Annotated in this window: 56 protein-coding genes, 1 other RNA gene and 2 pseudogenes (1 of these 59 cut by a window edge); 26 read left to right on the top strand and 33 right to left on the bottom strand. The window is 53.8% G+C overall.

All coding sequences use genetic code 11. The features are described from left to right. Nucleotides 1-1,045, top strand: partial view of a tryptophan permease gene (gene mtr / locus IP582_RS22115; protein ID WP_039077484.1) — the 3' portion only. Its footprint begins 200 nt before the window's first position; only the last 1,045 of its 1,245 coding nucleotides appear in the window; its start codon lies beyond the left edge, outside the window; its stop codon occupies nt 1,043-1,045. 87 nt (nt 1,046-1,132) lie between these two features. Here mtr and IP582_RS22110 read toward each other — a convergent pair whose 3' ends face one another. The 3 genes from IP582_RS22110 to IP582_RS22100 form a co-directional block, all read right to left on the bottom strand. Then, nucleotides 1,133-2,140, bottom strand: a complete 1,008-nt coding sequence (locus tag IP582_RS22110) for an LLM class flavin-dependent oxidoreductase (protein WP_039077485.1) — start codon at nt 2,138-2,140, stop codon at nt 1,133-1,135. Between the two features lie 143 nt (nt 2,141-2,283). Then, complete coding sequence (locus tag IP582_RS22105) at nt 2,284-3,162, bottom strand: U32 family peptidase (RefSeq protein ID WP_193794465.1); 879 nt, start codon at nt 3,160-3,162, stop codon at nt 2,284-2,286. Nucleotides 3,163-3,170: 8 nt separating this feature from the next. Next, complete coding sequence (locus IP582_RS22100) at nt 3,171-4,166, bottom strand: peptidase U32 family protein (protein ID WP_193794464.1); 996 nt, start codon at nt 4,164-4,166, stop codon at nt 3,171-3,173. 240 nt (nt 4,167-4,406) lie between these two features. Here IP582_RS22100 and IP582_RS22095 point away from each other — a divergent pair, with 240 nt between their 5' ends. Both IP582_RS22095 and IP582_RS22090 read left to right on the top strand, forming a co-directional pair. After that, nucleotides 4,407-4,931, top strand: coding sequence for an SCP2 domain-containing protein (locus tag IP582_RS22095; RefSeq protein WP_193794463.1), 525 nt, complete (start codon nt 4,407-4,409; stop codon nt 4,929-4,931). Continuing rightward, nucleotides 4,925-5,428, top strand: coding sequence for a GNAT family N-acetyltransferase (locus IP582_RS22090; protein WP_193794462.1), 504 nt, complete (start codon nt 4,925-4,927; stop codon nt 5,426-5,428). The genes IP582_RS22095 and IP582_RS22090 overlap by 7 nt, the downstream gene beginning before the upstream one ends. On the opposite strand, the gene IP582_RS22085 is transcribed toward IP582_RS22090, so the two are convergent. Further along, on the bottom strand, nt 5,425-5,718 hold the full coding sequence (locus IP582_RS22085; protein WP_193794461.1) for a GIY-YIG nuclease family protein: 294 nt from the start codon (nt 5,716-5,718) through the stop codon (nt 5,425-5,427). The two genes, IP582_RS22090 and IP582_RS22085, sit on opposite strands and share 4 nt — an antisense overlap. Before the next feature lie 53 nt (nt 5,719-5,771). Here IP582_RS22085 and IP582_RS22080 point away from each other — a divergent pair, with 53 nt between their 5' ends. Then, complete coding sequence (locus IP582_RS22080) at nt 5,772-6,215, top strand: YhbP family protein (RefSeq protein ID WP_071194451.1); 444 nt, start codon at nt 5,772-5,774, stop codon at nt 6,213-6,215. Here IP582_RS22080 and IP582_RS22075 read toward each other — a convergent pair. Beyond that, nucleotides 6,195-6,713 carry a type 1 glutamine amidotransferase domain-containing protein gene (locus tag IP582_RS22075; RefSeq protein WP_193794460.1) on the bottom strand — a complete coding sequence of 173 codons (519 nt, stop codon included), beginning with the start codon at nt 6,711-6,713 and terminating at the stop codon, nt 6,195-6,197. The two genes, IP582_RS22080 and IP582_RS22075, sit on opposite strands and share 21 nt — an antisense overlap. A 118-nt stretch (nt 6,714-6,831) precedes the next feature. On the opposite strand from IP582_RS22075, the gene IP582_RS22070 reads away from it, so the two are divergent. Together IP582_RS22070 and IP582_RS22065 are read left to right on the top strand one after the other, a co-directional pair. Then, nucleotides 6,832-7,470: an NAD(P)H-binding protein gene (locus IP582_RS22070; RefSeq protein WP_193794459.1), complete on the top strand. Its 639-nt coding sequence runs from the start codon at nt 6,832-6,834 to the stop codon at nt 7,468-7,470. Between the two features lie 74 nt (nt 7,471-7,544). Continuing rightward, nucleotides 7,545-8,582, top strand: a complete 1,038-nt coding sequence (locus IP582_RS22065) for a permease (protein ID WP_193794458.1) — start codon at nt 7,545-7,547, stop codon at nt 8,580-8,582. 47 nt (nt 8,583-8,629) lie between these two features. On the opposite strand, the gene dolP is transcribed toward IP582_RS22065, so the two are convergent. Genes dolP through IP582_RS22045 form a run of 4 tightly spaced genes read right to left on the bottom strand, consistent with a single transcriptional unit; the run spans nt 8,630 to nt 12,299 of the window. After that, entirely contained in the window at nt 8,630-9,205 is a 576-nt protein-coding gene (dolP, locus tag IP582_RS22060; protein WP_039077494.1) for a division/outer membrane stress-associated lipid-binding lipoprotein, read from the bottom strand. A gap of 9 nt (nt 9,206-9,214) precedes the next feature. Then, complete coding sequence (diaA, locus tag IP582_RS22055; RefSeq protein ID WP_039077495.1) at nt 9,215-9,805, bottom strand: DnaA initiator-associating protein DiaA; 591 nt, start codon at nt 9,803-9,805, stop codon at nt 9,215-9,217. A 23-nt stretch (nt 9,806-9,828) separates the two neighbouring features. Then, on the bottom strand, nt 9,829-10,224 hold the full coding sequence (locus tag IP582_RS22050) for a YraN family protein (protein ID WP_193794457.1): 396 nt from the start codon (nt 10,222-10,224) through the stop codon (nt 9,829-9,831). Further along, complete coding sequence (locus tag IP582_RS22045) at nt 10,182-12,299, bottom strand: penicillin-binding protein activator (RefSeq protein WP_193794456.1); 2,118 nt, start codon at nt 12,297-12,299, stop codon at nt 10,182-10,184. Before IP582_RS22045 ends, IP582_RS22050 begins: the two co-directional genes overlap by 43 nt. Nucleotides 12,300-12,361: 62 nt before the next feature. Between IP582_RS22045 and rsmI the strand changes: the two genes are divergently transcribed. Beyond that, nucleotides 12,362-13,228: a 16S rRNA (cytidine(1402)-2'-O)-methyltransferase gene (gene rsmI / locus IP582_RS22040; protein WP_039077498.1), complete on the top strand. Its 867-nt coding sequence runs from the start codon at nt 12,362-12,364 to the stop codon at nt 13,226-13,228. 128 nt (nt 13,229-13,356) lie between these two features. On the opposite strand, the pseudogene IP582_RS22035 reads toward rsmI, so the two are convergent. Together IP582_RS22035 and garD are read right to left on the bottom strand one after the other, a co-directional pair. After that, nucleotides 13,357-13,559: pseudogene (locus tag IP582_RS22035) on the bottom strand (transcriptional regulator); the annotation flags it as partial. A gap of 157 nt (nt 13,560-13,716) precedes the next feature. Next, complete coding sequence (gene garD / locus IP582_RS22030) at nt 13,717-15,288, bottom strand: galactarate dehydratase (RefSeq protein WP_039077506.1); 1,572 nt, start codon at nt 15,286-15,288, stop codon at nt 13,717-13,719. Between the two features lie 422 nt (nt 15,289-15,710). On the opposite strand from garD, the gene IP582_RS22025 reads away from it, so the two are divergent. The 6 genes and pseudogenes from IP582_RS22025 (at nt 15,711) to IP582_RS22000 (ending at nt 21,114) form a co-directional block, all read left to right on the top strand. Beyond that, nucleotides 15,711-17,045, top strand: a complete 1,335-nt coding sequence (locus tag IP582_RS22025; protein ID WP_071194457.1) for an MFS transporter — start codon at nt 15,711-15,713, stop codon at nt 17,043-17,045. Between the two features lie 30 nt (nt 17,046-17,075). Then, nucleotides 17,076-17,846, top strand: coding sequence for a 2-dehydro-3-deoxyglucarate aldolase (garL, locus tag IP582_RS22020; protein WP_039077508.1), 771 nt, complete (start codon nt 17,076-17,078; stop codon nt 17,844-17,846). Nucleotides 17,847-17,881: 35 nt separating this feature from the next. Beyond that, complete coding sequence (garR, locus tag IP582_RS22015; protein WP_039077509.1) at nt 17,882-18,772, top strand: 2-hydroxy-3-oxopropionate reductase; 891 nt, start codon at nt 17,882-17,884, stop codon at nt 18,770-18,772. Between the two features lie 129 nt (nt 18,773-18,901). After that, a complete protein-coding gene (gene garK, locus IP582_RS22010) occupies nt 18,902-20,047 on the top strand; it encodes a glycerate 2-kinase (protein WP_039077510.1) in 1,146 nt (381 codons plus the stop codon). Between the two features lie 32 nt (nt 20,048-20,079). Continuing rightward, nucleotides 20,080-20,461: RNase P RNA component class A (gene rnpB / locus IP582_RS22005), an RNA gene on the top strand. A 243-nt stretch (nt 20,462-20,704) separates the two neighbouring features. Then, nucleotides 20,705-21,114: pseudogene (locus tag IP582_RS22000) on the top strand (nuclear transport factor 2 family protein). Nucleotides 21,115-21,164: 50 nt separating this feature from the next. On the opposite strand, the gene IP582_RS21995 reads toward IP582_RS22000, so the two are convergent. Together IP582_RS21995 and IP582_RS21990 are read right to left on the bottom strand one after the other, a co-directional pair. After that, nucleotides 21,165-21,332 carry a hypothetical protein gene (locus IP582_RS21995; RefSeq protein ID WP_165157949.1) on the bottom strand — a complete coding sequence of 56 codons (168 nt, stop codon included), beginning with the start codon at nt 21,330-21,332 and terminating at the stop codon, nt 21,165-21,167. Nucleotides 21,333-21,358: 26 nt separating this feature from the next. Continuing rightward, on the bottom strand, nt 21,359-22,060 hold the full coding sequence (locus IP582_RS21990; RefSeq protein ID WP_039077512.1) for a pirin family protein: 702 nt from the start codon (nt 22,058-22,060) through the stop codon (nt 21,359-21,361). 106 nt (nt 22,061-22,166) lie between these two features. Here IP582_RS21990 and IP582_RS21985 point away from each other — a divergent pair, with 106 nt between their 5' ends. Next, nucleotides 22,167-23,063 (top strand): LysR family transcriptional regulator, encoded by an 897-nt coding sequence (locus IP582_RS21985; RefSeq protein WP_193794455.1) that lies wholly within the window; start codon nt 22,167-22,169, stop codon nt 23,061-23,063. A gap of 13 nt (nt 23,064-23,076) precedes the next feature. Here the strand turns inward: IP582_RS21985 and IP582_RS21980 are convergent, their stop codons facing one another. From IP582_RS21980 to IP582_RS21930, 11 genes are all read right to left on the bottom strand, one after another. Beyond that, entirely contained in the window at nt 23,077-23,439 is a 363-nt protein-coding gene (locus IP582_RS21980; protein ID WP_039077514.1) for a DUF805 domain-containing protein, read from the bottom strand. A 114-nt stretch (nt 23,440-23,553) separates the two neighbouring features. Continuing rightward, a complete protein-coding gene (locus IP582_RS21975) occupies nt 23,554-24,540 on the bottom strand; it encodes a glutathione S-transferase family protein (RefSeq protein ID WP_108700579.1) in 987 nt (328 codons plus the stop codon). Between the two features lie 72 nt (nt 24,541-24,612). Next, nucleotides 24,613-25,005, bottom strand: a complete 393-nt coding sequence (locus IP582_RS21970) for a DoxX family protein (RefSeq protein ID WP_193794454.1) — start codon at nt 25,003-25,005, stop codon at nt 24,613-24,615. 212 nt (nt 25,006-25,217) lie between these two features. Continuing rightward, nucleotides 25,218-25,508: a YqjK-like family protein gene (locus IP582_RS21965; RefSeq protein ID WP_193794453.1), complete on the bottom strand. Its 291-nt coding sequence runs from the start codon at nt 25,506-25,508 to the stop codon at nt 25,218-25,220. Further along, the gene (locus IP582_RS21960) at nt 25,505-25,903 is read right to left on the bottom strand and encodes a phage holin family protein (protein WP_193794452.1); all 399 of its coding nucleotides are present in this window, start codon (nt 25,901-25,903) and stop codon (nt 25,505-25,507) included. The genes IP582_RS21965 and IP582_RS21960 overlap by 4 nt, the downstream gene beginning before the upstream one ends. A gap of 2 nt (nt 25,904-25,905) precedes the next feature. Continuing rightward, a complete protein-coding gene (locus tag IP582_RS21955) occupies nt 25,906-26,211 on the bottom strand; it encodes a YqjD family protein (RefSeq protein WP_039077519.1) in 306 nt (101 codons plus the stop codon). Between the two features lie 39 nt (nt 26,212-26,250). Continuing rightward, nucleotides 26,251-26,619 (bottom strand): DUF1090 domain-containing protein, encoded by a 369-nt coding sequence (locus IP582_RS21950; RefSeq protein ID WP_193796331.1) that lies wholly within the window; start codon nt 26,617-26,619, stop codon nt 26,251-26,253. A gap of 145 nt (nt 26,620-26,764) precedes the next feature. Continuing rightward, the gene (gene mzrA, locus IP582_RS21945; RefSeq protein WP_039077521.1) at nt 26,765-27,148 is read right to left on the bottom strand and encodes an EnvZ/OmpR regulon moderator MzrA; all 384 of its coding nucleotides are present in this window, start codon (nt 27,146-27,148) and stop codon (nt 26,765-26,767) included. After that, nucleotides 27,148-27,813, bottom strand: a complete 666-nt coding sequence (gene yqjA, locus IP582_RS21940; protein WP_039077522.1) for a DedA family general envelope maintenance protein YqjA — start codon at nt 27,811-27,813, stop codon at nt 27,148-27,150. The genes mzrA and yqjA overlap by 1 nt, the downstream gene beginning before the upstream one ends. A 341-nt stretch (nt 27,814-28,154) precedes the next feature. Continuing rightward, nucleotides 28,155-28,931 carry a transcriptional regulator ExuR gene (exuR, locus tag IP582_RS21935; protein WP_039077523.1) on the bottom strand — a complete coding sequence of 259 codons (777 nt, stop codon included), beginning with the start codon at nt 28,929-28,931 and terminating at the stop codon, nt 28,155-28,157. Between the two features lie 136 nt (nt 28,932-29,067). Then, nucleotides 29,068-30,369, bottom strand: coding sequence for an MFS transporter (locus tag IP582_RS21930; protein ID WP_193794451.1), 1,302 nt, complete (start codon nt 30,367-30,369; stop codon nt 29,068-29,070). A 455-nt stretch (nt 30,370-30,824) separates the two neighbouring features. Here IP582_RS21930 and uxaC point away from each other — a divergent pair, with 455 nt between their 5' ends. From uxaC to IP582_RS21915, 3 genes are all read left to right on the top strand, one after another. Beyond that, nucleotides 30,825-32,237, top strand: coding sequence for a glucuronate isomerase (uxaC, locus tag IP582_RS21925; RefSeq protein WP_039077525.1), 1,413 nt, complete (start codon nt 30,825-30,827; stop codon nt 32,235-32,237). Between the two features lie 17 nt (nt 32,238-32,254). Then, nucleotides 32,255-33,742: a UxaA family hydrolase gene (locus IP582_RS21920; RefSeq protein WP_107223817.1), complete on the top strand. Its 1,488-nt coding sequence runs from the start codon at nt 32,255-32,257 to the stop codon at nt 33,740-33,742. Between the two features lie 90 nt (nt 33,743-33,832). Then, the gene (locus IP582_RS21915) at nt 33,833-34,387 is read left to right on the top strand and encodes a YgjV family protein (RefSeq protein ID WP_039077527.1); all 555 of its coding nucleotides are present in this window, start codon (nt 33,833-33,835) and stop codon (nt 34,385-34,387) included. Here the strand turns inward: IP582_RS21915 and sstT are convergent. The 4 genes from sstT to IP582_RS21895 form a co-directional block, all read right to left on the bottom strand. Next, a complete protein-coding gene (gene sstT / locus IP582_RS21910) occupies nt 34,384-35,628 on the bottom strand; it encodes a serine/threonine transporter SstT (RefSeq protein WP_193794450.1) in 1,245 nt (414 codons plus the stop codon). The genes IP582_RS21915 and sstT overlap by 4 nt on opposite strands. Nucleotides 35,629-35,812: 184 nt before the next feature. Further along, entirely contained in the window at nt 35,813-36,781 is a 969-nt protein-coding gene (locus IP582_RS21905) for a TerC family protein (RefSeq protein ID WP_193794449.1), read from the bottom strand. A 429-nt stretch (nt 36,782-37,210) separates the two neighbouring features. Continuing rightward, nucleotides 37,211-38,209, bottom strand: a complete 999-nt coding sequence (locus tag IP582_RS21900; RefSeq protein ID WP_071194468.1) for a Gfo/Idh/MocA family protein — start codon at nt 38,207-38,209, stop codon at nt 37,211-37,213. A 110-nt stretch (nt 38,210-38,319) separates the two neighbouring features. After that, nucleotides 38,320-39,495, bottom strand: a complete 1,176-nt coding sequence (locus IP582_RS21895; RefSeq protein ID WP_193796330.1) for an aminotransferase class I/II-fold pyridoxal phosphate-dependent enzyme — start codon at nt 39,493-39,495, stop codon at nt 38,320-38,322. A 220-nt stretch (nt 39,496-39,715) separates the two neighbouring features. On the opposite strand from IP582_RS21895, the gene IP582_RS21890 reads away from it, so the two are divergent. The 6 genes from IP582_RS21890 (at nt 39,716) to IP582_RS21865 (ending at nt 45,942) form a co-directional block, all read left to right on the top strand. Then, a complete protein-coding gene (locus IP582_RS21890) occupies nt 39,716-40,522 on the top strand; it encodes a MetQ/NlpA family ABC transporter substrate-binding protein (protein WP_039077532.1) in 807 nt (268 codons plus the stop codon). Nucleotides 40,523-40,530: 8 nt separating this feature from the next. After that, the gene (locus IP582_RS21885) at nt 40,531-41,544 is read left to right on the top strand and encodes a methionine ABC transporter ATP-binding protein (protein ID WP_039077533.1); all 1,014 of its coding nucleotides are present in this window, start codon (nt 40,531-40,533) and stop codon (nt 41,542-41,544) included. After that, a complete protein-coding gene (locus IP582_RS21880) occupies nt 41,537-42,205 on the top strand; it encodes a methionine ABC transporter permease (protein WP_039077534.1) in 669 nt (222 codons plus the stop codon). The genes IP582_RS21885 and IP582_RS21880 overlap by 8 nt, the downstream gene beginning before the upstream one ends. Nucleotides 42,206-42,236: 31 nt before the next feature. Next, the gene (locus tag IP582_RS21875; RefSeq protein ID WP_039077535.1) at nt 42,237-42,692 is read left to right on the top strand and encodes an S-ribosylhomocysteine lyase; all 456 of its coding nucleotides are present in this window, start codon (nt 42,237-42,239) and stop codon (nt 42,690-42,692) included. Between the two features lie 3 nt (nt 42,693-42,695). Continuing rightward, complete coding sequence (locus IP582_RS21870; RefSeq protein ID WP_193794448.1) at nt 42,696-43,457, top strand: SDR family NAD(P)-dependent oxidoreductase; 762 nt, start codon at nt 42,696-42,698, stop codon at nt 43,455-43,457. A gap of 160 nt (nt 43,458-43,617) precedes the next feature. Then, nucleotides 43,618-45,942, top strand: coding sequence for a molybdopterin-dependent oxidoreductase (locus IP582_RS21865; RefSeq protein ID WP_193794447.1), 2,325 nt, complete (start codon nt 43,618-43,620; stop codon nt 45,940-45,942). 4 nt (nt 45,943-45,946) lie between these two features. On the opposite strand, the gene IP582_RS21860 is transcribed toward IP582_RS21865, so the two are convergent. The 3 genes from IP582_RS21860 to IP582_RS21850 all read right to left on the bottom strand — a co-directional run bounded on the left by IP582_RS21860 (nt 45,947) and on the right by IP582_RS21850 (nt 48,524). Further along, nucleotides 45,947-47,140 (bottom strand): amino acid aminotransferase, encoded by a 1,194-nt coding sequence (locus tag IP582_RS21860; RefSeq protein WP_193794446.1) that lies wholly within the window; start codon nt 47,138-47,140, stop codon nt 45,947-45,949. A gap of 38 nt (nt 47,141-47,178) precedes the next feature. After that, nucleotides 47,179-47,793: a YitT family protein gene (locus IP582_RS21855; RefSeq protein ID WP_039077539.1), complete on the bottom strand. Its 615-nt coding sequence runs from the start codon at nt 47,791-47,793 to the stop codon at nt 47,179-47,181. 251 nt (nt 47,794-48,044) lie between these two features. Next, nucleotides 48,045-48,524 (bottom strand): Lrp/AsnC family transcriptional regulator, encoded by a 480-nt coding sequence (locus tag IP582_RS21850; RefSeq protein ID WP_039077540.1) that lies wholly within the window; start codon nt 48,522-48,524, stop codon nt 48,045-48,047. A 335-nt stretch (nt 48,525-48,859) separates the two neighbouring features. On the opposite strand from IP582_RS21850, the gene IP582_RS21845 reads away from it, so the two are divergent. Together IP582_RS21845 and IP582_RS21840 are read left to right on the top strand one after the other, a co-directional pair. Next, entirely contained in the window at nt 48,860-50,242 is a 1,383-nt protein-coding gene (locus tag IP582_RS21845; protein ID WP_193794445.1) for an amino acid permease, read from the top strand. A gap of 691 nt (nt 50,243-50,933) precedes the next feature. Continuing rightward, complete coding sequence (locus tag IP582_RS21840) at nt 50,934-52,118, top strand: PLP-dependent aminotransferase family protein (RefSeq protein ID WP_039077542.1); 1,185 nt, start codon at nt 50,934-50,936, stop codon at nt 52,116-52,118. 446 nt (nt 52,119-52,564) lie between these two features. On the opposite strand, the gene IP582_RS21835 is transcribed toward IP582_RS21840, so the two are convergent. After that, the gene (locus IP582_RS21835; RefSeq protein WP_039077543.1) at nt 52,565-53,062 is read right to left on the bottom strand and encodes a M48 family metallopeptidase; all 498 of its coding nucleotides are present in this window, start codon (nt 53,060-53,062) and stop codon (nt 52,565-52,567) included. Between the two features lie 69 nt (nt 53,063-53,131). Here IP582_RS21835 and rlmG point away from each other — a divergent pair, with 69 nt between their 5' ends. Continuing rightward, a complete protein-coding gene (gene rlmG / locus IP582_RS21830; protein WP_193794444.1) occupies nt 53,132-54,262 on the top strand; it encodes a 23S rRNA (guanine(1835)-N(2))-methyltransferase RlmG in 1,131 nt (376 codons plus the stop codon). Nucleotides 54,263-54,376: 114 nt separating this feature from the next. On the opposite strand, the gene IP582_RS21825 is transcribed toward rlmG, so the two are convergent. After that, on the bottom strand, nt 54,377-56,398 hold the full coding sequence (locus IP582_RS21825) for an NADPH-dependent 2,4-dienoyl-CoA reductase (RefSeq protein ID WP_193794443.1): 2,022 nt from the start codon (nt 56,396-56,398) through the stop codon (nt 54,377-54,379). Nucleotides 56,399-56,418: the final 20 nt, after the last annotated feature.

Below are 56,418 nucleotides of genomic sequence, written 5' to 3'. Positions count from 1 at the left end.
CAATTACCGCATTGGTGCGAGCTTCGATACCATTACCAAAGATTTGCTGGGCAACGGCTGGAATGTGATTAACGGTCTCTCCATCGCTTTTGTGCTCTATATCCTGACCTACGCTTATATTTCAGCGAGCGGTTCTATTCTGCATCACACCTTTGCTGAGCTGTCGTTAAACGTCCCGCCTCGTGTTGCAGGCCTTGGGTTTGCGCTGCTGGTCGCCTTTATCGTCTGGCTATCTACCCGCGCAGTGAGCCGGATGACGGCGATTGTGCTGGGGGCGAAAGTTATCACTTTTTTCCTCACCTTCGGCAGTTTGCTGGGGCATGTTCAACCCGCGACATTATTCAATGTGGCGGAAAGCAATGCGTCCTATACGCCGTACTTGCTGATGACACTGCCGTTTTGTCTGGCGTCGTTTGGTTACCACGGTAATGTGCCGAGCCTGATGAAGTTCTATGGTAAAGATCCGCGCACTATCGCGCGTTGCCTGGTATATGGCACGTTGCTGGCGCTGGCCCTGTATATGGTATGGCTGTTGGGCACGATGGGGAATATTCCACGTCCGGAGTTTATCGGCATTGCCCAGAAGGGCGGCAATATTGATGTGCTGGTGCAGGCGTTAAGCGGCGTGCTGAACAGCCGCAGTCTGGATCTGCTGCTGGTGGTCTTCTCCAACTTTGCGGTGGCGAGTTCTTTCCTTGGCGTGACCCTGGGCTTGTTTGACTATCTGGCCGATCTGTTCGGTTTTGATGATTCGGCACAGGGGCGCTTTAAAACTGCGCTGCTGACGTTTCTGCCTCCGATTGTCGGTGGTTTGTTGTGGCCAAATGGCTTTCTCTACGCGATTGGTTATGCGGGGCTGGCGGCGACAATCTGGGCGGCAATTGTTCCCGCTTTACTGGCTAACGCATCGCGTAAACGCTTTGGCAGCCCGCGTTTTCGCGTCTGGGGCGGCAAGCCGATGATTGCGCTGATCCTTGTGTTTGGCGTGGGCAATGCGCTGGTGCATGTGCTGTCGAGCTTTGACCTTTTGCCGGTTTACCGTTAATGCTCCTGTCCCGGCTGGCGCTCTGCTTAGCCGGGCTACGGGTGGGGTAACCCGGATAAAGCACAGCGCGCTGCATCCGGGAAAAACCTAACCCAGCAGTTCCTCTTTCACCTGCATCGCCAAATCAAACGAATGCAAACGCGCCTGGTGATCAAAGATTTGTCCGTTAACCATAATCTCATCAGCCTGGGTTTCGCGCAGTACAGACTCCAGCCCGTGACGCACTTTCGCCTTATCGCCCACCAGTGACATTCCCAGCGCCTGCTGTACGCCATATTGCTCTGACGGCGACCAGAACTGATCCATATTTTGGATCGGTGGTGGCAACTGGCCGGTTTCCCCACGGCGCAATTTCACGAAAGCCTGCTGCATGGAGGTAAACAGGAATTCCGCATCGCGGTTACTGTCTGCCGCAACGATATTGATACACACCATGGCATACGGTTTTTCCAGTCGCGCGGAAGGCTTGAATTGGGTGCGATACAGATGCAACGCCTGGAACAGCATGTCCGGTGCAAAGTGCGAAGCAAACGCAAACGGCAGACCAAGCTGTGCCGCCAGTTGAGCACTATAAAGACTGGAACCGAGTAGCCATACCGGAATTTTCTCGCCATAACCCGGCACCGGGCGAACGTGCGGATTCGGGTCGTTGGCATCAAACCAGTCCACCAGTTCGGCAACATCGCGCGGGAAATTATCCACATCGCCGCTCATATGGCGACGCAGTGCCCGCATGGTTGGTTGATCGCTACCTGGCGCGCGCCCAAGACCCAGATCGATACGGCCCGGATAGAGCGTGTTAAGCGTACCGAATTGTTCGGCAATCACCAGCGGAGCATGATTTGGCAGCATGACACCGCCGGAACCCAGATGCAGAGAGGTGGTATTGGCCGCCAGATAGCCAATCAAGACGGATGTCGCCGCACTGGCGATACCCACCATATTGTGGTGCTCAGCCAGCCAGAAGCGGTGATATCCGCGCTTTTCAGCAAGCCTTGCGAGATCAAGAGAATGGGCGAAGGCCTCTTTAGCAGAAGCGCCCTGTGGGATCGGTGCAAGATCCAACACCGAGAAGGCAATCGTTTTGTCGGTCATAACGGCTCACTTTGCTACAGCATAGTCATCAGATTGAAGGTCTTCTTCCAGCCTGGCGCATCCAGGATGCGTCGGCCAGGAAAGCTGCATCTTTAATAGTGCATTAAAATCTGATGACTGTTGTTAACAAAGTGAGCGGTTTCTTAAGCCTGGAGTTCCAGACCCGGCAGACGTCGCCAGTAGCCGTTACAGTCACTGTTTGCTGTCAGCAGCAAAGGCGCTTGTCCATTTTCATTGGCGCGAAAGGCGTCGAGCATGGCAAACGTCTCTTCCCCCATGGGTGACAACCGTACCATGTCCACGATACCCGCCATCGACTTGAGTTCATTGCCCAGGTTGTAGACGTAACCACTCATGGTCTGGATGCCATTAAGCACGAACACCTGCTGATTTTCCTGCGACAGCATACGGCGTCCATTTGGATATTTAATGCAGCAGGTTTCGCACTCATCTTTCGGTTTGTCTTCCGAGCGTGCGGTAAAGCAGCGCGCGGAATAGGCCAGCGGCAGATGCCCGTAACTCAGCACTTCCACTTCGAACTCATCGCGAATACCCAGCGTTTCGCACTGTTCGAGCAAGTTAATGAGCCAGTCGCGCGAAAGTTCTACCGGCATGCACCAGCGCATCATCCCTTGCTTAAGCAGCAGACGCAGCGTAACGGCGTTGTAGCAGTTTAGCGCGTGTCCCGCGACGAAGGGCAATTTGCGCTCGGCACACAGGTTCACCACGCCGAGATCGCTGGCTTCCAGCAGGAAATCGCCGTTATCGACATAGCGTTTGAGTTCGTTAAGCTCTGACGAGGCTTGCACCAGCGCAAGAGTCGAGAGCACGACCTGTTTGCCGCTGTCGGCAAGTTGTTTCGCCATATCCAGCCAGTCGCCCACTTTAGTGGCGCGACGCTTGCTGCACACCGCTTCGCCAAGATAAATCACATCTGCGCTGCTGTTTGCGGCTTGCTGGTAAAACGCCTCTAACGTCTCTTTTGACCAGTACCAGAGCACGGGGCCGAGTGAATATTTCATCGTGTTTCCTACTGCCATTTGCGATGGTAAGCGCCAAGCGTGGTCTGCGTGCCTTCTGACATCGCACCCAGCGTGTTCATCCAGGCGGATTGCGGCACGAAGTTCTGCGGATCGGCAATGCAGCGGTCAATGGCCTGTCGCCAGACTTTGGCCACCTGACTCACATAGGCCGGGCTGCGCTGACGGCCCTCAATTTTCACCGAGGCAATATTGGCCGCCAGCAGTTCAGGCAATAATTCCAGCGTATTCAGGCTGGTGGGCTCTTCCAGCGCGTGGTAGCGCTCGCCATCGACCAGATAGCGGCCTTTACACAGCGTCGGATAACCTGCGTTTTCGCCATCCTGGTAGCGGTCGATCAGCACTTCATTGAGGCGTGATTCCAGCCCCTGCGGGGTTTGCTGCCAGCGCACAAAACGTGCCGGAGAGCAGGCGCCCACGGTATTTGGCGACTCACCCGTCAGGTAAGAGGAGAGATAGCAGCGCCCTTCAGCCATGATGCACAGGCTGCCAAAAGCAAAGACTTCCAGCGGCACAGGTGTGACGCGGGCTAACTGTTTAACCTGATGAATAGATAAAACGCGAGGCAGGACAACGCGGGCGACGTCAAAATGGCGATGGTAGAAGCGAATGGCCTCTTCATTGGTTGCCGATGCCTGCACAGAAACGTGGCGTTCGATATGGGGATAACGCGCTGCAGCATATTCCAGCATAGCCAGATCGGCGAGAATCAACGCATCTGCACCGATTTGCGCGGACATATCCACAGCGCGCTCCCAGCGTTGATAACCATCAGGATGCGCGAAGGTGTTAATCGCGATATGCAGTTTGCGTCGGTGCTGATGCACAAAACTGACCGCTTCCTGCAGTTTCTTTTCTGTAAAATTGAGACCGGCAAAGTGGCGGGCGTTGGTATCATCTTTCAGGCCGATATAGACGGCGTCGGCACCGTTTTCGATGGCCGCTTTGAGTGCCGGAAGGTTTCCGGCAGGGCAGAGCAACTCCATAATTTATCCTGAAATCAGGGGCTGTATTGGCCCTGGCAACCCACGTGGGGCGCTAAATTGTTAATGAACTGGGATTTTAGTTAACCTGGTAGCGACAATTTTTGATTTGAGGCAGTTAATTGTGTATTGGTGACATCAATAATCGAGGCATTCTTCTTACGTAATTGTTGATTTACGCCGCCATGTCGTTTATCTGATATGGCAAAATAGAAGGAATTTTCATTTCAGGGAGTAATGCTCGTGTTGGAAAAACTGCGCTCACGTCTCGTTCATGTTGGCCCGTCTTTGTTGAGCGTGCCGGTTAAGCTGACGCCTTTCGCCATTAAACGGCAGGTTCTGGAGCAGGTCTTATGCTGGCAGTTCCAACAGGCGCTGGCAGACGGGGAGCTAGAGTTTCTTGAAGGCCGCTGGTTAAGTATCCAGGTTCGCGATATTGGCCTGACGTGGTATACCTCGGTTGAAAATTCACGATTAATCGTGCGTGAGTCTGCCACGGCTGATGTCAGTTTCAGCGCAGATGCCAGCGACCTGCTGATGATCGCCGCGCGCAAACAAGATCCGGATACGCTGTTCTTTCAACGCCGACTGGTCATTGAAGGTGACACGGAGCTTGGGTTGTATGTGAAAAACCTGATGGACGCCATTGAGCTGGAGCAGATGCCGAAAGCACTTCGCGTCATGCTACTGCAACTGGCGGATTTTGTTGAAGCTGGCCTGCAAGCGCCGGACTCAACGCCACAATCTTCTGTAGGTGAACCATGCTGATTCGAGTAGAAATTGGGATTGATGCACCGGGAATCGACGCGCTTTTGCGCCGCACTTTTGCGGATGAGCGCGAAGCGACGCTGGTGCACGATCTGCGCGAAGACGGCTTAATTACACTTGGGCTTGTCGCAACGGATGATGAAGGGCAGGTCATCGGTTATGTCGCATTCAGTCCGGTTGCCGTGCAGGGCGAAGATTTACAGTGGGTTGGCCTTGCGCCATTGGCCGTCGATGAGGCGTATCGTAGCCAGGGCCTTGCTCGCCAGTTGGTATACGAAGGCCTGGACTCACTCAATGAGTTTGGCTATGCCGCCGTGGTGACGCTGGGTAGCCCTGACTTTTTCGGCCATCTGGGCTTTGAGCCTGCGGCGAAGTTCGGTCTGCATTGCCGTTGGCCGGATACCGAAAGTGCTTTTCAGCTCCACCCACTGGCAGACGATGCGTTAAATCATGTGAAGGGGCTGGTGGAATACCACGAGCACTTTAATCGCTTCTAATCGGCTGCGGTAACCAGGCCTTCTAATAGCGCTTCAAAGATGCCATCTCCGGCAACGAGGCGCTCCTTCTGGCGTTTTGTCAGTTGTTTGATGCGATACTCCATACGCAGCGCCAGCGAGCGCTCTCCCACTGGCGCGGAAAATGCCAGCGTGAGTTCCCCCTTTCCCCGCAGTGCTTTTGCGCCTTTGCCGCTTTGATGCTCTATAAAGCGACGCGCCACATCGGTGGTAATACCGGTATAAAGGCTGTTGTCCGCCGTGCGGATGAGATAAAGAGACCAGAGCGTCATAACGTCATTCATTGTGCTAATGTGAAAGAAAAATAACACGAGGATGAAGAGAAATGGAAACTCTTGCGGCCATTAGTCGCTGGCTGGCGAAGCAGCATGTTGTGACCTGGTGTGTGGCCAACAGGGGGGAGTTGTGGTGTGCGAATGCCTTTTATATCTATGATCCGCAAAAAGTCGCATTTTATCTTCTGAGTGAGGACCATACGCGTCATTCGCAGATGACCGGCCTGCAGGCGAACATTGCCGGAACCGTAAATGGGCAACCAAAGACGGTCGCACTTATTCGCGGCGTGCAATTTACCGGGGAGATACGGCGTCTTGAGGAGGCGGAAAGCGTCGGCCCACGTGCGCAGTACAACCGCCGCTTTCCTGTTGCCCGCGTTTTATCGGCGCCGATGTGGGAAATTCGCCTCACCGAACTGAAATTCACCGATAACACGCTGGGCTTTGGTAAAAAGCTTCACTGGATACGTGACTCAGGCACCCAGCAGCCGTAATGCTTCGCGGTTAAACGCGGGGAGATCATCAGGCGTACGGCTGGTGACCAGTTGGTTATTATCAACCACCACTTCCTGGTCGTAGAATTCGCCCCCCGCGTTTTTCACATCTACCACGATCGGTTTCACCGCCGTCAGTTTTCTGCCGCGCAGAACATCGGCACTAATCAAAAGCTGCGGCCCGTGGCAAATCGCAAATACAGGTTTTCCGCTGTTAATAAAATCGCGGGTAAAGGTGACGAAACGGTTGTCGCCACGCAGAGCGTCTGGCGAATGTCCGCCTGGCAGAAGCAGGGCGTCGAAGTCGGCGGGCCGGACGTCATCAATCGCTTCGTCGATGGTCACGCTGGCATCGCCTTGCTTACCTTTCACTGTCTTACCCGCCTGCTTCTCTATCGTAACCACTTCGTGGCCTGCCTTACGAAACTCCTCTGCCGGAGACGTAAATTCTGAATCTTCAAATTCGTCGGTGATCAAGACTGCAATTTTCTTGCTCATGTATCCTCCGTTATTCAGCTCAGGCTGGTCATTTTCAACAATAATGACTATCAGGATTACTAAGCCTGGTTCAGGGCGATGACATTGCAAGGCAGACTATTCTGCAAAAGGAGAGGATATGAGTCGGGTATTGATAACGGGCGCAACCGGGCTGGTTGGCGGGATCTTACTGCGGATGCTGGCGAATGATGCTCGCGTTGATAACATTGCAGCCCCCACGCGTCGGCCATTAGAACCGATCTCTGGTATGTTCAATCCTCATGATCCCCAGTTAACCGATGCACTCGCCATGGTGACGGAACCCGTTGATACTGTTTTTTGCTGCCTGGGAACGACACGACGTGAAGCGGGTAGCAAAGAGGCCTTTATACATGCCGATTACACACTGGTGGTCGACACGGCGTTAACAGGGCTACGACTGGGGGCACGGCACATGCTGGTGGTGAGTGCGCTGGGCGCTAATGCACGTTCGCCGTTTTTCTATAATCGGGTGAAAGGCGAGATGGAAAATGCGCTGATGGAGCAAGAGTGGGAGCGTTTGACCATTGCGCGCCCGTCGATGCTACTGGGGAACCGTGAAAAGCATCGTGTTAACGAGTCACTGTTTGCCCCGTTATTTCGCATCATGCCGGGGAACTGGAAATCGATTGCCGCACAGGATGTGGCCAGCGCGATGCTGAAAGCGGCCTTTTCTCCTTCTTCGCAACGTGTGGAGATCCTCTCATCTGCCCGACTGCGCGCGATGGCAAGTGATTAATCATTTTCAAATAAATAGCCCAGGAGTACTATTCGCCGGGTAATTATTTCTGCATTTATCCCCCGGAGAATGGTATGACTGGTCAGTCTTCATCTCGGGCGGCGACACCGGTGCAATGGTGGAAACCCGCTCTCTTTTTTTTCGTCGTGATCGTGGGTCTCTGGTATGTGAAGTGGCAGCCCTATTACGGAAAAGCCTTCACCGCCGCTGAAACTCACAGTATTGGTAAATCTATTCTCGCTCAGGCCGATGCCAGCCCATTCCAGGCTGCTCTTGACTATGCCATGGTCTATTTTCTTGCCGTCTGGAAAGCGGCGGTGCTGGGGGTGTTGCTGGGTTCGTTAATTCAGGTGCTTATCCCGCGAAACTGGCTGATTCGTACGCTTGGGCAAAAGCGACTGAGCGGCACACTCTTTGGCACGCTGTTTTCCCTGCCGGGCATGATGTGCTCCTGCTGTGCAGCGCCCGTTGCGGCTGGAATGCGTCGTCAGCAGGTCTCGATGGGCGGCGCGCTGGCATTCTGGATGGGCAACCCGCTGCTTAACCCGGCAACCCTGGTTTTTATGGGTTTTGTGCTGGGCTGGCATTTTGTCGCTATGCGACTGATTGCCGGGTTAGTGATGGTTATTGGCGTGGCGACACTGGTGCAGTATCTGGTCAAGGATGATATCCAGCAGACGGCACCGGTCGATCTTTCGTTGCCGGAACCGGAAGGGCACTTTTTTGCCCGCTGGGGAAAGGCGCTGTGGGTTCTGTTCTGGAGCACAATCCCGGTTTATATCCTTGCCGTGCTGGTACTGGGCGCCGCCCGTGTCTGGCTGTTCCCGCATGCCGATGGTGCAATTGATAATTCCCTGATGTGGGTGGTTGCGATGGCGATAGCCGGTTGCCTGTTCGTGATCCCAACGGCGGCGGAGATTCCGATTGTCCAGACAATGATGCTGGCGGGGATGGGGACAGCCCCGGCAATGGCGCTACTGATGACGCTGCCTGCGGTCAGCCTGCCGTCGCTGATTATGCTGCGCAAATCCTTTCCGGCCAAAGCACTGTGGCTAACAGGGGGGCTGGTGGCATTAGGCGGGGTGATTACCGGAACGCTGGCATTGTTTTAACTGATTCTCCCCGGTGGTGCTATGCCCGCCGGGGAGAAGAGTCAACGCTATTTAATCATTGTAAACGCGGTAGTGACATGTTTCACACCGCTGACGCGGCTGGCGATATCCGCCGCGGCTCTGCCTTCACGATCGGTCACCAGGCCCAGCAAGAACACTTCGCCATTCTCAGTGGTGACTTTCACATTGGACGATTTCACCTGGTCGCTACTGAGCAGTTGCGTACGCACTTTTGAGGTGATCCAGGTATCGCTGGCGGCCGTTCCCATACCAATTGGCTGGCCCTGGCGAATTTCGTTGTAGACCTCTGTTGCACCGTCTACGCCCATGGCGATTTGCTTAGCACGTGACGAGAGATCGGTGGTTGGCGCCTGACCCACCAGCAGGACTTTCCCCTGATACGCCGTGACGTTTATGCGAGCCTGTTTTTTAATCTGTTCGTCTTTAGACAGCGCGCTGTTAACGCGAAGTTCAAGAGTACCGTCATCCACCTGAGTGCCAACCGTACGTGGATCGGTTGCCGCTTTGGTACCGACAGCAGCTGAACCGACCACCACTGCGCCTACACAGCCTTGTAGCAGCAGTGCGGAAATAAGGACTGCGAGGGGCGTAAATGCCTTCATATGTACTCCTTAATCATCCTGGTGAGGGAAAAGCGTGTTATCTATCAGATCGCATAAACAATTTACCGTCAGCATATGCATTTCCTGTATGCGTGCGCTGCGGTGGGAAGGAATACGTATCTCGACATCCTGCGGCCCCAACAATCCGGCCAGTTCACCACCGTCATACCCCGTAAGCGCCACGATACTCATATCGCGCGTTACTGCGGCTTCAACGGCTTTAACAATATCGCGGCTGTTTCCACGGGTGGAAATCGCCAGCAATATGTCGCCTGCGTGTCCGAGTGCCCGAACCTGCTTGGCATAAATTTCGTCATGCAAACGATCGTTTGCGATTGCCGTTAAGACCACATTATCGGTATTAAGTGCAATGGCAGGTAAACTTGGGCGTTCCGTTTCAAAACGATTAATCATACTGGCAGCAAAATGCTGTGCGTTGGCGGCGGAAGTTCCATTGCCACAACAGAGGATTTTGTTGCCGTTAAGCAGGGAATGGACCATGGTCATGGCCGCGCGTGAAATTGCGTCTGGCAGCGCTTCTGCCGCCGCAATCTGGGTTTGAATGCTTTCTGTAAAGCAAACTTTAATTCTATCGAGCACGGGTGATCCCTATCATTCAGTCATTATGAGCGGTCGTTAAAGGCGTTTTGTATCCACTCAACTTCATTTTCGGTGAAGGCTACCACATCGAACCGGCAATCCACAGTATCAAAACTCCCATTGTGCCGGGCCAGCCACAAACGGGCGGCATGCAGTAATTTACGTTGCTTGCTGGCGGTGACACTGGCCGTGGCGCCGCCGAAAAATGACGACTTGCGATAGCGCACTTCCACAAACACCGTTGTCGACTTGTCCTGCATAATCAAGTCTATCTCACCGCCGCGCTCGCGCACGTTAGCGGCAAGAAAGCGCATTCCCTTGCGCTCAAGCCAGTGACGCGCCTGTAACTCCCACGCATCACCGGTCTGCTTACGGGTCAACTGGCGGGGACGATTTGCCCCTGCTGGTATTTGAGCCATGACAACTTCCTGTTAATCACGCATTCCTGAGTGGCGGTCAAATCGCCCGTGTTACCGTTAATTTCAAACCCTGGCACCTGACGCATTTGCGAGAAGTGGTTCGCCAGCGTCCAGGCATCCGCGCCCATCGCATACAGGCGCGCCAGGGAGTAGTCATTATTGGTATGCATCAATGCCTGTTGCATCAGTGCCGGGTTGCTACCAGCGAGCATCGGTATTTCGCTAAACTGCAACCCTTCCATCTCCAGACGGAAGTCCGGGCCTGAACCGCCCTGAGCGCTACGGGAGCTGGCATACAGAACAATGCCGCTCTGGCTACCGGTACGCATCGCAATCATCGGCTTGATAAGGGCGATTTCATCCTGTGTCGCGACGATATAGACAGAATCAATATTGCCGCCGCCGGTGATCTGCGCTTCAGTTGGCGGAGCCGGAATATTCAACCCGCCAATGGTTACGCCCTGCTGCTGCGGCAGACTGGCCGTGACAGGGCTACCCGTCATTGCAATACCGGAACCGCTGTTAATACCCATGCGTAATTCTGCCGTCGAGCCGAATTTTTGCTGCAGCACGATACCGCCGCCCAGTTTTTGCCACTCCTGGGCGAAAGCGCTGGCGACGCGATCGCCAAGTGAGCTACGCGGCAACAGCAACAGCGGTGTATGACGGCCTTGCTGGTGAATATGGCGTGCCGCATCGCGGGCTTCATCTTCCGGGGAGAGGGCGAAGTAACAAATATTCGGGCGGTTTTCGACTTTCTCTGGCTGGTTCAACGCCAGCACGTTCAGCGGCGTCTGGCTACGCATTAGCTCTTCGACGTGATTTTTCAGCAGCGGCCCAACAACAATGCTCGCACCATCTTTCTGTACCTGGCTCAACACCTGGTCAAGCGGCTGTGAGCTGGTGTCATAGACTTTCAGCACGGCGGTCGGATTGGCCGGGGTGCTGGCAACGGCAGGAGTATTCACCGGTTGTCCTGCCGGGGCAGCCGGATCGGTTTGTTCAGCAGGAGCCTGTGTGGTTTGCTCAGCAGGTGACGTTTGTTGCGTCTGGTCTGCCGGAGCCTGTACCGGCGCGCTAGCCGCAGGCGCGGACTGCGGCGTGGTCAGGTCGCTGACATTGGTTTGTGCGGGGCTGACAACGTCTGCTGTGGTCGCCATTGTCGCGGCCTGGGCTACCTGAACAGGCACTGCCGGACCAGAAACAGTAGTGGTGCCGTTTTTCGCCGCTTCAAAACCCTGCTGGATCGCGCGGCTAAAGACGGCTGCCTGGCCATTTAACGGCAGCAGCAACGCGATTTGATTGACCGATGCCGGACGGAAATTTTGTACATTCGCCAGTTGGCTCGGTAACAGAACCGCGCCAGGATTTTGCGGGAAGCGTTTCTGCCAGTCCGCAATACCCGCTTTTAGCATGTTCGGATCGTTGCGGTTATTGGACCATACGCGTTGTAAATCCAGCCATCCTTGCAGCACCGTTTCGTCCTGACTCACCTGAATGGCGTTGGCCTGATCGGGCGTCAGGGAAGAGAGCGTCTGCCAGGTCGCATCAATATTCTTTTGTTTGTCCTGTGCCGCAGTCAGCAGCGGTTGCTGTGCGATAAGGGCACGCAGCAGTGTCGGCGACGGTTTGTTCTGGCTTGCGGTGATCACATCCTGCCAGTAACGGGCTTGCTGATTCTGACTAAACCCTTTCAGATCGACCTTGCTCAGCAGTGCCTGCGCACCGGCGTAGTCTTGTTGCGTGAGTTTGAGCTCAGCACTCAGCAAGGTTTGCTCAGCGCGCTGCTCGTCATTCAACTCTTGAGGTAATTGGCCCAACAATTCACTGGCCTGCTGGGTTCTGCCTTCTTTCAGCAGTGCACGAATGGCGAGTAATTGCCAGTTGGTCTTGCTATCATCTGAGCTTTGCTGCATCTGGTGCAGATAAAAACCCGAATCAGCCTCAGCCTTGCCCTCCAGGTGCCCGGTGCTTTGATCGACCGGGTGTGTGCCGCAGCCTGCGAACAGCAGAGCGGCCAGCACGACAGGCAGGCAGCGCATGGCTTTCGAACGTAGAAATGTTGACGGTAGCATACTGTATCCAGTGATATTTTTTACGCAATGCTCAATATTAAATCGGCAATACGGATAGAACAATGAAACAACACGAATCTGCGGACAATTATCAGGGCCAGCTCTACATTGTCCCTACGCCCATCGGCAATTTGGGTGATATTACCCAGCGTGCGCTCACCGTATTGCAGGATGTCGATCTTATCGCTGCTGAGGACACGCGCCACACCGGACTGCTGCTTTCACATTTCGCCATTAACGCCCGTCTTTTTGCCCTGCACGACCATAATGAGCAACAAAAGGCCGACACGCTGGTGGCGAAGCTAAAAGAAGGGCAAAACATCGCGCTGGTCTCCGATGCTGGCACGCCGCTGATTAACGACCCTGGCTACCATCTTGTACGCACCTGCCGTGAAGCGGGCATCCGTGTCGTTCCACTGCCGGGGCCCTGTGCTGCAATAGCAGCATTAAGTGCGGCGGGGTTACCGTCCGATCGTTTTTGTTACGAGGGGTTTCTGCCCGCCAAATCGAAAGGGCGTCGCGACACCTTAAAATCGCTGGAGACAGAACCACGCACGCTGATTTTTTATGAGTCAACGCATCGCCTGCTGGAAAGCCTGGAGGACATCGTTGCCGTGCTGGGCGAAGCACGTTACGTAGTGCTGGCCCGCGAGCTGACCAAAACCTGGGAGTCGATTTATGGCGCACCGGTAGGGGAATTGCTGGCATGGGTGAAAGAGGACGAAAACCGCCGCAAAGGTGAGATGGTGCTGATTGTCGAAGGCCATAAGGCGCAGGAAGATGCCTTACCCGCCGATGCGCTGCGTACGCTGGCCCTGTTACAGGCTGAACTCCCTCTGAAAAAAGCCGCTGCGCTGGCTGCGGAAATTCACGGCGTGAAGAAAAACGCGCTCTATAAATACGCGCTGGAACAGCAGGGCGATGCCTAACCTTTCTGCCTGGGCATAACAGGGTTATATCCAGGCGATTTCCTGTTTACGAACTCCGGGCTTTCGACCAAAACAGCCATGTTATTCATACCATGGCTGTTTTCGTTACGGTCATCGCAGTGGACGCGTTAAACAATCATCACGTCTTTACCATCTTGTTCAGCGCTACTTTGTCCTTCTCGCTGATGCCCTCATCGGTAATCACGCAGTCGATTTTGTCCATCGGTAACACCTGATTAAACCCGCGGCGATTGAACTTGCTGGCGTCCAGTACCGCCACCACTTTATGTGCCGCAGCCGCCATCACGCCGCTAATCGAATAGCCTTCGTTCAAATGCGCTCATTACTGATTGGCCTGAGAATTAACGCTGGATTGTCAGAAAAATGAAAGATACGAAAGCGAAAGGAGGTTTTCGAAAGTCAAGGGCGGCAAAAAAGCAAAAAAAGCATGGCCGAAGCCATGCTAAACGATGAGGTTTATTGATGAATCAAGTCACCGGAGCCGGGTTAAAGACAGCCAGTTGGTTGTGCAGGCCCCATTGATCAGAAAAGGTTTTCTTACGACCGCTTGCGACATCAAGAATAAAGTGGAACAGCTTCCAGCCCACCTCCTCGATAGTCTCTTCGCCCGTTGCGATAGTTCCTGCGTTGATATCCATCAGGTCATACCAACGATTGGCCAGTTCAGTGCGGGTCGCCATCTTGATAACCGGCACCGCCATCAGACCGTACGGCGTACCACGACCGGTGGTGAAGACCTGCACGGTAATACCCGACGCAACCTGCTGCGTGCCGCAGACAAAGTCACTGGCCGGCGTTGCCGCGTAAATCAGACCACGTTTGGTCGGACGCTGGCCCGGAGAAAGCACTTCGGAGATGGCGCTCTTACCTGATTTCGCGATCGAGCCCAGCGCTTTTTCCACCACGTTTGCCAGACCGCCTTTCTTGTTACCCGGCGAAGGGTTAGCGCTACGGTCAGTTTGCCCCATGTCCAGGTAGTTATCGTACCAGGCCATCTCTTCCAGCAGGCGTTTGCCCACTTCTTCATTGATTGCACGCGGCGTAAGCAGATGGATAGCATCACGCACTTCGGTCACTTCGGAGAACATGACCGTGCCACCGCAACGTATAAGCAGGTCAGAGGCGTAACCGACAGCCGGGTTTGCGGTCACGCCGGAGAAGGCATCACTACCACCACACTGCATGCCGACAACCAGTTCAGAAGCCGGGCAGGTTTCGCGCTGGCGCTGGTTGAGTTTTTCCAGATGACGAACCGCAACCTGCAAAATATCGTCAACCATGGATTTGAAACCGACATGATGTTCATCCTGCAGACGGACAATACTGGCATCGTCTACCGGAATCGCTTTCACATCTTCTGTACCCTTAAGCAGGCGTTCAGGCTGCAGTTTTTCACAGCCCAGGCCGATGACCATCACTTCACCGCCAAAGTTCGGGTTCAGCGCGATGTTGTGAATAGTGCGGATGGGCACAACGGCTGCCGGTGCGTTAATCGCCACGCCACAACCGTACAGATGGTTCAGACCGACCACGCCATCCACATTCGGATATTTCGGCAGCAGGTCGCGTTCAATAATTTTCACCACATAGTCGACCACACCCGCCACACAATGCACGCTGGTGGTGATGCCAAGGAGATTCTTGGTACCGACGCTGCCATCGGCGTTGCGATAGCCTTCGAAGGTGTAACCCTCCAGCGGCGGCAACGGCTCGGGCACTTTAGTCGCCAGTGGCAGTGTGTTCAACGGCGGCGCTTTCGGTAATTCAACGGTGGATTCGTCAATCCAGCTTCCGCGTGCAATATCACGCACCGCATAACCGATAACTTCACCGTAACGGATAATTTCCCCATGATGAGGAATATCTACCAGCGCAACTTTATGACCTTGCGGGATATGTTCGATTAATTCGAGACCATCCGGAAAACGGGTACCCGCTTTTAATCCATTGTCATTAACGATGATAGCGACATTATCGGTGTCGTGTACTTTAATATAAAACGCCGTAGGCGACTGCTGTCTAATTTCAATGTCGGCCATTATCAAGTAATCTCCAGCTAACGATACGATGCATTACTCAAAAAAAGAAAGGGAGGATATTCTGTAATTATCAGAAGTTAAAACCTCGTTTGATGAAATAAGAATGTCAGGAGTCTCAATATTAAAATGTGATCTAAATCACTTATTTTCGTGATTACCCGTCCTGTAAGGATGTGAATTACCAGATCTGTGCATCAGCGCCCAGCTATGTGTGCATATGCTCAAAATAATCTTAATGGTTCATATTAAAATTGAGCAAACCACCAGTGCGTGGCTGGCTGGCGGTGATTATACTGTGCGGTAATAAAATACAAACATGCTATTACCTGATATTACTTTTCGTGAGTTTCTTTTTATATATCGGGTAAATTACATATCAAGAAAATTATATCTTTAAATTAAGCTGCACCAGGGGAAACCATATGTCTGTGCAAAGTTCAGTTGAGGTAAAAAGGGGAATACCAACTCGCTATTTAATTCTGCTCATTATATTTATTGTTACAGCAGTTAACTATGCGGACCGCGCCACGCTCTCTATTGCGGGGACCGATGTCGCGAAAGAGTTGCACCTTGACTCGGTATCGATGGGTTACATTTTTTCTGCGTTTGGCTGGGCGTATCTGCTGATGCAGATCCCAGGTGGCTGGTTACTTGACCGCTATGGCTCGAAAAAAGTGTACACCTGGAGCCTGTTCTTCTGGTCGCTCTTTACCTTCTTGCAAGGCTTTGTCGACGTATTCCCGCTCGCATGGGCCGGGGTCTCGATGTTTATCATGCGCTTTATGCTGGGCTTCTCGGAAGCGCCTTCTTTCCCGGCAAACGCCCGTATTGTGGCGGCCTGGTTCCCGGCAAAAGAGCGCGGTACCGCTTCGGCGATTTTTAACGCGGCGCAGTATTTTTCACTCGCACTGTTCTCTCCGCTGCTGGGTTGGCTGACCTTCGCGTGGGGCTGGGAACATGTTTTCACCGTGATGGGCGTGATTGGTTTTGTGCTGACGGCGGCCTGGGTTAAATACATTCATAACCCAACTGACCATCCACGTATGACTCGCGAAGAGCTGGATTACATTTCTGCTAACGGCGCGGTGGTTGATATGGACCACAAAAAAACCGACAGCGATAAGCAATCTGGCCCGAAACTGGATTACATCAAGCAACTGTTATCCAGCCGTATGATGCTCGGCGTGTTCTTCGGTCAGTACTTCCTGAACACGATCACATGGTTTTTCCTGACCTGGTTCCCGATTTACCTGGTGCAGGATAAAGGCATGTCAATTTTGAAAGTGGGTTTTGTCGCGTCCATTCCGGCCCTGTGTGGTTTTGGGGGCGGTGTGCTGGGCGGTCTGTTCTCTGACTACCTGATTAAACGTGGTTGTACTTTGACCATGGCGCGTAAATTCCCCATCGTAGTCGGGATGTTGTTGGCTTCCAGCATCATTCTGTGTAACTACACCGACAACACTGTGCTGGTTATCGCGTTGATGGCACTGGCATTCTTCGGTAAAGGTTTCGGCGCGTTGGGCTGGCCGGTTATCTCCGATATCGCACCGAAAGAAATTGTCGGTCTGTGCGGCGGCGTGTTTAACGTGTTCGGTAATGTGGCATCGATTGTGACCCCGCTGGTAATTGGGTACATGGTCAAAGAGTTGCATTCGTTCAACGGGGCGCTGATTTTTGTCGGATGCTCGGCCCTGATGATGATGGTGTGCTACCTGTTTGTGGTAGGCGACATCAAACGTATGGAATTGAAAAAGTAAGCAACGGCTTAAAAAATTAAGGTGCAAAAGATGAGTAACGATATCTTCCCGAACAAATTTAAAGCTGCGCTGGCGGCAAATCAGGTTCAGATCGGTTGTTGGTCGGCGCTGGGTAGTCATATCAGCACTGAGGTTCTGGGCCTGGCAGGGTTTGACTGGCTGCTGTTGGACGGTGAACACGCCCCGAATGACGTGCTCTCTTTTGTACCGCAGTTGATGGCGCTGAAAGGCAGCGTCAGCGCACCGGTGGTACGTATTCCGACGAACGATCCGGTTGTGATCAAGCGTCTGCTGGATATCGGTTTCTACAACTTCCTCGTCCCGTTTGTTGAAACGGCAGAAGAAGCAGCAAACGCCGTGGCGGCAACCCGTTATCCGCCTGAAGGTATCCGCGGCGTGTCCGTGTCTCACCGCGCCAATATGTTTGGCACCGTACCGGATTACTTCGCGCAGTCGAACAAAAACATCACCATCATCGTGCAGATCGAAAGTCAGGAAGGCGTGGATAACCTCGACGCTATCCTCAAAACCGACGGTGTTGACGGTGTATTCGTCGGTCCGAGCGACCTGGCGGCAACCCTGGGTTATATCGGCAATGCTGCGCACCCGGAAGTACAGCGCACCATCCAGCATATTTTTGCGCGTGCAAAAGCACATGGTAAACCGAGCGGTATCCTGGCGCCTGTTGAGGCAGATGCCCGCCGCTATCTGGAATGGGGTGCGACCATCGTTGCTGTTGGCAGCGACCTGGGGGTGTTCCGTGCGGGTACGCAGAAACTGGCTGATGCCTTTAAAAAATAACCAAACCACCACTGGATAAAGAGAGAGACGCAATTATGACGATGAAAGTTGGTTTCATTGGCCTGGGCATCATGGGTAAACCAATGAGTAAAAACCTCATTAAAGCAGGTTACTCACTGGTGGTCTCCGACCGCAATAGCGATGTGGTCGCAGAACTGATCGCCGCTGGCGCAGAAGCCGCAAGCAGTGCTAAAGCCATCGCAGAGCAGTGTGATGTGATCATCACCATGCTGCCAAACTCCCCGCACGTAAAAGAAGTTGCGCTGGGCGAAGGCGGCATCATTGAAGGCGCTAAACCAGGTACTGTTCTGATCGATATGAGCTCCATCGCTCCGCTGGCCAGCCGTGAAATCAGCGAAGGTCTGAAAGCAAAAGGCATCGAGATGCTGGATGCGCCGGTAAGCGGCGGTGAACCGAAAGCGATCGACGGTACCCTGTCCGTAATGGTTGGCGGTGACAAAGCGCTGTTCGACAAATACTACGATTTGCTGAAAGCCATGGCCGGTTCCGTTGTTCATACCGGCGATATTGGCGCGGGTAACGTGACCAAACTGGCTAACCAGGTCATCGTAGCGCTGAACATTGCTGCAATGTCTGAAGCGCTGTCTCTGGCAACGAAAGCGGGTGTGAATCCTGAGCTGGTATTCCAGGCAATCCGCGGTGGTCTGGCTGGCAGCACCGTGCTGGAAGCAAAAGCACCGATGGTACTCAACCGCAACTTTAAACCGGGTTTCCGTATCGACCTGCATATCAAAGATCTCTCCAACGCACTCGATACCTCTCATGGTGTAGGTGCGCAGTTGCCGCTGACTGCCGCAGTCATGGAAATGATGCAGGCATTGCGTGCTGATGGTCACGGTAGCGACGACCACAGCGCTCTCGCGTGCTACTACGAAAAACTGGCGAAAGTAGAAATCTCTCGCTAATAAGAAGGGTGCGGGAGCGCACCCTGAATTTCTTAAGCATCAACACCTTGCAGGTCGAAAATCGCGGTGACGTGAATGGCCTGTGAGGTGAAATGAATGCCTTGCGCGGCAATGTCAGGCTAATCAACTATGAAAATCGTAATCGCCCCAGACTCTTATAAAGAAAGCCTTTCTGCTACCGAAGTAGCGCAGGCGATAGAAAAAGGATTTCGGGAAATTTTCCCGAATGCTCAATACGTTTCAGTTCCGGTCGCAGATGGCGGTGAGGGAACGGTTGAAGCCATGATTGCCGCGACAAAAGGTTCTGTGCACAGCGCATGCGTCACCGGCCCTTTAGGTGAAAATGTCGATGCGCGTTGGGGGATGTCCGGCGACGGTAAAACAGCCTTTATAGAAATGGCCGCCGCCAGCGGTCTGGCACTTGTGCCCCCTGAATTACGAAACCCTCTGATCACCACTTCACGCGGCACCGGGGAACTTATTTTGCACGCGCTGGATCATGGGGCGAAAAACATTATTATCGGCATCGGCGGTAGCGCAACGAACGACGGCGGAGCGGGTATGGTACAGGCGCTTGGCGCGAAGCTGTGTGATGCCAATGGTACCGACATCGGCAACGGCGGCGGTAGCCTGATAAGCCTGAATGCTATTGATGTTTCCGGGCTCGATCCGCGTCTTGAAGGCTGCACTATTCGTGTTGCCTGTGATGTGACAAACCCGCTGACCGGCGAAAAAGGCGCATCGCGTATCTTTGGGCCACAAAAAGGCGCGACGGAAGCGCTGATCGTTGAGCTGGACCGTAATCTTGCCCATTACGCCGATGTGATTAAAAAATCGCTGCATATTGATGTGAAAAATGTGCCGGGAGCCGGTGCGGCGGGTGGGATGGGCGCCGCGTTGATGGCATTCCTCGGCGCGGAGCTGCGTAGCGGTATCGAAATCGTAACCCAGGCCTTGAATCTGGAAGAACATATTCATGATTGTACCCTGGTGGTCACCGGCGAAGGCCGTATCGACAGCCAGAGTATCCACGGTAAAGTGCCGGTGGGCGTGGCGAACGTGGCAAAAAAATACCACAAGCCAGTTATCGGTATTGCCGGAAGCCTGACGCGTGATGTTGGCATTGTGCATCAGTATGGTATTGACGCGGTATTCAGCGTTCTGACCAGCATTGGTACGCTGGAAGAGGCGTTCCGTGGTGCGTTTGACAATATTTATCATGCATCCCGCAACATTGCGGCCACCTTACAGGTTGGCATGTCTGCTGAGGGGTGACATCGGCGCGCAAACCCTCTATACTGCGCGCCGAAGCTGACCAGACAGTCGCCGCTTCGTCGTTGTCCTCCTTCGGGGGAGACAGGCGAAGGGGAGGAAAGTCCGGGCTCCATAGGGCAGGGTGCCAGGTAACGCCTGGGGGGTGTAACAGCCTACGACCAGTGCAACAGAGAGCAAACCGCCGATGGCCCACGCAAGTGGGATCAGGTAAGGGTGAAAGGGTGCGGTAAGAGCGCACCGCGCGGCTGGTAACAGTTCGCGGCACGGTAAACTCCACCCGGAGCAAGGCCAAATAGGGGTTCATAAGGTACGGCCCGTACTGAACCCGGGTAGGCTGCTTGAGCCAGTGAGCGATTGCTGGCCTAGATGAATGACTGTCCACGACAGAACCCGGCTTATCGGTCAGTTTCGATCTTTTCAGGTAAAAACCCGCTTCGGCGGGTTTTTGCTTTTCTGTGGTTTCAAATTTCTGCACGATCTTCCCTCTGGCTCCAGTGGGGCGAGGGGAAGCCTGAACATTCCCCGGTGGCGCTGCGCTTACCGGGACTACGGTCTCGCCATACTCCTATTTCCGGTAGCTATCCGCGTCTCGCCGTTACATTTTCCGCTGACAATGCTCTACTGAGTACCGGAACATACTCACAGGACGCATCTGACATGAGCTCACACCCAATACGGAAAATCATCGAAGCCTGCGACAAGGCGATATCAGCAAAAGATTACGATACCCTGATGACGTTTTACGCGGACGATGCCGCGCTGGTCATAAAGCCGGGAATGATTGCCAAAGGAAAAGACAATATTCGCAACGCTTTTATGGCCATCGCTGACTATTTCCAGGGGAATCTGGTGATAGAACAAGGGGAGATGCAGGTCATTGAAGGCGCCGATAACGCGCTGGCATCATGGAAACCCTGTTGCGTTACCCGGACGGCAAAGGCGGCACTGTTAAGACAATCCGTCGCGCGACATATGTTTTTCGCCACACCTCTTCGCAGGGCTGGTTATGCACTATCGATAATTCTTACGGCACCGATTTGCTGGGTAGCGCGTTGCCGTCAGGTTAATCTTTCCGCAAGCCCCACAAAAAACCCCGGTTTTTAGACCAGGGCTTCTGTTACGCTGCTTCGTCTTCTTGCGCCAGCCGCTGCTCTGCATCGGCGACGATAGCTTCCAGTTCGGTCAACATATCGTCGTAATCAAAAGATTGCGGCGATGCTTCCGGTGTCGTTTGCTCTGTGGAAATGGGTTTTGACGTTCTGTTTTGAACACTCTTTTTTTTCACCTTGGTACTCCGTAAAACTCTTGCGCTTACACGGGTAAATCTATCAGTAAAGCGCGCAACGGCGTATCGGCGACTAACGTTATGTTAGCCTCATCACGAATAAACGCACCGTCACCACAGGTGAGCGCTTCCCGCGATTCGCACGGCATGACCGCGTGTACTGTACCGTGAATCGACTGCAAATAAGCGCGAGGCCCATGCAGTTGAAACGTCAGCTCTTCACCTTTTTCCAGTTCGATATGGTGCAACCACACCTGTTGGCGTAATTGCAGGCTGTCCTGGCTTCCGTCTGGGGATGCCAGCAACTGGCGAGCCTGATCGGCAATCATCACTTTCTGCACCGTCGGATTTTCCCGTTCCGGGCAGGCATCCAGCCACAACTGCATACGCGTCAGCGGCTTGTCTTTGCTCAGATTATGTTCGCTATAGCTAATGCCCGGCTGAGTCGCAATGAGCAACGCTTCGCCCGTTTTCGCCTGAATATGGTTACCTTCGCTGTCGCGATACTCGGCTTCGCCTTCCAGAATCAGGTTCAGAATATCGACTTTCGGGTAGGTACGCGGCTGGAATGAGGCACCGGGTGCCAGTACTTCCTGGTTCAGTACGCGCAGGGAGGCGTAGCCCAAAAGTTTCGGGTCAAAGTAATGTCCAAAGGAAAAGGTGTAGCGGGCCTGCAGCCAGCCGAAGTCCGCTTGTCCACATTGTTTGGCTGTTCTGGTAGTAATCATAATTCTTGACCTCTCTTTACACTAAAACAATGGTAAAGGTATGGACGCTGCATTGTTAGCCAGATATTCTGCCCGGTATGTTCAAATTTCCTGAATGAGAACAAAAATGGCGAAAGATAGGGCACTTACGCTGGAAGCGTTACGCGTCATGGACGCAATTGACCGTCGCGGTAGCTTTGCCGCCGCGGCAGATGAACTGGGGCGGGTACCCTCTGCGCTCAGCTATACAATGCAGAAACTGGAAGAAGAGCTGGACGTTGTTCTGTTTGACCGCTCTGGCCATAGAACGAAGTTTACCAACGTTGGTCGCATGCTGCTGGAACGTGGCCGTGTTTTGCTCGAAGCGGCTGACAAACTCACTACCGATGCCGAAGCGCTGGCGCGCGGTTGGGAAACGCACCTGACGCTGGTTACCGAAGCACTGGTGCCGACGCCCGAGCTTTTCCCGCTTGTCGATAAACTGGCGGCAAAAGCCAACACGCAACTCTCGATCATTACCGAAGTGCTGGCAGGCGCCTGGGAGCGGCTGGAGCAGGGGCGTGCGGATATCGTGATCGCGCCGGATATGCATTTCCGTTCTTCGTCGGAAATCAACTCTCGCAAGCTGTACAAGGTACTGAACGTTTATGTCGCGGCACCAGACCATCCGATTCACCACGAACCGGAACCGTTGTCTGAGGTGACTCGCGTGAAATATCGCGGCGTGGCGGTTGCGGATACCGCGCGCGAGCGCCCGGTGCTGACGGTGCAGTTGCTGGACAAACAGCCGCGTCTGACGGTCAGTACCATTGAGGATAAACGTCAGGCTTTACTGGCGGGGTTGGGTGTGGCGACGATGCCTTATCCGTTGGTTGAGCAGGACATTGCAGAAGGGCGTTTGCGCGTCGTCAGTCCTGAATATACCAGCGAGGTCGACATCATCATGGCCTGGCGGCGCGACAGCATGGGCGAAGCGAAAGCCTGGTGTCTGCGCGAAATACCGAAACTCTTCTCCGTAAAATAATTCCCCCGGCCCCTTAAGGAAACGCTTTTGGCTCAGGGCCGAAGCGATTTTCTTCGGGGGTACCGTGCTGGCTCCAGAAGGCCAGCAGCATCAACCAACCCAGGACAGGAACACACCACAACCACAGCCATTTGGCGGTGCGATCGGTATCGTGCAACCGGCGGGACTGAACGGCAAGGGAAGGCAGGAAAACCAGCAGGGCGTAGATCAGGCTTAACAGGCCAATGCCGCCCGTGCGCCAGCCTAAAATTTCATCCACCACGACAAGTACGCCAAAGAGAATGAGGTTGACCAGCATAAACATCCAGAACTCCCGGCGATGCGCACGGCCATGAAAGAGGACGTAGTTGCTCAGCACTTTGAAATACCAATCCATTCTCTACCTCGAAAGACGTTCAATACGTTGTTTTCTCAGCGATCACTGTAAGAATAGACGGGGATAAAAGGATGCGTGAAATATTTTCGGGCGCAACGGCTGCGCCCAAAAACATTATGCGAAACGAAGGTCCCGACCGTGAGGCTCGTTAAGATCCTGCCACGGGCCGATGGAGATAATCCCCGTCGGATTGATGGTTTTGTGGCTGCGGTAGTAGTGGGTACGAATATGGTCAAAATTGACCGTTTCCGCGATGCCTGGCATCTGGTAGATATCCCGCAGGAAGCCATAGAGGTTGAGATAGTCACTAATGCGATGCTTATCGCACTTAAAGTGGGTCACATACACCGGATCGAAACGTATAAGCGTTGTCCACAGGCGAATGTCCGCCTCGGTTAACCGATCGCCTGTCAGGTAGCGATGTTGCCCCAGGATTTGTTCCAGCCGGGCGAGGGATTCGAAGACCTTTTCGACGGCTTCATCGTAAGCCTGCTGGCTGGTGGCGAAACCGGCCTTATAGACACCATTATTGACGTTGTCGTAGATCCAGCTATTCAGCTCGTCAATTTGCGTGCGTAATTCTGGTGGGTAATAGTCGCCAGCACGCGCCCCCTGCGCATCAAACGCAGTGTTGAACATGCGAATGATTTCAGCCGATTCATTGCTGACAATCGTGTGGTTCTTTTTGTCCCACAGTACCGGGACCGTTACGCGTCCGGTGTATTGCGGGTCGGCATGAAGATAAAGCTGATAGAGGAATTCATGCTGATAAAGCGCGTCGCCTGTCGCTGCCGGAAAGTTATCATCAAACGTCCAGCCGTTTTCCAGCATCAGCGGATTCACCACCGAAACCGGTAAAAAATCGTCCAGCCCTTTTAGCGTGCGCATGATGAGCGTGCGGTGCGCCCATGGACAGGCGAGAGAAACATACAGGTGATATCTGTCTTTTTCCGCTGCAAAGCCGCCTTCGCCGGATGGACCCGGTGCGCCATCGGCGGTGAGCCAGTTACGAAATGCGGACACTGAGCGCTGGAAGCGGCCACCGGTTGACTTGGTATCATACCAGGTATCATGCCAGACGCCGTCAATGAGTTGTCCCATGATGCATTCTCCTTTAGATGGCAAAAGCGAGGAGATGTCTCCTCGCTTCATGTCTTTATCAGTATAGAGCGCTTACCACTTTTTATTCAGTACGCGGTCGATGCTGAATGCGCCCGGACCGGTGATAGCCAGCAGCAGGAAGCCACCGGTGATGCTCAGGTTTTTCATAAACATCAGGGAGTTCATGCCTTCCGCAAAGTTACTGTGGAAGATAAACGCGGTCAGCAGAGTGAAGCCTGCGGTGAACAGCGCGGTGGTGCGAGTCAGAAAACCGAACAGAATGGCCAGACCGCCGCCGAACTCAAGCAGGATAACCAGCGGCAACATAAAGCCCGGGACACCCATGGCTTCCATATATTGCTGAGTGCCGGCATAACCGTTGATTTTGCCCCAGCCTGCGGTAATGAACAGGATTGGCATCAGGATACGCGCTACCAGTACACCAACATCTTCTAATTTTTTCATCTTTCTCTCCAGGGAACCACAATGTCTTTTTTAGTGAAAAGTTCGGCAATCACGGGCGCTGGCCGCATGGTTGCTGTCGATGGAGAGGATATTAAACGGGGCGGGAAAAGATTGTTAGCAAGGAAAACTGTCGAAATTTTTCAAAGATACTGATGAAGTTGGCGTAAAAAAAGGCTGCTACCCCGGCCAGTATGGCACCGCCGGGGAGTCTGTTAACGCTGTTGATCAAGCGTGGATTTTATCAGCCGCCAGACGCTCCACAGCCCAAGCCCGCGTTTCGCCCAGCGCATCAGCACGCTGGGATGGCGCACCGACCATACGGCCATAAAGCTGCTACCGACCAGTGCCCAGGAACGCAGGCTGAGGAAGGTGTTCCACCCGCGATCATAGACACCGGTGGCGTCCACCCAGTCACGGCGGGCGGCAGTTAAATCCAGCCGTTGCTGCTGAATTTGGCTGAGCAACAGGGCTTTACGCTTGAGACGCTCGGCCTTGTGACTCATGTTTTATCCTCTTCCAGTAACTGACGATCATTGGCCAGTTCCTGTCGCGTGTGGCGCAGAATTGTGGATTCGCGGGCTTTACGTAGGGTCCAGATACCGCCAATCAACGCCAGCACCAGGAGCACCACCGTGGTGGCGATCATGGCGTTGAGTCGGTATTGCGGGTCGATGGCCCAGATAACCAGTACCATCAGACTCATCAGGCCAAATGCAGCGAACAGCATGGTCAGCCCTAACATCATGAGCAACTGGAAGAGGTTTGCTTTTTCCTCTTCCAGTTCGACCACTGCCAGCCGGAGCCTCGTTTCCACCATTTCAACCATGATGGAAACAATGCGTTGCCCGATACCCAGTACGCTTTTGCCCGGTCCTTGCGCGTGTCGTGAATCCGCCATAATCAGCGACGCGTCAGGAGCACGCCTAACACGACGCCAATCGCCGCGCCAATGCCCACGCTGGCCCATGGGTTTTCACGTACATATTCGTCAGTTCTTGCAGCGGCTTCGCGGGTCTGGCGGGCAATGGCATCACCCGTTTCGCCCAGACGATAGCGGCTTTCCTGCAAGGCTTTTTCGGCTTTGCTGCGCAGTTTGCTCAACTCTTCTTTTGATTTGTCCCCGGAGGTGCTCAGTACTTCCTCAAGGGTATCCGCCAGGGATTTCAACTCAGCGCGCAGATGTTCAGTATTTGCCTCTTTAGACATAATTCTCTCCAGGTGAGTGAGTGTTAACTTCCATCAAAATCAGTAGTCACGCGCTTCAAGCGCCTTAAGTTCTGCCTCGGCCTCTTTCAGCTTGTGATCGCGTTTACTTATTTTGTCCGCATCGCCTTTTTGTTTCGCTTTGGCGAGATCTTCGCGACGTTCGGCAACCTCGTCTTTCTGTCTGGCAATTTTGCGCTGGTGCTCCGCACGCAATTTACTGTCGGAACAGGTGGTGCGAACCTCGTGCAGCGCCTTATTCAGCCCTTCAACCCGACTCTGATTGTTGTGCTTTTCGGCATAGCTGATTTCACGCGTAATCTCCTGCTCTTTCTCCTGACAGGGGGAAGCGGCCTGAGACATCGCGCTTACAGATAATAGGGTTAGCGCCAGTGCGATGCGGTATTTCATGGTCGAAACCTTCCATTGTTGGCTGGCGAAATAAGGCTCGCCAGCATCCAGTGACATAACGTGGACTTTGGTTCCATTAACTCAAGCATAGAACGTTAACGGCTAAAGCACCAAAGTAGGTGAAAAGATTCAGAATCCTGGAGGATCAGCCAAATCGATGGGTGGTATCGCGTAAACGTGAAAGCCAGGCGGAGGTCTGGCTTTCGTCATCCTGTAACGCGACGATGTAGCCATGGGGCAGTGTTCTGTCCAGCACTTCCTTGGCGGCAGCGCTCTGGGCACTGGACTCAAATTTGATTAACAGCGTGTCGTTTTGCGGCGTAATGCTTTTGAAATGGATGCCGTTTGCGTCCAGATGATGCCAAATGGAAAAACCATCCGGCACGCTTGTGTTTTGTGCGATTGGGCGTATCGCCAGCGTAGACTCACGGTTTTGCAGTGTCACCCAACCCAAAAAGAGTACGCTGAACAGCGCCATTGCGGCGATGCCCATAAAAAACCAGCGCAGGAAGGGACGTTGCGATTCCATTATTGACCCCGATTACCGTATTTTTTCTTCCACAACACCACCAGTGTGCCAACCAGGCCAATCACCAGCAGCACAACGGGAAGGAGCATCAAACAAGACATCAACGCGTCTTCATATTTACGAAACACTGGCGTTATTCCCAACAAATACCCCAGTGTCGTTAGAATCAGCACCCACAACAAACCGCTCATCCAGTTGAAAAACTGGAAGCGAGCGCTACTAAGACCCGAAATTCCGGCAATAGTTGGTAACAGTGTGCGAACAAATGCAATAAAACGCCCAATCAGCAGCGCTGAGAGGCCATGTTTATGAAAAAGATGATGTGCACGTTGGTGATAATGCGCCGGAAGGTGCGATAACCAGTTTTGCACAGTTCGCGTGTTCCCCAGCCATCGGCCCTGAATATAGCTCAGCCAACAGCCCAGACTGGCGGCCGCTGTTAATAACAAAATGGTCTGTGGATAGCCCATAGCCCCTTTGGCAATCAAAACACCAACCAGCACCAGGAGACTGTCGCCAGGAAGGAAAGCGGCCGGAAGCAGGCCATTCTCAAGAAATAAGATGACAAATAACACAAAGTAGAGCATGCCAATCATGGATGGATTGGCCAGCGTTTCGAAATCCTGGCTCCAGAGGGCATGCAGCAGTTGGCTTAAAAGTTCCATTCAATGTTCCTGGTACATCGGTTTACGGCACGTCGATTACCTGTAAAACAGCACGGCGACATTATTGATAGTGACATTATGGTCGCTCGTGGCGCATTCAGCAGCCTGACTATTCCGGTAACAACGCTGTGAGCAAGCGCTAACTCACGCAGTGGCAAAGTGCGTCTAATTGTAACAAATGCCATAGTTCTGCGGCAGAGAAATTACGCTTTGTCAGAAAATGATTTTGCTTGTCGAAAGGAGGGGTGGCGAGGGTATTTACAAAGGCTGACACTCTATACTTTTTACTGACCCTTAAGTGGCCAGGCGCAGGAGGGCTGTGCGCCTGACAAAGAAAAGCCTTATTTTACGCCACTAGCTACGGTATCAAGGTGAACTACGGGATTTTCCGCAAACAAATAGCGGTCAGCATTGAACTCGAAATCATCGCTGGTTTCGTTAAACAACATCTGTTTGGTGTTTTCCAGATGCTGCCACATCGCGACTTTAGCCGCGTGCGGGTCTTTGCGAATCAACGCCTTGAGAATTTGGTCATGATCGTCACACCAGTTATCCACGGTGCGCAAGTCGATATGGTCGTGCAGTTTTTTCCAGTACGGGTTGTGAACACGCTGGGTCCACATTTTTTCGACGATCGCCGCCAGCGCGCTGTTTTGTGTCGCCAGCGCTACCTGCACATGAAACTGTAAATCCCATTCGGAATCGCGGAAGCACTTCTCTTTACGCGCGCTTTCCTGGATTTCCATCAGTTTCATGATGTCCTGCTTGGTCACCTGGGTCGCGGCAAATTCAGCAATGTTGCTTTCAATCAATTGACGTGCCTGTAGCAGCTCAAACGGACCGTAATTAGCAAATTCCAGCGATTCGTCAGGGGCCTGGGTATGACGGGGCTGATTGGAAATAACATGGATGCCTGAGCCTTTACGGACTTCAACATAACCTTCAACTTCCAGCATGATGATGGCTTCACGAACCACGGTCCGGCTGACGCTTTTTTCGTCTGCAATAAAGCGCTCGGCGGGAAGTTTGTCACCCACAAGATAGACGCCCTGCTCGATCCGGCTTTTCAGCTCGGCGGCAAGTTGTTGGTACAAACGACGTGATTCAGTGATTTCCATATGCGCTCCAGGCAAGATAAGGCATTAGTAGATTTGTTATACCACTTTTACGCCATTCTCACCACAACAAGGCAAGAAAAAGCCGCCCGAAACGGTGGGCGGCTTTTGGGAAACAGTAGTACGAAGAAGGCGTGTACTAGCTTTGTGTTGCGGTACCGCCGACCGCACTTTCCTGCGCTAATTCGCTGGCGGATTTACTTTTCAGCACCGTCCAGATAACTACCGCACCAAGCAGGTCGAACAGGGCCAGCACGGCGAACAGCGGGCTAAAGCCGATGGTGTCAGCCAGCGCACCTACCACCAGAGCGAACATGGTACTTGCTGTCCACGCCGCCATACCGGTCAGACCGTTCGCGGTTGCCACTTCGTTACGACCAAACACGTCGGAAGACAGGGTAATCAATGCACCGGACAGAGACTGGTGAGCAAAGCCACCAATACACAGCAGGCCGATTGCAACATACGGGCTGGTGAACAGACCGATCATGCCTGGGCCGATCATCAGCAACGCACCCATGGTCACTACCATTTTACGGGAAACAATCAGGTTCACACCGAACCAGCGCTGGAACAGCGGCGGCAGGTAACCACCGACGATACAGCCCAGGTCAGCGAACAGCATTGGCATCCAGGCGAACATGGCGATTTCTTTCAGGTTAAAGCCGTAGACTTTGAACATGAACAGCGGGATCCAGGCGTTGAACGTACCCCACGCCGGCTCTGCCAGGAAACGCGGCAGTGCAATACCCCAGAACTGACGGGTGCCCAGAATCTGCAGGACGGACATTTTCTTGCCGTTGAAGGTCTGGTGTTGTGCTTCCTGACCGCCAATGATGTATTCACGTTCTTCTTCGGTCAGTTTTTTCTGATCGCGCGGGTGTTTGTAGAAAAACAACCATGCCATTGCCCAGGCGAAGCTCAGTACGCCAGAGATAATGAACGCGAGCTGCCAGCTATGCATGACGATTGCCCACACGACCAGCGGCGGTGCAATCATCGCACCAATAGAAGAACCGACGTTGAAGTAGCCCACTGCGATAGAACGTTCTTTCGCCGGGAACCACTCAGAAGCCGCTTTCAGGCCCGCCGGAATCATTGCCGCTTCGGCAGCACCAACGGCACCGCGCGCCAGCGCCAGACCACCCCAACTGCCTGCCAGCGCAGTAGCGCCACAGAAGATGGCCCAGGTCACGGCGAACACTGCGTAGCCGATCTTGGTGCCCAGGATGTCCAGTACATAACCTGCGACCGGCTGCATGATGGTATAAGCTGCCGAGTAAGCCGCAATAATGTAAGAGTATTGCTGTGTGGAGATATTCAACTCTTGCATCAGCGTGGGCGCTGCCGCAGCAATCGTGTTACGCGTCAAGTAACCCAGCACGGTGCCGATCGTCACCAGCGCTATCATGTACCAACGTAACCCTTTAATTTTACGCATGTAAACCTCATCGTTATGTTAATTCCGCTAGCGCGGTCACCTGCCGGTTGCGGTCGGGAGGTGAAAACGGAGGGCGTAACCGGTAAACACCGGAACGACCCGAACCTTGCTATTCAACGTGCTCAATTCGGTATCCGTACCGTAAAGACCGATGATTAATCACCGGCAATGCATTCCGTCGGCTGATGTATTCGACGGCAGAAAGATAACTTGTCATACAACTTCAAAAGGTGAGTGACATCACAAAAGCGTTTTTCTTTGTGTGGTTTTTAACTTTGCGGCACCAGACCAGAACTGGCGCGGCCTGGCGGTGATTTTGACGCGCATTCTTGTAAATATTTGTCATCGTTTATTGATCTAACTCACGAAAAAGTCTTCGGCCACTGGAAATTGGTGTGATAACTTTGTCAGCATTAAGGTAAGCATCAGACGCACTCGTTGAGAGGAAGACGATAATGACCCCGTTTATGACTGAAGATTTTCTGTTAGATACCGAATTTGCGCGCCGCCTGTACCATGACTACGCGAAAGATCAGCCGATTTTTGACTTCCATTGCCACCTGCCGCCGCAGCAGATCGCAGATAACTACCGCTTTAAAAACCTGTATGACATCTGGTTAAAAGGTGATCACTACAAGTGGCGTGCAATGCGTACCAATGGTGTGCCGGAACGCCTGTGTACCGGCGATGCCAGCGATCGTGAGAAGTTTGACGCCTGGGCTGCAACCGTACCGCATACGATTGGCAACCCGTTATACCACTGGACCCATTTAGAGCTTCGTCGCCCATTTGGTATTACAGGTAAGCTGCTTTCTCCGTCTACGGCGGATGAAATCTGGAATCTGGGCAATGAATTGCTGGCGCAGGATAAATTTACTGCCCGCGGTATCATGCAGCAGATGAATGTGAAGATGGTCGGTACCACTGACGATCCGATCGACTCTCTGGAACACCACGCTGCCGTTGCCAAAGACACCACCTTCACCATCAAAGTGCTGCCAAGCTGGCGTCCGGACAAAGCCTTCAATATTGAACTGGCTACGTTTAACGATTACATGAGCAAGCTGGGTGAAGTGTCTGACACCGATATCCGTCGCTTTGCCGATCTGCAAACGGCGCTGACTAAACGTCTGGATCACTTTGAAGCACACGGTTGTAAAGTATCGGACCACGCGCTTGACGTTGTGCTCTTCGCCGAAGCAAGCGACGCGGAACTGGACAGCATCCTCGCACGCCGTCTGGCGGGTGAAGCATTAAGCCAGCATGAAGTCGCGCAGTTCAAAACGGCCGTTCTGGTATTCCTCGGCGCGGAATATGCCCGTCGCGGTTGGGTACAGCAGTATCACATTGGCGCGCTGCGTAATAACAACCTGCGCCAGTTCAAACTGCTGGGGCCAGATGTGGGCTTCGATTCCATTAATGACCGTCCGCTGGCGGAAGAACTGTCAAAATTACTCAGCAAGCAGAACGAAGAAAACCTGCTGCCGAAAACCATCCTGTATTGCCTGAACCCGCGTGATAACGAAGTGCTGGGCACCATGATCGGCAACTTCCAGGGCGAAGGTATGCCAGGCAAGATGCAGTTTGGTTCCGGCTGGTGGTTCAACGACCAGAAAGACGGTATGGAACGTCAGATGACCCAACTGGCGCAGCTCGGTCTGCTGAGCCGCTTTGTGGGCATGCTGACTGATAGCCGCAGCTTCCTGTCTTATACCCGCCACGAATATTTCCGTCGCATTCTGTGCCAGATGATTGGCCGCTGGGTGCACGCGGGTGAAGCTCCGGCTGATATCCAGCTACTGGGCGAGATGGTGAAAAATATCTGCTTTAACAATGCGCGTGACTACTTCGCGATTGAACTGAACTAAGGCCGTTTGAGGTTGATATGCAATACATCAAGATCCACTCGCTGGATAATGTCGCGGTAGCGCTGGCGGATCTCGCCGAAGGCACAGAGGTTGTGGTTGACGGTCATGAGATTCTGCTTCGTCAGGCAGTGGTACGCGGACATAAATTTGCCCTGCAGGCCATCCCGACGGGCGAGAATGTTGTTAAATATGGTCTTCCTATCGGCCATGCCACAACAGATATCGCCGCAGGTGAACACATACATTCTCACAATGTGCGTACCAATCTGAGCGATTTGGATGAGTATAGCTATCAACCTGATCTCATTGATGAAAATGCACCGGCGGCCGATCGCGACGTTCAGATCTACCGCCGTGCAAACGGGGAGGTTGGGGTTCGCAACGAATTGTGGATCCTGCCGACAGTAGGCTGTGTTAACGGCATCGCCCGTCAAATCCAGACCCGTTTTCTGAAAGAGACGCACAACGCTGAAGATATCGACGGCGTGCACCTGTTTAGCCATACCTACGGTTGCTCACAACTGGGCGATGACCATATTAACACCCGTACCATGCTGCAAAATATGGTGCGTCACCCGAACGCGGGGGCGGTGCTGGTCATTGGTCTGGGCTGCGAAAACAATCAGGTTGATGCGTTTCGCGAAACGCTGGGCGAATACGATCCGTCCCGCGTCCACTTTATGATCTGCCAACACCAGGACGACGAAGTGGAAGCGGGCATTGAGCATCTGTACGAATTGTACGAAGCCATGCGCCACGACAAGCGCGAGCCCGGCAAACTGGGCGAGCTGAAATTTGGTCTGGAGTGTGGCGGATCAGACGGGCTTTCCGGTATCACAGCGAACCCGATGCTGGGACGTTTTTCTGACTACATTATCGGTAACGGCGGCACCACGGTATTAACCGAAGTGCCGGAAATGTTCGGTGCAGAACAGATTCTGATGAGCCATTGCCGCGATGAAGAGACCTTCGAGAAGACGGTCACCATGGTGAACGACTTCAAACAGTACTTTATCGCGCATAACCAGCCGATCTACGAAAACCCATCGCCGGGTAACAAAGCAGGCGGCATCACGACGCTGGAAGAAAAATCGCTTGGCTGTACACAAAAAGCGGGGGCCAGCCAGGTGGTCGACGTGCTGCGTTACGGCGAACGCCTGAAAACCCACGGACTCAACCTGTTGAGCGCGCCGGGTAACGATGCGGTTGCAACCAGCGCACTGGCAGGGGCGGGTTGCCACATGGTGCTGTTCAGTACCGGACGCGGCACCCCTTACGGCGGCTTTGTTCCGACAGTGAAAATCGCGACGAACAGCGAACTGGCGGCGAAGAAGAAACACTGGATCGATTTCGATGCGGGCCAGCTTATTCACGGAAAAACCATGCCGCAGCTTCTGAGCGAGTTCGTGGATGTGATCGTGGATTTTGCCAACGGCAAGCAGACTTGCAATGAACGCAACGAGTTCCGCGAGCTGGCTATCTTCAAGAGCGGCGTAACTTTATAAAGCAAAAGATTTGACATTTTGTTAATATAAAACGACGTTTCACATTGTGAAGCGTCGTTTCTTTTTTGGTGTCATTAACAAGGATCCTCCATGAGCGCGTATTGGTTAGCCCAGGGCGTTGGTGTACTTGCTTTTCTTATTGGTATTACCACGTTTATTAACCGCGACGAAAAACGCTTCAAACTCCAGCTTTCCCTTTACAGCGCCACCATCGGCGCGCATTTCTTTCTGATGGGCGCACTGCCTGCCGGTATGAGCGCAGAACTCAACGCCATACGCACAATTATCTCCATGCATACCCGCAAGCTGTGGGTTATGGCTGTATTTATTGCGCTGACGCTGTTTTTTGGTTTGATAAAATTACACCACCCGGTCGAACTGCTGCCGATTATCGGTACGGTTGCCAGTACCTGGGCGCTGTTTCGCTGCAAAGGGCTTTCCGTGCGTTGCGTCATGTGGTGTTCAACCGCCTGCTGGGTCACCCACAATCTGTGGCTGGGATCGATTGGCGGCACCCTGATCGAAGGCAGCTTCCTTGTGGTAAACGGGCTGAACATTATCCGTTTCTGGCGGATGCAAAAACGCGGCATCGACCCGTTTAAAGTCGAAACCGCGCTGCAAAAAGAGAGTACGTCTGCGCGTTAATCGCGCTGAGGCACTAACGACGCGCGCTCGCCGTCTGCCAGACAGGCGGCGGCGGTAAACAGCACATCGGTTGAGGAGTTGATGGCGGTCTCGCAAGAGTCCTGCACAACGCCAATAATAAAGCCGACGGCGACGACCTGCATGGCAACATCGGCTGAAATACCAAACAGGTTACAGGCCAGTGGAATCAGCAGCAGCGAGCCGCCCGCCACCCCGGATGCGCCGCAGGCACAGAGCGAAGCCACTATGCTTAACAGCACCGCCGTGGGCAAATCTACGGTCACCCCCAGCGTATGCACCGCTGCCAGCGAAAGCACGGTGATGGTGATCGCCGCGCCTGCCATATTGACCGTCGCCCCCAATGGAATCGAGACGGAATAGGTGTCTTTATCAAGCCCGAGCTTTTCGCATAACGCCATATTTACCGGAATATTCGCCGCCGAGCTGCGGGTGAAAAAAGCGGTCACGCCGCTTTCACGCAAGCAGATAAAAACAAGTGGGTACGGATTCCGGCGCATCTTCACCCAGACCAGCAGTGGATTGATCACCAGCGCAACCAGTAACATACAGCCGACCAGGACCATCAGCAGTTGCGCGTAATCCCAGAGCGCGCCAACGCCCGTTGTCGCGAGGGTGGATGCCACCAGGCCAAAAATCCCCAGCGGCGCAAAGCGAATCACCAGCGTGACCATAAACGTCACCGCTTGTGACATATCGTTAATCAGCTTCTTACTGGTATCGCTACTATGGCGCAAGGCAAAGCCGAGACCAACCGCCCAGACCAGGATGCCGATGTAATTCCCTTTGACCAGCGAATCGACAGGGTTTGCCACGATATTCATTAGTAACCCTTCCAGTACGCCAACAATCCCGGAAGGCGCAATGACATCGGTCGCGGCCGCCACCAGATGTAGCCTGGAAGGGAACAGGAAGCTGACGATCACGGCCATTAATGCCGCAGAGAAAGTACCGATTAAGTAGAGCAGCAGGATAGGGCGAATGCTGATTTTTTGCCCCTGTTGGTGATTAGCCACCGAGGCCATTACGAGTACCAGCACCAGAATCGGGGCTACCGATTTTAGCGCGCCGACAAACAGCGTGCCCAGCAGGCCAACAGCGCGCGCTGAGTCAGGTGAAAGCCAGCTCAACAGAATGCCCAGTATCAGTCCGGCGAGAATTTGTTTGACGATATTGCCGCGCATCACGCGTTGCAACCATGTCGAAGCGGGTTGTGTTTGCATACCTTTTCCTTGGTTTTTATTGGTGTTCCATCGGTGCTGCGCCAGCAGGCGTAACGGATTGAGTATAAAGAATTCGCTGCTCAGGGGGCTGTTTCAGGTACTGGCGGGGGAAAAAATCAGAAAAACGCCCTCTCCGGAAAGAGGGCGTACCAGGGACGTTGTGACCTCAGCCCCTTAGAGCTGCTTATTTAGCAAGCTTGCGTTTGTCGTTACGGTGATTAACCCATGCGTTAATCAGCAGCGTTACCATAAGAATGCCACCCACGATGCCAAGCGAGATGGCAATCGGGATATGGAAGAAATCGACAATCAGCATCTTGATACCGATAAATACCAGGATCACCGACAGGCCATATTTCAGCATGGAGAAACGCTCTGCCACACCCGCCAGCAGGAAGTACATCGCGCGCAGACCCAGGATGGCAAACAGGTTAGACGTCAGCACGATAAACGGGTCGGTGGTGACGGCAAAAATAGCCGGAATACTGTCGACCGCAAATATCACATCGCTCAGTTCAACCAGAATCAGCACCAGCAGCAACGGCGTGGCAAACAGCAGACCGTTCTTACGCACGAAGAAATGCTCGTTTTCGATCTTGTCCGTCATGCGCAGATGGCTGCGTAGCCAGCGGACCAGGGGTTTATCGCCAATGCCGCCTTCATCTTCTTTTGCCAGCGCCATTTTCACACCCGTGAACAGCAGGAAGGCGCCGAAGACATACAGCAGCCATTCGAACTGGGAGATGAGCCAGCTTCCGGCGAAGATCATGATGGTACGCAGGACGATCGCGCCGAGCACGCCGTAGATCAGTACGCGACGTTGCAGCGCAGCAGGTACCGAGAAGTAGCTGAACAGCATCAGCCAGACAAAGACGTTATCCACCGCCAGCGCTTTTTCAATCAGGTAGCCGGTCAGGAATGCCAGGGCCTGGGTGTCGGCAACGGCGCGGCCCTCGTTTTGTACCAGATACCACCAGAAGGCAGCGTTAAATAAGAGAGAAAGACTAACCCAGACCAGCGACCAGACGGCCGCCTGTTTCATGGACATCGTGTGCACGCCACGTCGCCCCTGAAGCAGGAGGTCGATAGCCAGCATGATAACGACAACAACGGCGAATCCGCCCCAGAGTAGCGGTGTACCGACAGTATTCATGTGAGGTTCCTCAGCACCTTACACTTCATCCTTCTGGCTGCCTCTTTGTCGGCTTCGGCTGCTCACGCCAGTCACTTACTTGGTAAGCTCCTGGTGATTCTCAGTCTTGCCGCCGCGACGCATCCAGAATGATTATGTGTATAAACAAAAACGGCTAACGTCGAAAGACGTCAGCCGCATGCTTTAGGTGCAATTGGGTCCTCGCCTTTCGGCAAGGTCTCACTTACGTCACATGAATGACGCCCGGCGACCGGATGCTTGTACCCGTTATATTTCGAACAGCCGTAGTGTGGCTGCAACTCGAAATCTTTAGGATAGACGCATCGTAATGACGACCCACCGGCAACGAAGTTACTCCCCTTTGCTCGTAACAAAATATGACAGGCTATTCCTCCCGTCAATGATCTGTAACATCTGTTTTACATATCTTTACGCAGGCAGTTCCACGCTCACGTCGTCTGCCGGGAAAACCACCCCCGTTTGACGGCGGATTTCAGTCGATAGCTTCGCGGTAATACGGCTGACGGCCAGGCCTGCATGGTTGACTTCATTCTGCTCGACCAGGCTGGCGAAGGTTTCCGCCTCGTACAGCATGGTGTTGATATGTTGCGGCTGCGTCAGATCCTGGGCTTTACCGCCACGTGGCACGAAAGAGAGCTTCTGGCATTCTGAGATCTTTTCGATTAGCAGTGCACCCGCTTCGCCCTGAATTTCGCTTGGCAGCACCGAGTCGCTGACTTTGGAATGTTGCAGCGTGACGCTGAAATCGCCGTAGTCGAGTACCACCACGCCGTGGGCATCAACGCCACTTTCCAGCAGGCTGGCGGTGGCCTGGAGGCCCTTCGGTTCGCCCCAGAGCGCAACAGACGCCGCCAGAACATAGAAGCCGATATCCATAATCGAGCCGTTAGAGAAGGCCGGGTTAAAGGTGTTCGGGTTTTCGCCATCCAGATAGCGCTGGTAGCGCGAAGAGTACTGGCAGTAGTTGAGAAACGCTTTGCGCAGTTTGCCCGCTTTCGCCAGCGACTGTTTCAGCAGCACAAAATTGGGCAGGCTGGCGGTTTTAAACGCCTCGAACAACACCACCTGGTTCTCTCTGGCGCAGGCAATTGCCTCTTCCACTTCGCGCAGATTCGACGCCAGCGGTTTTTCGCAAATCACATGCTTTTTGTGGCTGAGAAAGAGGCGGGTTTGCGGGAAATGCAGCGAGTTAGGGCTGGCAATATAGACCGCATCAATCTCATCGCTTTGCGCCATGGCCTCCAGCGAAGTAAAAAGATGTTCGACGGGGTAATCCCTGGAGAAATCCTGCGCCTGTTCGAGGCTACGGGAGTACACCGCCGTGAGTTTATATTTGCCCGTTTCATGGGCGGCATCGACAAACTGGCGGGTGATCCAGTTTGTGCCAATGACAGCAAAACGTATCATTAAGCGAGTTCCTTTAACTGAGCACTGTCTGGCACTGTAACATGATGCGCAGAGATGAAAAAAGGTTCATCTCCCGGTTATGGAAGACGTCTCGCACGTCACTCTTTTTGTCAAAAAAGATGCAGCCCGGCAATGCGATCCAGCGCGCTTTGCAATGCATCATCCCCCGCCGTCAGGCTAATGCGAATAAACCCTTCTCCCCCTGGCCCAAAACCAGCGCCAGGTGCGACCAGCACATGCGCTTCCTGCAATAACAACTGGGCAAATTGCTGTGAGCTAAACGCGGGCGGTACCGCAAGCCACAGAAAAAAGGTGCCCTGCTTTTCGCGTACCGGCCAGCGCAGCGCCGCCAGGCGGTGTAACACACGCTCGCGGCGCTGATGATAGACCGATACCAGTTGCGCTAGACGCGCAGAGGGGAGGGCGAGCGCCGTGACTGCCGCATCCTGAATTGCGCCAAACACGGTGCTGTAGCTGTGGGTATGCAGTTTTTTAAATGCCTTGATTATCGAGGCGTTACCGACCGCAAAACCAAAGCGCCAGCCCGCCATATTAAAGGTCTTCGAGAAGGTATACGTCTCTACTCCCCACGCTTTCGCATCAGGCTGAGAAAAGAGGCTCAGCGGAGTGTCTGCGGCATCGCTGCCAATAGCGGCATAGGCGAAATCATGCAGGATGGGCACATGGTAACGCTGCGCAAATTGCAGTGCGCTGGCGAACAGCGCCGGTGTTGCCAGCGCACCCGTCGGGTTATGCGGATAGTTGAGGACAACCAGCCCGGCATGGGCGGCAACGTCATCTGGCACGTCATTGAAATTGGGCAGGAACTGGTTTTCAGCGTGAAGCGGCAGGCCGTAAAAATGTGCCTGTGACTGCAACGCTGCCGAGCGGTAAATGGGGTAGCAGGGGTCGGTAGAAATCAGGTATTGCCCTGGACTGAGTACCGCACGAGGGATCCCACCCACGCCGATATGCGATCCCTGAAAGACCGCCACTTCACTGTCGGGATCCAGGGTCACGCCATAATGATGCTGATAAAAGTCGGCTATCGCCTGGCGGACCTGTGGTTTGCCCCAGAATGAGGGATAACCGTGGTTTTCACGCCGCTGGATCGCCGCTTGCAGAGAGGCGATGATTTCCGGCGGCGTAGGTTGATCCGGGCTGCCGCTTGAGAGATCGATCAGCGGTAAATCGGGGGTGTTCACCTGGGCGGCCAGTTTTTCCAGTACACTGAATAAATTCTCTTCCAGCGCATCGACCAGCGGTGAGGCATTAAAATCAGGCATGGTGTTCTCGAATTGATTTATCAATATGTTTCCATCTTTAATTTATTTTTGTGGATTGTCTAAGCAACAAAATTAGCTATTCATTGGCGATTTCTAGATATGAATTTCCTGATTATATTTATGCTAAAAAAGCAAAATGAAATCCGGTTATGTGACTTACAACGCACAGTCGGCTGTGATTTAATCACTTTTAATTGCACACCAACAGGGAAATTGCGTTATGAAAAAGCCAGTTGTATTAGGTTTTGTCTTTGCTTTGTTGTCATCATCTTCTTTTCTGGCTGCGGCGCAGGATAATATTATTCGTGTTGGCTTTAATCCAGGACCTTATAAAGAACAGTTTGAAAAAGGTGTCGCGCCATTTCTGATTAAGAAAGGCTATAAAGTTGAATATAAAGATTTCAGCGATGGTATTCAGGTAAACGATGCGGTTGCCCGTGGCAACATCGAAGCTAATATCATGCAGCATCCGGTGTATTTAAAATCGGTGAATGAGCGTCTTGGGATCGACAATATCGGTATCGTGCAGGTGCCCACGCCGCCAATGGGGCTGTATGGCGGTAAAATCAAAACGCTGAAAACCCCGGCGGCAGGTACAGTGATTTCTGTTCCTAATCAGCCACCTAATGAATATCGTGCTCTGTTAGTGCTGCAAAGCCTTGGCTGGGTAAAACTCAAACCAGACAGCGATCCGGCCACCTTCTCGCAGCGTAATATCCTCGAAAATCCGTACAAAATTGTTCTCAAAGAGATGGATAACGCCCAGCAGGTACGTGCGCTGCCAGATGTGGATTACGGTTTGATTCAGGGGAATTTTGCCGTCTCCAGCGGCCTGAAACTTAATTCGGCATTACAGCTTGAAACCCCGGTGAGCCAGTTTATAAACGTTGTCACCATCGCCGGGAAAAATAAAGACGCGCAGTTTGCTAAAGATATTGTTGCCGGGTATCACTCAGCCGATTTCAAAAATTACATTCTGACTCACGAGCAATATAACGGTTATCTGCAACCTGATTATTTGAAATGAACGATGCAATGATTGAGTTTCGCCATGTCAGTAAAACATTCTCCAGAAAAGGAAACCCGGTTCTGGCATTAAAGGACATTAACCTTAGTATTGCTAAGGGCGATATTTTCGGGATTATTGGTTATAGCGGTGCAGGGAAAAGTACCTTGCTACGTTTAATCAATCGTCTCGAATCGCCAGGCCAGGGAGAGGTGGTCATTAATGGCGAAGTGTTGCAGGAATTTAGCGGTAAGCGTCTGCGTGCCATCAAGAAAGACATTGGCATGATCTTTCAGAATTTTAATTTGCTGAATTCAAAAACGGTTTTTCACAATGTAGCCATTCCGCTCATTTTACAGGGGCGTGATAAGGCGTTTATTCAGGCACGCGTGACGGAGCTGCTGGAGTTCGTCAATCTCAGCGATAAGGTGCATAGCTTCCCGAACGAGTTGTCAGGCGGGCAAAAACAGCGTGTCGGTATCGCCCGTGCGCTGGCGACCAACCCGTCAGTCCTGTTGTGTGATGAGGCGACATCGGCGCTGGATCCCCATACCACAGTGCAGATCTTATTGCTGTTGCAGGAGATCAACCGCCGCTATGGCATCACTATTGTGCTGATTACTCACGAAATGTCGGTAATCCAGAAAATCTGTAACAAGGTCGCGGTGATGCAAAACGGCAGCATTGTGGAGCAGGGCGACGTTTTTAACCTGTTTGCCCAGCCGCAGCATCCGGTCACCGCCAGTTTCGTGCAGTCGGTGATTCACGACAAGCTGCCGGAGCGCGTCTCCGCTGTGCTGCAACGGGATAACGGCGCGCAGGCCCTGCGTCTTGAGTTTGTGGGCGCAACGGCGCAACAGCCCATTATCAACCGCATCATCAAGGACTATGCCATCGAGGTGAATATCCTCTTTGCCAGCATGTCCGAAGTCCAGAGCCGCATTCTGGGGTTCATGATCGTACAGATCCTTGGCGAGCCTGAGCAAACCGGGCGCGCCATTGCCCATCTTCGCGACGCAGGAGTGAAAATCACCCATGTTTGATTTTATTGACACCGCCGTCACCGGCGATCAATTCCTGCTGGCATTGCATGACACCCTGGTGATGATCGCTGTTTCGCTGGGTTTCGGTTCGCTGCTCGGTATTCCGCTGGGTATTGTGCTGGTGGTTTGCCGCCCTGGCGGCATTCTGCCCAACCGATTTGTGCACCAGGTGCTGAACCCGACAATCAACGTTGTCCGCTCGCTGCCGTTTATTATTTTGCTGATTACCATTCTGCCCTTCACCCGTCTGGTGGTGGGCACCACTATTGGTACGGCGGGTGCGATTGTGCCGCTGATTGTCTTTATTGCGCCCTATATTTCCCGGCTGGTGGAAAGCTCGCTGCTGGAGGTGGACGAGGGGATCCTCGAAGCCGCCGATGCCATGGGCGCCACCGCTTTACAGACCATCTGGCACTTTATGCTGCCGGAAGCCGCGTCATCTCTGATCCTGGCCCTCACGACCGCCACCATTGGCCTGCTGGGGGCGACCGCCATGGCCGGCACCGTGGGCGGCGGCGGTATCGGCGATTTGGCCATTACCTATGGCTATCAGCGCTTTGATGCCTTCGCCACGCTGGTCACCGCGCTGGTGCTGATTGTCATTGTCCAGCTTATCCAGACCCTCGGAACCCGCTTTGCCCGCCGTATTCGTCGCGAGTAAGGCCGCTATTTCATCTGTTCAGGAGATAAACATGCCAGTTGTAGAGAGCTTTACCCTCGACCATACCAAAGTCAAAGCCCCGTATGTCCGCGTGGCAGGTTATGAACGTCACCGGCTTGGCAGCGTGGTGCAGAAGTTTGATTTACGTTTCCTGCAACCTAACGTGGATGCCATTCCCACTGCGGCGCTGCACACCCTGGAGCACCTGCTGGCATTTGGCCTGCGCGAAGAGCTGGAAGGGGTTATCGACATTTCGCCGATGGGCTGCCGTACCGGTTTCTATCTGATCCTGTGGGATGAGCACGATCCGAAACACATCGCGGCGGCGCTGACACGGGTCTTGCAGCGTGTGCTTACCGCAACGGATGTGCCTGCGGTCACACCGCTTGCCTGCGGCAACTATCGCGATCATTCGCTGTTCTCCGCTCAGGAGTACGCGAAGCTGGTGCTGGAAGCCGGTATCAGTGACGACCCGTTTCGGGAATAAGCGATGATTGCCCTCGATTTTAGCGGCCAGACCGCGGTGGTGACGGGCGGTCTACAGGGCATCGGTAAAGCCATTGCGCAACTGTTGCATCGGGGCGGCGCGAACGTAGTGATCGGTGATATCGCCGCCAGAGCGCGGGAGCAGAGCCTGCGCCAGTTGGTGGTACGTACCGATGTTGCTTCGCGTGAACAGGCCCATCAGCTCATTGGCGCCGCCGTGGAGACCTTCGGCGGCGTGGACATCCTGGTCAACAGTTGTGGCGTCTCGGCGATGAGCGCGGTCGATGCCATGGATGAGGCTGACTGGCAGCGTATCCTGGATGTGAACGTCAAAGCGATTGGCTGGCTCTCTGAGGCGGCCATTCCGCTGATGCGGGCCAGAAAGGCGGGACGCATCATCAACATCGCCTCGCAGGCGGGCAAAAATGGCTATCGGCTAATGGGCCAGTATGTGGCCTCTAAACATGCGGTGCTCGGCCTGACCAAAGTGATGGCCATTGAGCTTGCCCGTGACAATATTCTGGTGAACGCGGTCTGCCCCGGCATTGTCGAGACAGAGATGAAGTGGCGCGAGCGTCGGGAAGGCGCAGAGCTGCGCGGCATGACGCCGGAAGCCATCTATGCCGAAGACTGCTCGCAGGTGTTACTGGGCCGCACGGCGCAGCCAGCCGATGTAGCTGGCGTGGTGGCGTTTTTGGCAAGCCCGCTGGCGGCCTATATGACCGGGCAGGCGATTAATGTGACCGGTGGGATGACGATGCATTAAAAACCTTCCCATCAGGCTATCTCATTTGCCATTTTGGCGCAGGGCAGTGCTCACAAGCCTCACGTACTTCATGTACGTTCCTGTTGTTGCGCGCTGTCCGGTTCCAGACTGCCTGTAACCATAACTGCCTGATTAACAGGTTTTATATCGAGGTACCACAATGAAACCCGAGCAACTTGCGGTAATGCACTGGGGAACCTATCGGGTGACCACCGATGACGGCAAGCTGACCGCGGTCAGCCCGGTTGCGTGGGACAGCAACCCGTCACGGATTGGGCAGTCGTTGCCGGGCGCGGTGCAGGGGACATCACGCGTTCGTCGTCCGGCGGTGCGGGAAGGGTTTCTGAAAGGGGGCGCCGTCAGCCGGGAGGGGCGCGGGCGTGAACCTTTTGTCGAAGTGAGCTGGGAGCAGGCGCTGACGCTGGTGGCCGATGAACTCACCAGGGTTAAAGGCGAGCAGGGCAATGCGGCGATTTATGGCGGCTCTTATGGCTGGTCCAGCGCCGGACGTTTTCATCATGCGCAGAGCCAGCTTCACCGTTTTCTCAATCTCTTTGGCGGCTATACCGGCAGCACCAACACCTACAGTATCGCCGCCGGGGAGCGCATTTTGCCGCACATTCTTGGCGATCTCGACACCTTACAACGCCAGCACACCCACTGGCCGGTACTGGCGGAACACTGCCAACTGTTTGTCGCCATCGGTGGCTTGCCGCTGCGTAATGCGCAGGTTAACGGCGGCGGGGCCAACGACCACGCGCTACAGCACTGGTTGCAGACGTTGAGCCGCAACGGCACCCGCTTCATCAATATCAGCCCGGTACAAAACGATCTTTCAGCCGTGCCGGATGCCGACTGGCTGGCGGTCAAACCCGGCAGCGATACGGCGTTGCTGCTGGCGCTCTGCCAGGTGCTGATTGCCGACGCGTTATACGATCAGGCCTTTGTCGACAGCCACACGGTCGGGTTCGCGCCATACCGGGATTATCTCTTTGGCCGGGGCGACGGCGTAGTAAAAAGCCCGGAATGGGCCGAGTCCAGAACCGGACTCGCTGCCGGGGTGATTCGCCAGTTGGCACATGAGATGGCACAGCATCGCACGATGATCAACATTGCCTGGTCGGTTCAGCGAGCCCGTCAGGGGGAACAGGCTTTCTGGGCGACAGTGGCGTTAACCGCACTGTTGGGGCAGATTGGCACTCCCGGCGGTGGGCTGGGCTTCGGCTACGCCTCGACCAACCTGGCGGGGGCCGACCGTCGCGTCTTTTCCGGCCCGCGTTTGCCCCAGGGGCGCAATCCGGTTGAGGGGAAAATTCCGGTTGCCCGATTTTCCGATATGCTGCTGCACCCCGGCGAACCCTATGAATTTGACGGGCAGACCCACCTTTACCCCGATATTCGCTTTGTCTACTGGGCGGGTGGCAATGTCTTTCATCACCATCAGGATCTGAACAAGCTGGTACGCGCCTGGCGGCGCCCGGAAACCATTGTGGTCCACGAGCAGTACTGGACCGCACAGGCGAAATTCGCCGATATCGTCCTGCCTGCCACCACTTCGCTTGAGCGGGAAGATATCGGCAGTGCCAGCAACGACGGCTTTATGATTGCCATGCGCCAGCATATTGCGCCGTTTGCCGATGCGCGTGACGACTATACCATTTTCAGCGGGCTGGCGGCCCGTCTCGGGTTTGGTGAGGCTTACACCGAAGGGCGGGACGCCAGAGCATGGCTGGAGGTTATGTACGAGCAGTCGCGCCCCCGAGCCGGGGCAGACGGGATCGCGCTCCCGCCGTTCGATGCGTTCTGGCAGCAGGGCGTTCTGGAATTTTCACGCCCCGCCCGGCCGCAGATCTTGCTTAAAGATTTTCGCGACGATCCGCTGAACGCGCCCCTTGCCACCCCTTCCGGCAAAATTGAGCTTTTTTCGCAGACCATTGCCGATTTTGGCTACGAAGAGTGTCCGGGGCATCCGTACTGGCACGAGCCGGAGGCGCAATATCAGCAGGCGCTCGCCCGCGAATGGCCGCTGCATTTGCTCTCCAGCCAGCCGCGTACCCGCCTGCATAGCCAGTACGACCACGGCAGCGTGAGCCGGGAGACCAAAATCGCCGGGCGTGAACCTCTGTGGATGCATCCGCATGATGCCGAAGAGCGCGACATTCACGACGGCGAGGTGGTGAAAGTGTTCAATACGCGAGGTGCGTTACTGGCCGGGGTGAAACTGAGCGAGGCCATCCGGCCCGGCGTGGTGCAGATGTCCACCGGCGCCTGGTATGATCCGCAGAATACAGAAGATGATCAGCCACTCGATAAACATGGCAATCCCAACGTTTTAACAGAAGATCGCGGCAGTTCGCGGCTGGGACAAGGATGCAGCGCCCAGAGTTGTCGGGTGGACGTGGTGAAGTTTGAAGGGCCGTTACCGGCGATAACGGCCTGGGAACCGCCTGTTTTTGTCACGCTCGCGCAACAAAAACAGGCCTGATGCCTTACTGAACGGCGGCGAAGGCTGAAGCCACGCGACCGATATTACTGTGGTTAAGGCCCGCCACGCACACGCGGCCGCTGGCAATCAGGTAGACCCCAAAGGCTTCGCGCAGTTTATCCACCTGTTCAGCGCTGAATCCGGTGTAACTGAACATCCCGCGCTGGGTCAGCAGGTAGGTAAAGTCGTGCGTTGGCAGGGCATCTTTGAGGACATCCACCAGCGCCTGGCGCATTTCGCTGATACGGGTGCGCATGGCGTCCACTTCCGCACGCCACAGGGCGTTAAGCTCCGGGTCATTGAGCACCGTGGAGACGACCTGCGCGCCAAAATTCGGCGGGCTGGAGTAGTTGCGACGCACGGTGGCTTTCAACTGGCCCAGCACGCGTCCGGCGGCGTCAGCATCTTCACACACCACGGACAGCCCACCCACGCGCTCGCCATACAGCGAGAATATTTTGGAGAAGGAGTTGCTGACCAGCGCAGGCAGGCCGGTGCTGGCGATAGCGCGAATGGCGTAGGCATCATCTTCCAGACCCGCGCCAAAGCCCTGATAGGCAATGTCGAGGAACGGGATCAGATCGCGGGAAATCAGCACCTCAATCACTTCATCCCACTGCGCATTCGTCAGATCCGCGCCCGTCGGGTTGTGGCAGCACGGGTGGAGCAGCACGATACTGCGCGGCGGCAGTTGTTTTAAGCTGTTGAGCATGCCGCTGAAATCGACACCGCGTGTGGCGTTATCGAAGTACGGGTAGGTGTGAACCTTAAACCCGGCACCGGCAAAAATAGCGATATGGTTTTCCCAGGTCGGATCGCTGACCCACACCCCGGAGTCCGGGAAGTAGCGTTTCAGGAAATCGGCACCCACTTTCAGCGCGCCCGAACCGCCCAGCGTCTGGATGGTGGCGATACGCCCGGCGTTCAGTGCCGGATGGTTGTCGCCAAACAGCAGCGTCTGAATGGCGCTGCGATAAGGGGCGAAACCTTCCATCGGCAGATAGAGGCTGGCTTTTTGCGGCTGGCTCTGCAAGCGGGCTTCGGCCTGTTGTACTGCCTTAAGGCAAGGAATGATGGCCTGCTCGTCATAATACAGACCGATGCTAAGGTTCACTTTGTCAGTACGGGTGTCCTGATGGAAAGTCTCCATCAACGACAGGATAGGGTCGCCCGCATAGGCGTCAACGTTCTGGAACACAGTCACTACTCCTGAAATTACTGTCAGAGGTCAATCCATTACACCGCATAGCGTCCCGGGCGGTGGTTCATGGCAATAATGGAATTCAGAATCACGGCGCCCACAATGGAGGCCGCCAGCATCGGCAGGCTCACGAAGAACAGCGATGCGGTCACGATACAGGCATCGACCACCATCTGGAATTTACCGGCGCGGATGCCGCTTTTATCCTGCAGATAGAGCGCCAGAATATTCACGCCGCCGAGACTCGCTTTATGACGGAACAGCACCACAAAACCAATGCCGACCATGATGTTGCCAAACAGCGTGGCGTAGTAGGGGTTAAGCTGATCGAAATGGATAAAGCGCCCGTGCAGATCGGAGAACAACGACACCAGCGCCACGGCGCAGAACGTTTTCAGCGTGAACTGCATGCCCATCCGGCGAACAGAGAGCCAGTAAAAGGGCAGGTTGATCAAAAAGAACGCCACGCCAAACGGCAGGTGAGTCGCGTAATGGATCAGAAAAGCGATACCCGCCGTACCGCCAGTGAGCGCGCCCGCCTGGCGAAACATAATCACGCCAAAAGAGATCATTAGCGTACCGAACAGCAGCGCCAGCGCATCTTCCAGCCAGGTATGAGCAAGTTTATTGGGAGTCAGGACGTTATCCATAAGAAAGTACGATTCAACAATTGCTAAAGATAAGAAATATCTTGCAAAAAACGCACCAGATCTGCTTCCTGATGCGATTGAATGGAGGAAAAACAGGCGGCCATATCGCTAACGTATTGATATGGCGAAAAGAGAAGGTTGCGTGTTTTGTGCGTTTTTACGCTGTTATTCGCTTGAGGTGTGTATTTTTGTCTCACCGGATACATTAATTAACCGATTGATTGCACCATAATAAGGCGCGTTGCCCTGTATTAGGGCGCAAGACCACTGCCCGGCATCAACTGGCCATTCTCTTTCAGGCGGTTAAGGACAACCGAAGTTTTCAAATGAGCGACCCCTTTATTTTGCGCCAGAATATGGCTGATTAAATGGCTCAGACCTGGCAAATCCGGCACGGCTACCCTGAGCAGGTAATCGGCATCGCCCGTGGTTTTCCAGGCATCCAGAATCGCGTCCACTTCGCTCACCATCTGGTGGAAGCTTTCCACATACTCCTGCGTGTGGTTTAAAAGACGCACCTCAATCAGACCCAGCATCTCGCGCCCGGCGGCATCCGGTGCGAGCCGAGCATGGTAGCCCAGAATCAGTTGCGCCTGCTCCAGCGCGATACGACGCCGTGAACACTGGGAAGCAGAAAGGCCGATGAGGTCGCTCAGTTCCTGGTTAGTTAAACGGCCATTGGCCTGCAACAAAGTGAGGATTTTCAGATCAAAGTCGTCGATGTTATACATGTGCGCCAATACCGGAACGAAAGAGTGGCTAACAGACTAACAGCTTTTTTGATGACGAGAAGCCTGACGGCGCTGCGCTTTTTTGCGCTGCACCAAAACAGTTCGTTTTCATGCATACAGAGGCTGTTTTTCTCATACATCGTGCGATTTAAGCGTGCTTATTGCGCGAAGTTGCTGAAAATTCAATCGCCGCGCTCAAGATGTGGATGTGACTGGAAATTTATATCTCCCGCTTATTCAGTTAGTTAGCCTGCCATTGTCGTGTTCTCCCCGCTGACTGGCCTGAAAGTTGCTCTGGCCGAAGGTGACGTTTACAGACAGGGGAGAGGTCAGAGATGGCAGAACAACACAATAACGAATTAAAACGCGGGTTAAAAAACCGTCATATCCAGTTGATTGCGCTCGGTGGGGCCGTAGGCACCGGGCTTTTTTTGGGCATTGCGCAGACCATTCGCATGGCCGGGCCGTCCGTACTGTTGGGGTACGCCATCGCCGGGGTGATTGCTTTTTTCATTATGCGCCAGCTCGGTGAAATGGTGGTTGAAGAGCCAGTGGCGGGCTCTTTCAGCCATTTTGCCAACCGCTACTGGGGACCTTTTGCCGGGTTTATGTCCGGCTGGAACTACTGGGTGCTCTATGTGCTGGTAAGCATGGCGGAACTGACGGCGGTTGGGATTTATATTCAATACTGGTGGCCGGACGTGCCAACGTGGGTATCGGCGGCCATTTTCTTTGTGGCAATTAACGCCATCAACCTGACGAACGTCAAAGTGTACGGCGAGATGGAGTTCTGGTTCTCCATTATCAAAGTTGCGGCCATTATCAGCATGATTGCTTTTGGCGGCTATCTTTTGTTTAGCGGCAGCGGTGGCCCGGATGCATCGGTGGCGAACTTGTGGCAGGACGGTGGATTCTTCCCGAATGGCATCAGTGGCCTGGTCATGGCGATGGCGGTGATCATGTTCTCCTTTGGCGGTCTGGAGCTGGTGGGGATCACGGCGGCAGAGGCCGACGATCCGCAAAAGAGCATTCCCAAAGCCACTAATCAGGTTATCTACCGTATTCTGCTGTTTTATGTGGGTTCACTGGCCGTTTTGCTGTCGCTCTATCCGTGGAAAAACGTGGTGGAAGGCGGCAGCCCGTTCGTCCTGATTTTCCATGCGCTGGACAGCAACATCGTCGCGAACGCCCTCAATCTGGTGGTGCTCTCCGCCGCGCTGTCGGTCTATAACAGTTGTGTTTACTGCAATAGCCGCATGCTGTTTGGCCTGGCGCGGCAGGGGAACGCGCCGCGTTCGCTGCTTAAGGTGAACCGCCGGGGGATCCCGCTGACCGCGCTGGGGGTATCGGCTTTGGCCACGGCGCTGTGCGTGCTGATCAACTATGTGATGCCGGGCAAAGCCTTTGAATTGCTGATGGCGCTCGTGGTGGCGGCCCTGGTGATCAACTGGGCGATGATTTGTATCACTCACCTGAAATTCCGTCTCGCCATGCAAAAAACCGGAAAAACCACCGCTTTTCAAAGCCTCGGTTATCCGCTGACTAACATCATTTGTCTGCTTTTCCTGGCGGGGATCCTGGTGGTGATGTTTATGACGCCGGGGATCCGTATCTCTGTATGTCTGATCCCGGCATGGCTGCTGGTGCTGGGGGCGGGCTATATGTTGAAGAAAAAACGCGCCGCCGCCGTTCTGGTAGCGGAAGTGAATCAAGGCTAAAGGTGATGATGCCGGAGCGATGCTCCGGCATCGAAGTGGAAAACGGGTGGGGAACGTCACCAGCCGTATTCGGAATAAACCTGTGAAATCAGGATATTGTCGATAGCCTGCCTGACATAAGGAATGGTGATGTGTGGCCGCACACGTTGCGGCGGCGGTCACTGTTTCACCATCCTCAAGCCCCTGGCGGCAGGCTGTAAAAGCCATCCATCCTGTGCCCGTGCGTTTGAATATACATATCTGATTACCTTTCCTGAGCAGGATAAAAACCGCAACAGAAAGGCAGTATCTTTCTCTTTTCATTTGCCTCGACCTTGTGTGTACATTGACTGTGTATAAATACAGTTACTGAACACACATAAGAGACGGGCCGCAATTCAAATAAGAATGCTGGCTGGATGGGATGGTTGAGCGCAGTAAGCCTTCTGCATTGTTTTAAAATGATCGAACGATGATTAGAGGAAATTATGGACACTTACCGGTCATAGATGTCTATTTAATTAATATTTAGCGTCATATGAGGAATATTAAACCAGAAAAAACACAAATACTGGCATAGTATAAATAAAACGAGTGGGCGGGCGGCTCCGTTTACGGCCTCTTTTTATTGCTGTATAACGGAAATGCTTAGCATGAAAACTATCGCAACATAATAAGATCGAACGGCAAAACAAAGGGTAAGGTTAAGGTAATGTCAGACGAGAGAATCTCCGATAAAGTCAAAAATGTGCAGTCATCTGCCATCCGCGAATTATTAAAACACAGCAAAATGGAAGGGGTTATCTCTCTTGGCGGGGGCATTCCTAATCCTGATCTCTTTGATCGCGAAGGGCTCCAGATGGCGATGGATAAAGTGTTATCCGTTTCCTGGAAAGATGCTTTTCAATATGGCCTGAGCGAAGGCAGCCCGGATTTGCGTGAGGCAATTTGCCAGCTTCTGGAACAGCGTCTGATTACCTGTAACCCTGATGAAGTCGTGATTACCTCCGGTTCTCAGCAGTCTCTGGATATGCTCGCCCGCGTGCTGATTAATCCTGGCGATGTCATTGTTGTGGAAAGACCCACCTATCTGGCCGCGTTGCAGGTTTTCCATCTGGCGGAAGCTCAGCTTGCGTCTGTTGGTACAGACGGGGAAGGCATGAAGGTTGATGAGCTGGAAGAACTGGTCAAAACCACCACCATCAAAGCCGTTTATATTGTGCCGACCTTCGGCAACCCTGGCGGGGTTACACTCTCTGATGAGCGCCGCAAAAAGCTGGTGGCGCTCTCTAAGCGCTATAACTTTGTCATTATCGAAGATGATCCCTATAGCGAAATTAATTTTACCGACAAACTGTTCAAGCCATTAACTGCCTGGGCAAAAGAGATAGACAACAGCGAGAACGTTATTTACACCTCGACGTTTTCCAAAATTCTGGCGCCGGGTGCGCGTGTCGGCTGGGTTGTTGCGCCGGAGTGGATTAAAAAGCAGATTGTGACCCTGAAACAGGCTACGGATTTGCATACCAGCTCCCTGTCGCAGTCGCTGGCCTATCACTATTTGCAGACGGGCCGCCTGCCAGAACAGTTAAAGATTATCCGCGCTTCTTATAAAGATAAATGTCAGGTGTTATGCGAAGAGATCGAACGTGAACTGGGCGAGCATCTGACCTTTCACCGTCCGCAAGGGGGCATGTTCCTGTGGGCCAAATTTAAGTACGAGAAGAACACCACCGACTGGCTGAAAAAGACGCTGGCGAATGGCGTGGTCTATGTGCCGGGCGAGTTCTTCTATGCGGATAACCCGGATGCATCGACGTTGCGTATGTCTTATGTATCAGTGGCGGATGAAAATCTCAGAAAAGCCGTCGCCCGCCTCAAAGCCTCTCTTGAATAAGTTCAGACATAAAAAAACCATGTATCCCATCAGGGATACATGGTGAGTAAAGGGTTTATATCCCTATTCGCTGACATAAATGTGCCCGAGTGCGAACAGGTATTAAAACCAATCATCTAAATGCTTCGAGAATACTTCTACAACAAGCTGTAAAAGTATTTCTACATAATGATTTTATTGTCCCTCTGCGTCAAATTCAAATCTTGAATCATATGATTCAAAAATAAGATAAATAACGCTCTGGATGTTTATCTGAATCCACTTTGGTAGATGGTGATACGGGGTTTTTTAAATAATTTATTATTTACAGAGTGTTACGGTTTTTTTTATGTCATCGTATAAAGGTTAACTCGTTGCATTATTAGTGACTGGGATCGCATATTAATAAATGCAGAATAAATGACTTTAATTATTTTGGGGTTGTTGATGTTTTATTTAATTTCATATCAAAGCCATCCTTCGTCTTTACATAAAAGCCACAAACGCATATCAAATTCCAGTTGATGATACTGAGGCTCCATATGGCAACATAATTGATAAAACGCTTTGTTGTGCTCTTTCTCTTTCAGGTGCGCCAGTTCATGCACCACGATCATACGCAGAAAGGCTTCCGGTGCCTGGCGAAAAACGGTGGCGACGCGGATTTCTGCTTTCGCTTTGAGCTTACCGCCCTGCACGCGCGACACCGCGGTATGCAGCCCTAACGCGTTTTTGAGCACATGGATTTTGCTGTCATAAGCGACTTTGTTGATTTGCGGCGCGTTACGCAAAAACTGATTTTTAAAATCCTGCGTATAAACATAGAGCGCTTTATCGGTCGTGATGTCGTGCGTATCGGGGTAACGCTTGAGCAAAACCTCGCTCAGCCGATTTTGCGCGATCAGCGTTTGTACCTGTGCCAGCAGTGATTCGGGGTAACCCTGCAAATAAGTGAGTGTTGTCATGTTTAAGGGGTTTACAACTCCGGATAATTAAGCGATAAAACGCGCGAATTCTAGCACCCCGGAGGGTCGATGGGCCAGGTTGAGTTAATTGGACAGTCATTTGCATTAGAGCGTTTCCCACCCAATGCCGAAGAAGCGTCGTTACAGGCGTGGGATGCGGCAGATGAATATCTGCTAAATCAGGTAAATGAGACCGAAGGCACGACGCTCATCTTTAACGATAGCTTCGGCGCGTTGGCCTGTGCCCTGGCGGCATATCGTCCTGTCAGCGTGAATGATTCGTTTATCGCGGAGCAGGCTACCCGCCATAACCTGCGCCTGAACGGGATGGACGAAGACGCCGTGACTTTCCTGGATAGCCTGAGCGAACTGCCGGCTGCCCCTGCGCGCGTGCTGATTAAAGTACCCAAACAGCTTGCGCTGCTGGAGCAACAGCTTTGTGCGCTGCGTCGCGTCGTGACCCCACAAACGCAGGTTATCGCCGGTGCCAAAGCGCGTGATATTCACAACTCCACCATGGCGTTGTTTGAAAAATACCTCGGCCCGACCACCACGTCGCTGGCGTGGAAAAAAGCGCGTCTGATCCACTGTATCTTTACTGCTCCGGCGGTGGCCGATGCGCCGCAGACCTATGACTGGCAGTTAGAGGGAACGGACTGGACCATCCATAACCATGCGAATGTATTTTCACGCAGCGGGCTGGACATTGGTGCGCGTCTTTTCCTCAAGCATTTGCCGGAAAACGTGGAAGGGGAGATGGTCGATCTCGGCTGTGGTAACGGTGTGATTGGTCTGCAACTGCTGGCGCAGAACCCGCAGGCGCGTGTGCTCTTTACCGACGAATCCCATATGGCAGTGGCCTCCAGCCGCCTGAATGTGGAACGTAACATGCCGGACGCGCTGGAGCGTAGCGAGTTTATGGTCAATAACGGGCTGTCGGGTATTGAACCGGACCGTTTTGATGTGGTGCTGTGCAATCCGCCGTTCCATCAGCAAAGCGCCATCACCGATCATATTGCCTGGCAGATGTTCCACGATGCTCGCCGCAGCCTGAAATATGGCGGTGAATTAATTGTGGTGGGCAACCGTCATCTAGATTACTTCCGTAAGCTTAAGAAGATTTTTAGTAACTGCAGCAACGTGGCGTCTAACGGTAAGTTTGTGGTGCTAAAAGCGGTGAAATTGCGCAGACAGCGCTGATTTTCCCCCGGCGGCGCTGCGCTTACCGGGGCTACAGAAACGCGCCCGAATACCGGAAAACAACCTCTGGCCCGGATAAGGCGCTTGCGCCGCCATCCGGGTCGTCATAACACATCAAATCGTCAGCGCTAATGTCGTGCCCTGGGCTATCGCCCGGCGGGCATCAAGCTCCATTGCCACATCGCAGCCGCCAATCAAATGTACCGTTTTTCCCGCTGCCTGTAACGGCTCTGCCAGCTCGCGGCGCGGCTCCTGGCCTGCACACAGGATCACATTGTCTACCGCCAGCAACTGCGGTTCGCCGCCGATCAAGACATGCAGCCCCTCGTCGTCGATCTTCTGATAACTGACCGCCGGGATCATTTTCACCCCGCGCGACAGCAGGGTGGTACGGTGGATCCAGCCGGTGGTTTTCCCCAGACCTTCACCCGGTTTGCTGGCTTTACGCTGGAGCATCACGATCTTACGCGGACTTTTCGGCAACTGTGGGCCTTCCGGGCGCAAACCGCCCACATGGTTGAGGCTGGTATCGATGCCCCACTCCACACAAAATTCTGCGATATTCTGGCTGGTGGGTTCACCCGGCTGGCTAAGATACATCGCGGTATCAAAACCAATTCCCCCGCAGCCGATAATCGCCACCTTCTCGCCGACCGGCACTTTATCGCGCAAAACGTCAAGGTAACTCAGCACCTTAGGATGGGTGATCCCCTCGATCTCCGGCATGCGCGGCACAATACCGCTGGCGAGGATCACCTCGTCAAAGGCTTCCAGCATGGTGGGCTGCACAAACTGATTGAGGCGTAACGTCACGCCGGTGATGTCGATCATTTTGCGGTAGTAGCGCAGGGTTTCGTAGAACTCCTCTTTGCCGGGGATCTGTTTGGCGATATTGAACTGACCGCCAATTTCGGCAGACGCATCAAATAGCGTCACGCTATGCCCACGGGCAGCGGCGTTGACGGCAAAGGCCAGACCGGCGGGACCTGCGCCAATCACGGCCAGCGTTTTCTGGCGGGTGGCTGGTGTGAGCGGCATTTTGGTTTCGTGGCAGGCGCGCGGGTTGACCAGGCAAGAGGTCACTTTGCCCACGAAGATCTGATCGAGGCAGGCCTGGTTGCAGCCGATGCAGGTGTTGATCTCATCAGCGCGACCGCTTTGCGCTTTGGAAAGGATCCCGGCATCGGCAAGGAACGGGCGCGCCATCGACACCATATCGGCATCGCCGCGAGAGAGAATATCGTCTGCCACCTGCGGATCGTTAATACGGTTGGTGGTGACCAGCGGGATGCCCACTTTGCCTTTCAGCTTGCGGGTAACCCAACTGAATGCCGCGCGCGGCACCGGGGTGGCAATGGTCGGGATACGGGCTTCGTGCCAGCCGATACCGGTGTTGATGATGGTCGCGCCCGCCGCTTCAATGGCTTTCGCCAGTTGGACGGTTTCCTCAAAGACGCCTCCGCCTTCCACCAGGTCGAGCATCGACAGGCGGTAGATAACAATAAAATCACGGCCTACCCGTTCACGCACCGCCCTGACCACTTCCACGGCAAAGCGCATTCGCCGGGCATAATCGCCGCCCCATTCGTCTTCCCGCTGATTGGTGCGTGCTGCGAGAAACTCGTTAATCAAATAGCCCTCTGAGCCCATCACTTCCACGCCGTCATAACCGGCCTGCTGTGCCAGATGTGCACAGCGGGCAAAGTCGTCAATCAGCGCCAGGATTTCGTCATGACTCAGAGCGTGCGGGGTAAAACGGTTAATCGGCGCCTGAATGGCGGACGGCGCCACCAGGTTTGGCTGAAAGCTGTAACGCCCGGTATGCAAAATTTGCAGGGCGATTTTGCCGCCTTCCTGATGTACGGCATCGGTTATCAGGCGATGATGCGGAAGCTGATGTTCATCGTTAAGTACCGCACCACCCTGCATTGTTACGCCCGAAAGCCCCGGTGCCACACCGCCGGTGACAATCAGCGCCACCCCATGGCGTGCTCGTTCGGCATAGAAGGCCGCCAGCCGGGCCGCGCCGTCAGGACGCTCTTCCAGACCGGTGTGCATTGACCCCATTAATACGCGGTTCTTTAACGTAGTAAAACCCAAATCCAGTGGGGCAAATAACGACGGGTAATGGCTCATATCGCTTCCAGTGTTAATTT

Source organism: Citrobacter sp. BDA59-3 (assembly GCF_015167655.1).
Lineage (GTDB): Bacteria > Pseudomonadota > Gammaproteobacteria > Enterobacterales > Enterobacteriaceae > Phytobacter > Phytobacter diazotrophicus.
This window is presented reverse-complemented; position numbering and strand designations above follow the sequence as displayed.

Excerpts from the sequence above, each read along its gene's own strand:
- IP582_RS22110 (WP_039077485.1), bottom strand. The coding sequence starts at position 2,140 with ATGACCGACAAAACGATTGCCTTCTCGGTGTTGGATCTTGCACCGATC.
- IP582_RS22105 (WP_193794465.1), bottom strand. The coding sequence starts at position 3,162 with ATGAAATATTCACTCGGCCCCGTGCTCTGGTACTGGTCAAAAGAGACG.
- IP582_RS22100 (WP_193794464.1), bottom strand. The coding sequence starts at position 4,166 with ATGGAGTTGCTCTGCCCTGCCGGAAACCTTCCGGCACTCAAAGCGGCC.
- IP582_RS22090 (WP_193794462.1), top strand. The coding sequence starts at position 4,925 with ATGCTGATTCGAGTAGAAATTGGGATTGATGCACCGGGAATCGACGCG.
- IP582_RS22085 (WP_193794461.1), bottom strand. The coding sequence starts at position 5,718 with ATGACGCTCTGGTCTCTTTATCTCATCCGCACGGCGGACAACAGCCTT.
- IP582_RS22080 (WP_071194451.1), top strand. The coding sequence starts at position 5,772 with ATGGAAACTCTTGCGGCCATTAGTCGCTGGCTGGCGAAGCAGCATGTT.
- IP582_RS22075 (WP_193794460.1), bottom strand. The coding sequence starts at position 6,713 with ATGAGCAAGAAAATTGCAGTCTTGATCACCGACGAATTTGAAGATTCA.
- IP582_RS22070 (WP_193794459.1), top strand. The coding sequence starts at position 6,832 with ATGAGTCGGGTATTGATAACGGGCGCAACCGGGCTGGTTGGCGGGATC.
- IP582_RS22065 (WP_193794458.1), top strand. The coding sequence starts at position 7,545 with ATGACTGGTCAGTCTTCATCTCGGGCGGCGACACCGGTGCAATGGTGG.
- dolP (WP_039077494.1), bottom strand. The coding sequence starts at position 9,205 with ATGAAGGCATTTACGCCCCTCGCAGTCCTTATTTCCGCACTGCTGCTA.
- IP582_RS22050 (WP_193794457.1), bottom strand. The coding sequence starts at position 10,224 with ATGGCTCAAATACCAGCAGGGGCAAATCGTCCCCGCCAGTTGACCCGT.
- IP582_RS22045 (WP_193794456.1), bottom strand. The coding sequence starts at position 12,299 with ATGCTACCGTCAACATTTCTACGTTCGAAAGCCATGCGCTGCCTGCCT.
- rsmI (WP_039077498.1), top strand. The coding sequence starts at position 12,362 with ATGAAACAACACGAATCTGCGGACAATTATCAGGGCCAGCTCTACATT.
- garD (WP_039077506.1), bottom strand. The coding sequence starts at position 15,288 with ATGGCCGACATTGAAATTAGACAGCAGTCGCCTACGGCGTTTTATATT.
- IP582_RS22025 (WP_071194457.1), top strand. The coding sequence starts at position 15,711 with ATGTCTGTGCAAAGTTCAGTTGAGGTAAAAAGGGGAATACCAACTCGC.
- garL (WP_039077508.1), top strand. The coding sequence starts at position 17,076 with ATGAGTAACGATATCTTCCCGAACAAATTTAAAGCTGCGCTGGCGGCA.
- garR (WP_039077509.1), top strand. The coding sequence starts at position 17,882 with ATGACGATGAAAGTTGGTTTCATTGGCCTGGGCATCATGGGTAAACCA.
- garK (WP_039077510.1), top strand. The coding sequence starts at position 18,902 with ATGAAAATCGTAATCGCCCCAGACTCTTATAAAGAAAGCCTTTCTGCT.
- IP582_RS21990 (WP_039077512.1), bottom strand. The coding sequence starts at position 22,060 with ATGATTACTACCAGAACAGCCAAACAATGTGGACAAGCGGACTTCGGC.
- IP582_RS21985 (WP_193794455.1), top strand. The coding sequence starts at position 22,167 with ATGGCGAAAGATAGGGCACTTACGCTGGAAGCGTTACGCGTCATGGAC.
- IP582_RS21980 (WP_039077514.1), bottom strand. The coding sequence starts at position 23,439 with ATGGATTGGTATTTCAAAGTGCTGAGCAACTACGTCCTCTTTCATGGC.
- IP582_RS21975 (WP_108700579.1), bottom strand. The coding sequence starts at position 24,540 with ATGGGACAACTCATTGACGGCGTCTGGCATGATACCTGGTATGATACC.
- IP582_RS21970 (WP_193794454.1), bottom strand. The coding sequence starts at position 25,005 with ATGAAAAAATTAGAAGATGTTGGTGTACTGGTAGCGCGTATCCTGATG.
- IP582_RS21965 (WP_193794453.1), bottom strand. The coding sequence starts at position 25,508 with ATGAGTCACAAGGCCGAGCGTCTCAAGCGTAAAGCCCTGTTGCTCAGC.
- IP582_RS21960 (WP_193794452.1), bottom strand. The coding sequence starts at position 25,903 with ATGGCGGATTCACGACACGCGCAAGGACCGGGCAAAAGCGTACTGGGT.
- IP582_RS21955 (WP_039077519.1), bottom strand. The coding sequence starts at position 26,211 with ATGTCTAAAGAGGCAAATACTGAACATCTGCGCGCTGAGTTGAAATCC.
- IP582_RS21950 (WP_193796331.1), bottom strand. The coding sequence starts at position 26,619 with ATGAAATACCGCATCGCACTGGCGCTAACCCTATTATCTGTAAGCGCG.
- mzrA (WP_039077521.1), bottom strand. The coding sequence starts at position 27,148 with ATGGAATCGCAACGTCCCTTCCTGCGCTGGTTTTTTATGGGCATCGCC.
- yqjA (WP_039077522.1), bottom strand. The coding sequence starts at position 27,813 with ATGGAACTTTTAAGCCAACTGCTGCATGCCCTCTGGAGCCAGGATTTC.
- exuR (WP_039077523.1), bottom strand. The coding sequence starts at position 28,931 with ATGGAAATCACTGAATCACGTCGTTTGTACCAACAACTTGCCGCCGAG.
- IP582_RS21930 (WP_193794451.1), bottom strand. The coding sequence starts at position 30,369 with ATGCGTAAAATTAAAGGGTTACGTTGGTACATGATAGCGCTGGTGACG.
- uxaC (WP_039077525.1), top strand. The coding sequence starts at position 30,825 with ATGACCCCGTTTATGACTGAAGATTTTCTGTTAGATACCGAATTTGCG.
- IP582_RS21920 (WP_107223817.1), top strand. The coding sequence starts at position 32,255 with ATGCAATACATCAAGATCCACTCGCTGGATAATGTCGCGGTAGCGCTG.
- IP582_RS21915 (WP_039077527.1), top strand. The coding sequence starts at position 33,833 with ATGAGCGCGTATTGGTTAGCCCAGGGCGTTGGTGTACTTGCTTTTCTT.
- sstT (WP_193794450.1), bottom strand. The coding sequence starts at position 35,628 with ATGCAAACACAACCCGCTTCGACATGGTTGCAACGCGTGATGCGCGGC.
- IP582_RS21905 (WP_193794449.1), bottom strand. The coding sequence starts at position 36,781 with ATGAATACTGTCGGTACACCGCTACTCTGGGGCGGATTCGCCGTTGTT.
- IP582_RS21900 (WP_071194468.1), bottom strand. The coding sequence starts at position 38,209 with ATGATACGTTTTGCTGTCATTGGCACAAACTGGATCACCCGCCAGTTT.
- IP582_RS21895 (WP_193796330.1), bottom strand. The coding sequence starts at position 39,495 with ATGCCTGATTTTAATGCCTCACCGCTGGTCGATGCGCTGGAAGAGAAT.
- IP582_RS21890 (WP_039077532.1), top strand. The coding sequence starts at position 39,716 with ATGAAAAAGCCAGTTGTATTAGGTTTTGTCTTTGCTTTGTTGTCATCA.
- IP582_RS21885 (WP_039077533.1), top strand. The coding sequence starts at position 40,531 with ATGATTGAGTTTCGCCATGTCAGTAAAACATTCTCCAGAAAAGGAAAC.
- IP582_RS21880 (WP_039077534.1), top strand. The coding sequence starts at position 41,537 with ATGTTTGATTTTATTGACACCGCCGTCACCGGCGATCAATTCCTGCTG.
- IP582_RS21875 (WP_039077535.1), top strand. The coding sequence starts at position 42,237 with ATGCCAGTTGTAGAGAGCTTTACCCTCGACCATACCAAAGTCAAAGCC.
- IP582_RS21870 (WP_193794448.1), top strand. The coding sequence starts at position 42,696 with ATGATTGCCCTCGATTTTAGCGGCCAGACCGCGGTGGTGACGGGCGGT.
- IP582_RS21865 (WP_193794447.1), top strand. The coding sequence starts at position 43,618 with ATGAAACCCGAGCAACTTGCGGTAATGCACTGGGGAACCTATCGGGTG.
- IP582_RS21855 (WP_039077539.1), bottom strand. The coding sequence starts at position 47,793 with ATGGATAACGTCCTGACTCCCAATAAACTTGCTCATACCTGGCTGGAA.
- IP582_RS21850 (WP_039077540.1), bottom strand. The coding sequence starts at position 48,524 with ATGTATAACATCGACGACTTTGATCTGAAAATCCTCACTTTGTTGCAG.
- IP582_RS21845 (WP_193794445.1), top strand. The coding sequence starts at position 48,860 with ATGGCAGAACAACACAATAACGAATTAAAACGCGGGTTAAAAAACCGT.
- IP582_RS21840 (WP_039077542.1), top strand. The coding sequence starts at position 50,934 with ATGTCAGACGAGAGAATCTCCGATAAAGTCAAAAATGTGCAGTCATCT.
- IP582_RS21835 (WP_039077543.1), bottom strand. The coding sequence starts at position 53,062 with ATGACAACACTCACTTATTTGCAGGGTTACCCCGAATCACTGCTGGCA.
- rlmG (WP_193794444.1), top strand. The coding sequence starts at position 53,132 with ATGGGCCAGGTTGAGTTAATTGGACAGTCATTTGCATTAGAGCGTTTC.
- IP582_RS21825 (WP_193794443.1), bottom strand. The coding sequence starts at position 56,398 with ATGAGCCATTACCCGTCGTTATTTGCCCCACTGGATTTGGGTTTTACT.